This window comes from Vibrio sp. 1180_3 (genome assembly GCF_029478545.1).
Taxonomy (GTDB): domain Bacteria; phylum Pseudomonadota; class Gammaproteobacteria; order Enterobacterales; family Vibrionaceae; genus Vibrio; species Vibrio aestuarianus.
In genome coordinates, this window is sequence record NZ_SJFM01000028.1 from 1 (window position 1) to 55,918 (window position 55,918).

Genomic DNA, 55,918 nt, shown 5'->3' on the forward strand with positions numbered 1-55,918 from the left:
CGCTCAATGTCGTGCATCTGTTCGAGTTGCAGTTTCTGTTGAGGAGTCAGTGTGATTTTCATGGTTTGTAGCATGATCCTGATTCTATTGAAAATCAAGCATCTTCAATGATCACGGGTATATACCCCGGCTGATATTCGACATTTGCCTGAATTATTGCCTCACCAGCTTTTAGTATTTCCATTTCTCCAGTAGCAGGATTGATGTTTAAAACATCCTGACCATCCCAAACGAAATAATTCTGACTTTTTATTGGAGCCCCGGTAATTTTATTTGCTTGAATAAATAAGCCATCACTATATTCTTGTTCAAAATTCTCATAACTTAATGTATCCGCTGACACAGCCGTTACTATAATCTTAGCTATTACACTAGTAGATTTATAACTACTATTTCCAGAGTCGGTGATAGTTACAATAGCTGTTCCTGCAAGTCCATTAGCAGTGACATTTCCTTCATGATCCACACTAATAATATGGTCATACTTAGGTTGAACCGTAAAGTTGAGTTCGCCTTTGAATCCTCTAACATTTAACTTACGCGTATTATTATCACCAAGCGTATTAAGTGTTAAGGAGTCAGCCTTTAAACTCGAATTATCCCACTTTTCAATTGTGACATTAAATATATCTTTTGCAGTTTTGTAACCATTAAGTGTAGCCGTAACGGTAACCGAACCTGGTTTTAGTACCATTAAGCTTCCATCGCCATTATCGACAACAATATCAGCTGGATCACTCGTATAGCTAACCTCACCCATTTGATTAAAAACAGTTGGGCTAAAACTATATCCAGCATAGCTAGATGACGATAATAAAGTGATATCATTTACCACAATATCAAGACGATCTTTTTCGCTTTCCAAAGAGGGAATACTGGTTGGTGGTGTAACACTCTTTGGTGTCGTAACTACATTCGAAGATGAATCCCCTTCACCTCCCCCGCATGCAGCCAACGATATCCCTATCGCCAAAACTAATCCTAATCGATTTACGCTTGGCATTAACATATAAGTCTCTCTGTAGATGATATTTGGCCAATAATAACCAGTATCAACATCTAAAAACATGAAGAGAAACTTCTACTTTCTGCTCTAATTGACAACAACATCAATGGACAAAAAAAAGGGAGAACATTACCATGCATTTTCTGATGGATTAGTGCCGTAACTCCTCTTGATTTCCGAACCAACTTCTGCAACGCAAACTTTACCTTTGCCTGCCTTTTTGGCTTGATACATAGCCCTGTCTGCAATCGTCAGGCTATCACTCAAGTCCATCTTTTCCGTGTCAACGAATGCAATACCAATACTTGCTCCAACATCGCTCACTACTTTTTTTAGTGAAGAGAGCTGCTGGCTAGAAAATAGTGCAATGATCTCATTTGCCATGTTCACGACATCCTGCTCGCTGGCATACTCTTTCACATAAATAGCAAATTCATCGCCACCGATGCGAGCAACATCATATGCACCTAAGCTTTGTTGTAGATATTGCTCTGCCACGGCTTTCAACTTTAAGCCAAATTCAGCTAGGACGATGTCGCCATAATTATGACCATAGCGATCATTAATGTTCTTGAAATTATCTAAGTCGATATAAATTATTGCGCTTTGGTAGTGATGAGTTAATTGCATGGAATGATAAAGTACCGAGTTGAAACTAGAACGGTTAGCCAACTTGGTCAGTGAGTCAATATAAGCGAGTTCATGAATACCTTCCTCATGCATTTTAAGTATGTAGTCATCCATTTGAGACTGAAAATAAATCAAGATATGACACATGCCACTTAATGCAATCAATGTAATGACCAAGCGGATACTCATCACATGAGAATATTCGTAGATCGACAATTGGAAAGCGAGCGTTATAAAAACACCAGTAATAAATAGAAAGGAAAGAAGTAAACCATGCTTAAATTGATTAATAAATATTCCGATTGCGGCAAGCGGATATACCCACATTACCCCCGTACCTTCATATCCACCAGTTATGACAAGGTATAAGCTTAAAGAGTAAATAATCGCAGAAAGGCAAACCAAGCCAACCGTTCGCCAACGTGTCAATAGCCAAACCGTCAACAAGCCAAAACCCGTATAGAACGCTAAAGTCGTTGCCAGTAACGTTTGACCTTTATAAAAACAATAGCCAGAAAAAACACCAAGAAACACTATACCAAATAGCGTCAAAGCAAAAACCATCATCCGTTGCCGGTGATGTTTTGTTAGAACTACTTCAGATAGTTTATCCGCTACAAAACTGTGAACGTCATGCGCCACCGAGATTCCTCTGTAAAGTGCTACCACCAGCTGTTGCTAGCAAGTAATTTCGACCGCAAAATACAACCAAAAATGTGATTTCAGTTCAAAATAACTAACATGATAGTAACCAAAATAAAAGTAAACCACCACAGCACTATTCACAAAATTATAAATTTTTAAGCAATGAGTTGAATTCATCACACTGGTTGAGTAATGAATTCAACTGCAACTAAAAACTGGCGATGCGGTCTGCTAAATGGCTAACGGCGAGCGCAAAATAATACGAACGATTCCACTTCATTAACACGTTGTAATTGTTATATACCAAATAAACTCGACCAGCTTCATCGTCTGGCATGATCAACCAAGCTTGAATATCGTCTGTTAGCGTTGGCAACGGGCGGCCATCATAACGAGTAACACCTAGCTTGGACCACTCTTGCAGGAATTTGCCTTTTTCTGACTGACGTCCTTCTAGCTCATGGTCAAATCCCTTCGGGATTTTTACTTGGCGGCCCCAAGTGTATTTATCATCCCAACCTGATTGGCTTAAGTAATTGGCCGTTGAAGCAAACACATCTTCTTTAGTGCCCCAAATATCTTTTTTGCCATCACCATTGCCATCAGAAGCGAAGGCCAAAAATGAACTAGGCATAAATTGACATTGGCCCATTGCACCTGCCCATGACCCTTTCATGTCGTCAGCACTGATATGACCTTGCTGTAGAATCTGCAGTGCAGCCATCGTCTCTTTACGAAAAAATGCCTCTCTTCTACCGTCGTAAGCCATGGTCGTTAAAGCATCAATAACACTATAACCCCCCGTCAATGCACCGAAATTACTTTCCACTCCCCATAGCGCTACGATAAAACGAGGTTGTACACCATACAGTTTGCCAATACGGCTAAGTTGATCATAGTGCTTTTCATACAAGGCTTTGGCTTGGTTTACTTTCCAATCTGGCACTGCACGGGGAATATATTCGTCCAGCGTCAATTTTTTTTCTGGCTGATTGCGATCCGCTTTGACCGCACGCGGCTTGTAAGCAACATCTTTGAAAGCATCGCTTAAAATTTGCTCTGAGATCCCTTCACTGCGCGCTTGCTGTTTTAAGCTTTCGACATACTGTTCGAAACTGACTTCATTCGCCATTAACGGCGCAGTAAGACTCAAACCTAATACGACTGACAATAATTTTCTCAAATCGCCCTCCTTGAGCTAAAAACCTAACGGCCTTGTTGCTGAGCTTTTTGCTGTTTGTAGTTTTCAAGTAAATTTTCTGGTGGCGGTGGTAACTGTAAGAAATAACCTTCATTTTCCAAAGACTCTTTCACTTTCTCAATGTTGACCTGAGCAAGTGTCCGTCCTTCTAATTTCACTACCATAACCAAAGTAGGTTTACCGAACATCTGCATCAGCGTGTCAGGGACCTGTGAAAAATCGTCTTTTTTCGGAATATAAAGATAGGTACCTTCTTTTTTTGAGCCTTTGTAGATAGAACAAAGCATGACAACCCTTTCTTGTAATAAATCGGCTTTTTAAGCAGATTAAGTGATAAACGTTAAATTTTCGCCAAATTTGAGATTAATACAAACATTTGGCAGTAGATAACTTGCTGAGCCAAGTGAGTAAATATAACATGACAACCCTAGTTTCAGGCAACGCCCTTTCTAGTGAAGCCATTAGTTATTGAGGTCAAAAATAAGATGTCCAATACTCCTGACCTAAAAGGTAGCAGTTTTACTTTGTCAGTTTTACACCTTTGCGACAATGAAGTTGCCAATACCATTGAGTTTCTCAAGGAAAAAGTAACCCAAGCCCCAGCTTTTTTCGCATCAGCCCCGGTGGTTATTAATATTGCCAAGGTAATGGGCGAGCTTGATTTCATCATGCTAAAACAGGGGATAAGTGAAGCAGGAATGATTCCGGTAGGAGTGACTGGCTGTAAAGATAAACGCAGCCAAAACTTGGCATCAGAAGCCGGTTTTGCCGTGATGAGCGCAAGTAAGTCCCCTGCTCAAGCACCCGCAAAAATGGCACCGACCAAAGTCGTTCGCACTCCAATTCGCTCTGGACAGCAAGTGTACGCTAAAGATGGCGATTTAGTGATCCTAAACCATGTCAGTGCTGGAGCAGAAGTAATTGCTGATGGCTCTATACATGTTTATGGCACATTGCGAGGCAGAGCCATCGCAGGCGCAAGCGGTCAAGCCGAAGCACGAATTATTTGTCACGATTTACAAGCTGAGCTGGTATCCATTGCTGGTAATTACTGGCTTAGTGATCAAATTGAAAGTGAGTTTTGGCAGAAGAAAGTGATGCTCAGCATGGTTGATGACTCACTACACTTCGAAACGCTCACGATTTAAAAATTAACAAGGAAAACATAATGGCACGCATTATTGTTGTAACGTCAGGAAAAGGCGGCGTAGGTAAAACGACCTCAAGCGCAGCCATCGCATCAGGTTTGGCTTTGAAAGGTAAAAAAACTGCGGTTATCGATTTCGATATTGGTTTACGTAACCTTGACCTTATCATGGGGTGCGAACGTCGCGTTGTGTATGACTTTGTCAATGTCATCAACGGTGAAGCTACGCTCAACCAAGCGATGATCAAAGACAAGCGCACAGACAATTTATTCATTCTTCCCGCATCACAAACTCGCGATAAAGATGCGCTGACTAAGGATGGCGTCAAGCGCGTACTCGATGAACTCGATGCGATGGGTTTTGATTTCATCATCTGTGATTCTCCAGCAGGTATTGAGCAAGGCGCGCTAATGGCACTTTACTTTGCCGACGAAGCCATTGTGACCACTAACCCAGAAGTATCTTCGGTGCGAGATTCTGACCGCATTCTTGGGATTTTAGACTCAAAATCACTGCGCTCAGAACAAGGTCTAGAACCAGTCAAACAGCACCTGCTTCTCACGCGTTATAACCCAACACGCGTGACGCAAGGTGAAATGTTGAGCGTGGAAGATGTTGAAGAGATCCTACACATTTCTCTACTGGGTGTAATTCCAGAAAGCCAAGCTGTGTTAAATGCTTCCAACAAAGGCGTACCAGTTATTTTTGACGAACAGTCAGATGCAGGCCAAGCTTACGGTGACGCAGTTGAGCGTCTATTAGGCCAACAAGTTGATTTTCGCTTCGTCACTGAGCAGAAAAAAGGCATCTTTAAACGACTATTTGGAGGTTAAGCACTATGTCACTACTTGAGTTCTTCAGACCACAAAAAAAGACATCAGCTAATCTTGCGAAAGAACGTTTACAGATCATCGTTGCGGAGCGTCGTAGCCAAAGTGACCCAGCACCGACTTATTTGCCGCAGTTGAAAGAAGATATTCTAAAAGCCATTGCTAAATATGTTCCCATCGACCCTTCCATGGTTGAACTGACATTTGAGCATAAAGGAGATGATATTGCTGTGTTGGAATTGAATGTCAAATTGCCAGATGAAGAGAAATAAACTCGGCTTTAAATTGAGTTAAACACTGATCGAGAAAAAGCCTGCTAAAATGCAGGCTCTTTTATTTGCATGGCACTAGCACCTTAAGCAGTTAACAACACTAACAGCTTAACAACCATAATGTTGTGCAATGTACTGCTCGAACTGGCGGCACATTTCATCGTCAGAATGAGTATTACTGGCTAATTCTTGTGCTCCATCGACCACTTTAATTGTGGCATTGAGTGAGGCTGGTTGAATTTGCGTTCTATCAGCTAGACGCTCTATCTTCTGTAACTCTTGTTGCCATGCTTGCTCAACCGATAGGTTACAGACGTCCGCTAAGTATTTAGCATTAAAACCTTCACCAGTCAGTTTCTCGATGGTTTGATTATGCGACACACTATTTCCGGCTTGCCAATAATGTTCGGCTAACAATGGGCCAATTTCAGGATTGTCAGTCAGGTAACCGAATTTTTGAGTGAAGAAAGCTCGTGTTTGATATACCGCCATGTGTGCCAACAAATAACCTTGATAAGAGCACGATGCTTCATCGGACAATAGATGAGGAATCGCCATCAATGGACGTGGACTGCAAGCCAGACCGAGAATTTTTTGTTCCGTAGCTCGAGCAAGAGCGGTAACACGTTCTGCTGTTAATTCCTCTTCACTTAATTCATACAATGCGCGTTCAAAATATGGCACCACCAAAATGCTACGTTCTTCATATGCTTTAAACGGTTGACGGCTCTTGATCATCGCTTGAATAATTGAATCAGGTACTGGGTTACCTTGAGCATCAAGCGCATAGCTTTTTAGCCAATCAGCATCAGTGAGCAAGCTATCACAGAACATTGATTGTGTTTCAGCATAAGCCATTGAGGTTGGCGCAAACTCTTGAGAGAAACATGGCGCATTCATCTTAACATTAGCGAAATGTGCAGCATGCCCACCTTCATGGAATAAGGTATTGATGCCATCATAGCCACTTCCAACTTGGTCAGGTTTTGCATTACTAGTAAAGTTGACCTTCGCCGCAATCCACTTTCCTTGGTCATAAAATGATGGCACGGGTCCATGACAAAAACCATTAGGATACTTGCCTTTGCGATCAAGTAAGTCGAGCGTCAATTCCGCGCCAGAATAATCAATATTTAAACGACCAAAGGATTCAATCCAACGGCGCAACGACTGTGAAAATGGCACGTAAGGGTCTAATTCACGCATCACATCACCGGCAAAAGAATACACAAAATTATGCCCTGCGAGTGCTTGCTCCCCTTTTGCTTGTACCAGCATCGCTAAGCTGCTCTGATGACTATCGCGGGTACGCTGTTCAAAATCGTCTAAAATATTAAACAGTTGCTCGGTTGTCATTTGCTCCGTTTTGTTGATTGAATAATCAAAAAAGCTTTTATATCCAAGTGACTGAGCAAACCGATTACGCCGCTTCACTAACTCTAAAAAGCCGTTTTGCAATAACCACTGTTCAAGATCTAGCAAGGCTTGATGAGCACTTTGGCGAACAGCTTCATGGTTATTGGTACGAATCGTCGAGCCAACAACTGGCAATGATCCCTCAATACGTTGACCTTGCTCACTAGTAAATGTCATCACATGGTTTTGTTTTTTCTCAAACAATTCAGCTTCAAATTTAATTAAATCAGCCTTTAACGTTTGAGCGTGTTCTGACTCAATCGCATGCGCTTGAAACATGGCGAGCCAACCATTTAAACCAATAACTGTATTTTGCTTTTCTTCTTCGTTAGTAATACGTTCCGCTTGAACCAATTGCTGCTTTATTTCAGCAATATGCCCTGCGTCGCTGAGAAATTGCGTCCAACGAGTTTGAGCTTGAGTCGAGCCTTGATGATCATCACTGATACCCATATAGGTATCCCAAAAGAAATCTTCTTTCGTGCGATGAATGGCAAGATAACGTTGGTTCAAATCATTAAGATAAGCTGTTGCTGTCATTTTGATCCTTAAAATGGTTGGCCTTGAGAAATTAAACAAGTTTATTAAGCTTTTCACCTAAGATAGGTAAACGCCAGCCTTGCATAACATCCGGTAATTTTTCAGGGTTTCGCTCTTTCTTCCACACCCAACTTAACAGTTGATTCAACTGTTTTTTCGATGCCAAAAACTCTGTCGCTAATCCTGTTGTTTGAGAAACCGCTTTGACTTCATCTTTCAACTTTTTAAACAGTTGTTTATAACCTGGGTAGTCCATCAACGGTTCGATTTGAGGCGGATATTGGTCAGCAGAGATTTGTTGCCCCGCTTTGACCAAGGCGATGATTTTGTCACTATGGCGACGAATCCCTCGTGGGTCAGCCCCCTCCTCAATCATACGATTAGGGTTAGTCAGCCCCAAGCGAGCGATGGTGAGCAAATCGGCTTCTTTAACCACAAAATTTAACGCTAAATCTCGGCGCACCGCTTCTTCATAACGCCACGTTGCCAACGGTTTCAGAATTGCCAACTGTTTCGGTGATAGCTGCCATGCCCCTTTAAGATCAAGATAAGCAAATTCAGGATTGGTATTCTTAATACGTTTAACCGTGAGCAGTTCTGATTCTTGCTGCGCAGCATCCCACCAGCCAGCTTGAGTCACTTTTTCCAACAGTTGTTGATACATGGGTAATAAGTAGAAAACATCAGCGGCAGCGTAATCTAACTGCTTTTGCGATAATGGACGGGCAAGCCAGTCAGTTCGCGACTCACTTTTATCCAACTCAACCCCAACAAATTCGTTCACCAGTGCGGCAAAACCGGTGGAGAGTCCATGACCTAAAAATGCCGCCATCACTTGCGTATCGACCATAGGGAAAGGAACACAACCAAATGCGTTGTGGAAGACTTCTAAATCCTCACCGCAAGCATGTAGCACCTTTAATACAGAGACATCTTGCAACAACTCAACAAACGGAGCCATATCGTCAAAAGCCAATGGGTCAATTAATGAGAGATTCTCACCGTCGTACAACTGGATAAGGCCGAGCTGTGGATAAAAGGTACGGACACGGACAAATTCGGTGTCGAGCATCACTAAGTCTGCATCACGTGCGGCAAGGCATACTCGCTGAAGGTCGTTCAATTGGGTAATGATTTGATAATTCACAAATGGCTCACTTTGGGCAGCCCACGATGGGGGACATAAAAATGCCGACAATTTTGTCGGCATTCTATCATTATTTTCTATTGCTGGCTTGACGCTTATGCTCGCTTTGCTTCTGCTTGCTGAGCTTCATTTTCTTCGCGCAATACTCGGCGCAGAATCTTACCAACGTTAGATTTAGGTAAGTCTTCCCTAAACTCAATCAATTTAGGCACTTTATAACCCGTCAAATGCTTACGGCAATGCGTAATAATTTCGTCTTTGGTTAGGCTAGGATCTCGTTTGACAACATAGATTTTCACCACTTCACCTGATACTTCGTGTGACTGTCCAATCGCTGCAACTTCCAGTACCTTGCCATGCAGGGCAACGACATCTTCAATTTCATTTGGATAAACATTAAAACCAGAGACTAAAATCATGTCTTTTTTTCGGTCAACGATATACAGCATGCCTTGTTCATCAAACTTCACAATATCGCCAGTAGATAACCAACCATCCGCATTGATGACTTCTTTTGTCGCTTCAGGTCGCTGCCAATAACCTTGCATCACTTGTGGTCCGCGCACTTGCAGCTCACCCACTTGGTCATACGCTAAGACATTACCTTCATCATCAACAATACGGACTTCAGTCGACGGCACTGGCAAACCGATAGCACCAGAATAATCACTTAAATCATAAGGGTTACCAGTTACCAAAGGAGCACATTCAGTTAAACCATAACCTTCAAGCAAATGAATCCCGGTTACTTTTTTCCACTGCTCAGCAACAGCGCGCTGCACTGCCATACCGCCACCTACTGATAACTTAAGATTTTTAAAATCAAGTTCATGGAAATCTTCGTTATTGACCAGTGCATTAAAGAGCGTATTCACCCCAGTAATGGCAGTAAAAGGGTATTTTTGCAGTTCTTTAATAAAGCCTGGAATATCTCTTGGGTTGGTAATCAAAAGGTTGCGACCACCCATTTCGACGAACAGCAAACAGTTTACGGTTAATGCAAATACGTGATACAGCGGTAATGCTGTCACCACAAGCTCGCGCCCTTCAGCTAAAACAGGGCCATAAGCACCTTTAGCTTGCAGTACGTTGGCAATCATATTTCTGTGGGTCAAGATTGCACCTTTCGCGACCCCAGTAGTGCCACCGGTGTATTGCAAAAAGGCGATATCATCACCCGACATAAATGGTTTCACATATTGCAGACGACGACCTTTATGCAATGCTTTACGCATTGAGATTGCCCCTGGCAGATCGTATTTTGGTACCATCCCTTTGACATATTTCACAACGAAATCAACGAGCGTACCTTTGGCTCTTGGTAACATCTGCCCAAGGCTTGTGAGTACCACGTGTTTAACCGGGGTGTTATCTACGATTTGCTCTAACGTGTTGGCAAAGTTAGACACAATAACGATGGCTTTTGCATCGGCATCATTGAGTTGATGTTCAAGTTCACGAGGGGTATATAGTGGGTTAACGTTAACTGCAATCATGCCTGCACGAAGCACACCAAATAATGCGACGGGATATTGCAGCAAGTTTGGCATCATCAATGCTACTCGATCGCCTTTTTTCAGCTTTAGCTCATTTTGTAAATAAGCGGCAAAAGCACGGCTGCGCTCTTCCAGTTTACGGAACGTCATCACTGAGCCCATATTCATAAAAGCGGGCTGGTCGGCATACTTATGGACAGATTGTTCAAACATTTCCACCAAAGATGGATACGTATCTGGATTGATGGTTTCCGGTACGTCACTTGGGTAACGTGAAAGCCAAGGTTTATCCACGGTAATACTCCTCGTTATTGGCTGCTGCTCTACGGCAATATTTTTATTTTTGCTATTACAGCACAGCCAAAGCGTATGAGCACGAAACACTCAAACACTTGTTTAAATTTTGTTAACTAAGCCAAAGATTAGTTCTGCGACTTGCGAAGGTTGTTCAAGATGGCAATGATGACCACCAGAAATAGTGAACATTTCACAGTGATTATTGGCTAAACAGTCACAATTTTGCTTTAAATAGCCAAAACCTTGATCGCCAAGAATGACCCGATGTGGACATTGGATTTGCCCTGAAAATTGCCGAGCATGCTCAAACGACATCCTAAATAGTGAGTCACTATTTAACTTTACGTCGTGCCGCCAAACCCACTGTTCGCCTCGCTGTTCTATTCCTCGCTCGACAACAGGACGAATCAATTTCGTATCCAAGTGATTGACTGCTGATCGGCGATCTATCGCATCTTCCAAGGTGGGTAGTGAACGTTTTGGCTTACGTCGGATCCGTTGTCGACTCAGCACACCATTACGTAACCTAGTTACGCTTTTATCTGGCGATTCAGCTAGTGGCCCCACCCCTTCAATTTGAATTAATCCTGCGACTTGCTCAGGAAAGGCGGCACTATAGCAACTTGCGATTAAAGCACCAAGAGAATGCCCAACCAACACTAACCTGTTTGGTGACAAATTAAGCAAAAGTTGGTAAATGTCGTCAATATAGTCGTGAAAAGGGTAAAAATTGTCGTTTGATTTATGGCTTGATAGGCCATGACCAGGAAAATCGATTGCGCAAAGGTGTGCGCCAGAAAGCCGCCAACTTAACTCATTGATAGTAGTTAAAAAACTGGATGAGTTATCTAGCCAACCATGTAAAAAAACGACCGAGACTTCGGCCGTTTGTGCATTGCCAATTTCCTGTGATGCAATGTAACCTTGCTCAAGGAAATAACGCTTTTGTTGAATGTTCATTTGACCTGTTGAACCACACGACCTTCTCGGGAACTTGGGGCTCTTTGACGGCAGTATAGACCATTGCACAGTGATAAATAGGAGCCGACTTCATTAACAATGACCCGTTCCTCAATACGCCACAAATGAGCGCCTTTGACCGCCATTACAGGAAAGGTATATTGATATTCACCCACTTTCTTTTGCTCTGCGGGCGAACCAACCCCAATAACCGTAATCAAACGACCGTTAGCATAAGTAACAGGATCGACAAAACCGTCGATGTAACCAACAAAGCGACCTTGAGGCTCTTGACTAATATCGGGCTTTCCAGATGAACTAATCGGTAAGTTCACCACCTCAATACGCGTTTGATTGGTTAAGTTCGTGACATTGGCAATCACACCGCCAAGCCGAACTTCACTGCCCACAGCAGCTGAGCTATTTACCCAACTGCTGTAGTCGGTAAACACATTCTCACCGCTTGCTTTGAGGTTTTCCGGCAAACTAGAACAGGCGCTAATTAGAAGCACGGAAGATAAAAGCAGTAATATTCTACCAATACAGGAGTGACGAAGTAGCTTGTTACTAATTGGTGTTTTATGGATAAAGGTTCTATGGGTAAAAAACCTTTTGCTCGCAGCGTGCATGATAATGACCTTATTATGTTAGATGTAAATGTCGACCCCAAGCATCTGAGCAAGTTCCTCTTTTTTTGCTTGATTCATCACATCCATATACTCTTCCATCGCTTTTCTGGCTCGCCCTTCGGGTAAATCATATTCTAGGGTTGCGCGCTGAATATCAGCTTCTTGTACTTGACGGATCGAATGAGAAACAGCATTAGCCACCTTGGTTGTTTGACCAACCGCAGCTTTAGTATCGCCTTTTCTTACCTCATTTTTCTTATTTGCTCTATTGGTCTTATTCGACCCCGGCACTATCGAAGGAGGTAAACCATTAATTGAAACCATACTGTTCCTGTTCTATTTGAGTAGAATTGGCATACAACCCTACTCACGGTGAATCATTCGCGGCCAGGTAGTTTTTTCCAAGCTACTTTGTCTCGTAAATAGACTGGGCTAGACTCTTCTACCGATGTGGTATTTCCCTTGGCAAACTCATACTGTGCAAGATAAACAATATCTTGCGCATCTGGGTAAAGTACTTCGCCCATTTCACGAACAATGGATAACGATTCCAGCGCCTCAGCATACGCCGCCCAACCAGTACCTGCGCAACCCCAAGTTTTATCATCTGCCGCTAACTGCTGGCTTAGCACACTCGGTGGAATCACGCATTCGCTGTCGACTTCACTCCAAGAGCCATCTTCTTGACGCTGGTAGCGCCCCCAATACACTTCACTCATTCTGGCATCAATAGCACACGCAACCTGTTGATAACCGTGTTGGCGATAGGTACCTTGCGCCATTGCTGCCAAGGTTGAAATACCGATCATTGGTAAGTCGGCACCAAACGCTAAACCTTGTGCAATTCCAATGCCAATGCGCACTCCGGTAAAACTTCCCGGACCACGACCATAAGCTAATGCATCCAGTTCTTGTAAGCGGATGCCTGCTTCTTTTAGAACCGAATCGACCATTGGCAGGATTTTTTTGGTGTGATCACGTGGTGCAACTTCACTGCGAACATACAGTTTGTCGCCAACCATCAATGCAACAGAACAGTTTTCTGTTGCTGTGTCTAAGGCAAGAATTTTTGCGCTCATTACTATCTCTAATTATTTTGTGTTGTTACTGAAATCTGACTAAGGAAGTCTTTCACTTTATCCAAATCTCGCGTACGAGGAATGGGCGGTAAACTGGCAAGGAATACCCCACCATAATCACGGGTCACTAATCGGTTATCACAGATGATGAGCGCCCCTTTGTCGTTCTTGTCTCGAATCAAACGCCCTACGCCTTGTTTTAGCGTGATGACCGCGTCCGGTAATTGTACTTGAGAAAATGGGTCTCCGCCTCGCAAACGGCAATCTTCAATTCGCGCTTTTAATAGCGGATCATCAGGTGCAGTAAACGGAAGTTTGTCAATAATAACACAGCTCAAGGCGTCACCTCTAACATCAATCCCTTCCCAAAATGCGCCAGTTGCCACTAACAACGCGTTCCCTAGCTCCATAAACTCCGCTAAGGTTTTTTGCTTACTGGTTTCCCCTTGTAAAAGTACTGGAACCGTTAGTACTTCTCTAAAACGCTCTCCTAATTCACGCATCATATTGTGTGAGGTACATAAGAAGAAACAGCGTCCTTGGTTTTGTTCTATAACAGGCGCAAGAATTTGCACCAACTTATCCGACAGCCCAGCACTATTGGGTTCTGGTAAATAACGCGGCACACACAGCTTGGCTTGCTGCTCATAGTCAAACGGGCTCGGCAAAGAAAATTGCGCCTGCGGCTTCAAGCCTAAACGATGGGTAAAATGGCTAAAATCATCGTTCACCGCCAACGTCGCGGAGGTAAATATCCACGAACCTTGCTTGAGTTCTATCTGCTCATGAAACTTATCCGCCACAGAGAGGGGGGTAATATGCAAACTAAAGTGACGCGGTGTCGTGTCATACCAATAGGAATAACCGGTAATAGAAACATCACACACTCGGTCGATACGCCCTTTAATAAGGTTAGCTCGCTCAAACGCGGTATCTAATAATTGACTACGCCCTAAAGCCAGTTTCAGGACATCAATCGCAAAATCTAAACTCTCACGCAATCGACTTAATTCACGTGCAACAGATGGGGAAGATAAGGCTTCACGCCAATTGCCTCTAAAACCCGGTTCGCCCAATACAATACGCAATTCCATCGCCGATTGAGTTAGTTTATCGCCTACTTTTTGTAACTGGCGCATATCCTTAGCTTCAGTGCGATAACCGATTTCAATCTCTTTCGCTAGCTCTTGAACTTGGCGACTTGAGACAGACTGACCAAAATATTGACTGGCAATATCTGGCAATTGATGTGCCTCATCGAAGATGAACACCTCCGCCTCAGGGATTAATTCGCCAAATCCGGTTTCTTTGATAGCAAGATCGGCGAGGAAAAGGTGATGATTAACCACAACCACATCAGCATCCATCGCCTTTCTTCGCGCTTTGGATACAAAGCAATCAACGTAGCTTGGGCACTCTTTACCTAGGCAGTTATCATTGGTCGAGGTAATGGTTGGGATAATTAAGCTATCTTCAGGCAGTTCATCGCATTCGCCCAAATCACCGCTTTTGGTCTCTGATGACCAACTACGAACTTTAACCAATTGAGTCAACAATTGCGGATCTGCTTCATTGGTGTGACTTTCAATCATTTGTCGGCTTAATCTATCAAGGCACAAATAGTTCGCACGACCTTTTAACAATGCGACATTGCCAAAGAAACCGAGAGCATCAACCATTAGCGGTAAATCTCGGTGAAAAAGCTGTTCTTGTAGGTTTTTAGACCCTGTACTAATGATGATTTTTTTGCCACTGAGCAATGCAGGGACAAGGTAAGCGAATGTTTTCCCTGTTCCAGTTCCCGCTTCAACCACCAATTGTGATTGCTGGGTAATGGCCTTGGCCACAGCTTCAGCCATATCAATTTGCGCTTGTCGTGCTTGAAAACCGGGAATGGCTTTACCGAGTGCACCCTGCGAAGAAAAGGTTTTTGCGATCATCTAAAAATAGGGGTAAGTATTCGTTGCGGGGCATTATGGCAGGTTTCATGAATCGGCGCGAATCGAACGATGACTCACGCCGGTTAGGGATGTTCTATTTGCGATTGAGGTAACGTGACAGCCACATCGGCGCTTCATAGCCACTTTCAGCTTGGGTCATTGCTTTAGCTGCGTCGGCCGGTGATGCTCGGCTCTCCCACATGTCTTCCAAGATAATTTCATCGATCTGCTGATCGCCCATCAATGCACTCACTCTTTCGACGTACAGTTTACGTGCAAGGAGTTCTTTATCCATAAATACCGCCTTAAGACTCTCATGAAGAAGAAAATAAGCTAAAGCCTAACGGTTAACCCGTTTATTTATTGAAACCAACTTGATAATAGATTAATTATAGCCCTTATATTGTGGAGTGCGTCACCGTTCATGCGCGCTCGAATTAGTTTTTAGAATAAAAGAATTCAATCACGGAAGTATTAGATAATGGAAAGAAAGACTCTCCTGACTCATTGTAGCGATGCACCAGGCTTAATCTCAAAAATCACCAACATTTGTTATAAACATCAACTCAACATCATCCAAAATAATGAGTACGTTGATAACACAAGCGGTCACTTTTTTATGCGTACCGAACTTGAAGGTTACTTCAATGATACGACGCTTCTTGCTGACCTTGATCAAGCTCTACCAGCTCAAGCCAAGCGTAAACTCGTAGATTCATCACGTAAACGCGTAGTGATTTTGGTCACAAAGGAAGCACATTGCCTCGGTGACATTTTAATGAAGAACTTCGATGGCAGTTTAGATGTCGAGATTGCCGCGGTTGTGGGCAACTACGATACTCTACAAAGTCTGACTGAACGGTTTGATATTCCTTATCACTGCGTTTCTCACGAAGGACTAAACCGCTCTGAGCACGAAGAAAAACTGCTTGAAGTGATCAACCAATATCAGCCAGATTATTTGGTTCTTGCGAAATACATGCGCGTGCTGACACCGACATTTGTTGAGAGCTATCATCACAAAATCATTAACATCCACCACAGCTTTTTGCCAGCCTTCATTGGTGCAAAACCCTATCAACAAGCCTATGAGCGTGGCGTTAAGATCATCGGTGCAACAGCACACTTCGTTACCAACGATTTAGATGAAGGCCCAATCATCAAACAAGATGTCATTCCTGTTGATCACACTTTTAGTGCAAAAGATATGGCACAAGCCGGACGCGATGTAGAAAAGAATGTATTGAGCAAAGCACTCAATAAAGTCGTAAACGATCACGTTTTTGTGTACGGCAACAAAACCGTTATTCTTTAGGTACTTTGACCGAAGAAAAACAAATTAGATACCATCAAAAAAAGCGCTGAATTCAGCGCTTTTTTCTATTTAGTGATGGGGTATTACAATTTCGTCGCTAACTCGACACCTTGGCGAATAGCGCGTACCGCATCCAACTCACCAGCGTAATCAGCACCGCCAATCACATGTAATTTTTCACCTAACGAATCCCACTTGTCTTCAAACGGACGAACTGATTCTTGCCCAGCGCAAATTACAATTTTGTCTGCATCAAGTAATTGTTGCTTGCCATCAATAGAAATATGCAATCCGTATGGGTCTATCTTTTCATAGCTAACGCCACCTAGTAAGTGCACTCCGCGTTTCTCAAGCGTGCGTTTGTGGATCCAACCTGTCGTTTTACCTGGCCCTTTGCCCACACGTCCCTTGCGGCGCTGTAAAACCCAAACCGTTTTATCACTCAGTGAATCTGGGTAAGGGTACAAGCCACCAGGGTGAGCGATTTCTTTATCGATCCCCCAATCGTGTAGCCAATCATCGAGTGTGTGATCTTGCGGCTCAGTCAACATGGTGGCAACGTCGACACCAATGCCACCAGCCCCGACTATCGCGACTTTTTCGCCTACTGGTGTTTTTTCGCGAATCAAGGTTTGGTAATCAACCACTTTTTCTTGGTTTTCAATACCCTCGATACTGACTTTTCTTGGGGTCACACCAGAGGCCATAACCACATCATCATAGCCTTGCAGCATATCGAAAGTGACCTCAGTATCTAAATGAAGCTTGACGCCCGTCTCATCAATTAGATTGGCAAAATAACGAATGGTTTCTCGAAACTCTTCTTTACCGGGGATCTGCATTGCTAGTCTAAACTGACCACCGATTCGATCATTTTTCTCAAACAAATCAACTTGATAGCCTCTTTCTGCCAAGGTTGTGGCGCACGATAAACCGGCAGGCCCTGCCCCTATCACAGCAATTTTCTTGGGTTTTTCGGCAGGTTGCACCACAATTTCAGTTTCGTAACAGGCTCTAGGATTGACTAAACAACTGGCACGTTTCGCTTTAAATACATTGTCCAAGCAAGCTTGGTTACAACCAATGCAGGTATTAATCAGCGCCGCTTTTCCTTGCTCGGCTTTGCTCACAAATTCAGGATCAGCGAGAAATGGACGAGCCATTGAGACCATATCAGCTTGGCCAGATGCCAGTATTTTCTCCGCCTCTTCAGGTGTGTTAATTCGGTTACAAGTCACTACAGGAACCGATAAATGAGGACGCACTTTCTCTGTTACCCACGTAAATGCAGCGCGTGGCACTTGCGTGGCAATGGTTGGGATACGTGCTTCGTGCCAACCAATACCAGTATTGATAATGGTCACACCGGCTTTTTCTAATGCTTTAGCAAGCGTTAATACTTCTTCAAAAGTGCTGCCTTCTTCGACCAAATCCAGCATAGAAAGACGAAAAATTATGATGAAATCTTTACCAACCGCGGCGCGTATCGCCTTGACGATTTCTAAGGGAAAACGAATACGATTTTCATAACTACCACCCCAATCGTCGTAGCGCATATTGGTACGCTTACAGATAAACTGGTTGATAAGGTAGCCTTCCGAGCCCATCACTTCTACCCCATCGTAACCAGCTAAGTGCGCCAATTCAGCGCTATTTGCAAAAGCATCGATGGTTTTTTTGATTTGACGAACACTCATTTCACTCGGTGCGAAGCGCGCGATTGGCGCTTTGATCGCTGATGCACTCTGAGCAAAAGGATGCATCGCGTATCGGCCAGCATGAAGCAATTGTAAGGCTATTTTACCACCTTGACGATGAACCGCTTCAGTAACCACTTTATGGGAACGAGCGTGCTTCACTTTACTAAACTCGGCACTAAAAGGATGAAGTCGACCACGTAAATTAGGCGAAAAACCGCCGGTTACGATCAGTCCAACCCCACCTTTCGCACGCTCTTCATAAAAGGCGGCGAGTTTGTGGAGTCCTTCTTTATGTTCTTCTAATCCAGTGTGCATTGATCCCATCAATACACGGTTACGTAACTGAGTAAATCCTAGATCTAATGGCTGTAATAGGTGTGGGTACATGCTGACTTCACTTTTATAATTATGCTTTGTGGTCAGACCAGAATATTATCGGAGTCAATAAAAATCAAACAAGTGTTTACATTTTTGTAACACCGATCAATCTTGCGGTTGTTTGGGTATACTAGATCACGTAGGATGTAACTCATTCATATCTCAAGGGTATTCCCTTCTATTCATTTAACACGCTAGCGAATAACCGCAGTGGAGAGGCAATGAAATCACTATTTAGATTTATCGGCTTGATCTTTAAAGGTTTTTGGAAAGCTATTACTTTTGTAAGAGTGGCTTTAACCAACATATTCTTTTTGCTCAGTATCGCCATTATTTATTTTTTGTATGTACATGCAGAATCCCCTCTTCCGACCGTAGACAAAGAATCGGCCTTGGTGCTCAATTTGTCTGGTCCTATCGTTGAACAAAGCTCCTATGTGAATCCAATGGATTCGGTAGCTGGTTCATTTTTTGGTCAGGATTTGCCAAAAGAAAATGTGCTGTTTGACGTGGTTGACACTATTCGCCATGCAAAGAATGACACAAAAATCACCGGCTTAGTTTTAGCATTAGGTGAAATGCCTGAGACGAACCTGACTAAGTTGCGCTACATAGCTAAAGCACTCAATGAGTTCAAAGCGGCGGGTAAGCCAATTTACGCTATTGGTGACTTCTATAACCAAAGTCAATATTACTTAGCCAGCTACGCTGACAAAGTGTTCTTAGCGCCTGATGGTGCGGTGATGCTCAAAGGTTATAGTGCATATTCTATGTACTATAAAACCTTGCTAGAAAAGTTAGATGTCAATACGCACGTCTTTCGTGTTGGCACTTACAAATCTGCCATTGAACCTTTTATTCGCGATGACATGTCACAGGCTGCCAAAGAGTCAGCTTCTCGTTGGTTAACGCAGCTATGGGGCGCGTACATCGATGATGTTTCAACCAATCGCCAAATTGATGCCCAAACGCTTAACCCATCAATGGAAGAATTCCTTACCCAGCTAAAAGCCACTAATGGTGACCTTGCCGCGCTTTCGCTGAAACTCGGTTTGGTCGACGAACTCGCCACTCGCCAGCAAGTACGCCGTGAATTAGCCGAAGTATTCGGTAGCAATGGCGAAGATAGCTACAACGCAATGAGTTACTACGAATACCAAGCGACCATAACACCGCAATTTAATAGTGAGATGAATGATGTGGCAGTTGTTGTGGCCAGTGGTGCGATTATGGATGGCTCCCAGCCACGCGGCGCTGTGGGTGGCGATACAACGGCAACTTTACTTCGCCAAGCACGTAATGACGATAAAGTAAAAGCCGTTGTGTTGCGAGTCGACAGCCCGGGTGGCAGTGCCTTTGCTTCTGAGGTAATCCGTAACGAGATCCAAGCATTGAAAGACGCCGGAAAACCGGTCGTGGTTTCCATGTCGAGCCTAGCGGCTTCCGGTGGCTACTGGATTTCCATGAGCGCGGATAAAATCGTTGCTCAGCCAACCACATTAACGGGCTCAATCGGTATTTTCAGCGTCATCACTACCTTTGAAAAAGGCCTCAACAAGCTAGGGGTCTATACCGATGGTATTGGCACATCTCCATTCTCTGGTGTTGGGGTGACCACCGGCCTACCAAAAGGTGCAGCCGATGCACTTCAATTAGGCATAGAACACGGTTACCATCGTTTCATTAGCCTTGTCGGTGAAAACCGCGGTTTATCTACCGAGCAAGTTGACCGCATCGCTCAAGGTCGTGTTTGGACAGGGCAAGATGCAATGAACCATGGGTTAGTCGACCAAATGGGTGACTTTGATGACGCGGTAAAACTGGCAGCGGAATTAGCGAAGCTGGAAACCTATAATATTTACTGGGTAGAAGAAGCACTCACTCCGGCACAACAGTTCCTACAAGATATCATGAGCCAAGTACAAGCTCACTTTGAGTTTGATGTATCTTTGATACTGCCTGCCGCACTACAACCGGCAGCCAAACAACTGGTGCAAGATGCCAATATACTCAGCAGTTTTAATGATCCAAAAGGACAATATGCGTTCTGTCTTAACTGCCAAGTACAATAAAAATAACTGTTATTAACTAAATAATACTCTAGGGCGCTTTGTGTAAAGCGCCCCTTTTTATATTGATTGAATACGCTATAATCGCCGCTCTGTTCCCCCCTACACGAGTGGTTTCTAGCAATGGCAAGAAAACATATTTACATCGCCTATACTGGCGGCACTATTGGTATGCTAAAATCCGACCATGGTTACGTCCCAATTGCGGGATTCATGGAAAAACAATTAGCAGGCATGCCCGAGTTCCACCGTCCTGAAATGCCTGAGTTTACCATCCACGAATACGATCCTCTGATCGACTCTTCCGATATGACCCCTGAAGATTGGCAACAAATAGCCAACGATATTCGTGATAATTATGATAAATACGATGGTTTCGTGATCCTACATGGTACCGATACCATGGCCTACACGGCATCTGCGCTCTCCTTCATGCTAGAAAATTTAGGTAAGCCTGTCATCGTGACTGGGTCGCAAATTCCACTGGCTGAACTTCGTTCTGATGGCCAAGCAAATTTACTTAATGCCTTACATATTGCGGCCAATTATCCCATCAATGAAGTGACGTTATTCTTCAACAATCAATTGATGAGAGGCAATCGCAGTGTGAAATCTCACGCCGATGGTTTTAATGCCTTTACTTCACCAAACTTGCCTCCTTTACTTGAAGCTGGAATTAACATCCAAATCAGCAATAGTGTTAAGGTCAACGAACAACCTCAAGGTACTTTTAAAGTCCATAACATCACCCCGCAACCAATTGGAGTGATTACAATGTACCCAGGTATTTCACACGAGGTTATTCGCAACACCTTATTGCAACCGGTAAATGCAATGATTTTGCTCACCTTCGGTGTCGGTAACGCACCACAAAACCCTGAATTATTAGGTCATTTAAAAGAAGCCTCTGAGCGTGGCGTGATTGTTGTCAACTTGACGCAATGCCTAGCAGGCAAAGTCAACATGGGTGGCTACGCGACGGGTTGTGCACTGGCAGAATCAGGTGTAATTAGCGGCTATGACATGACGCCAGAAGCTGCATTAGCAAAACTTCACTACTTACTTAGTCAAAACCTCTCCTATGAGGAAGTTAAAACAAAAATGCAGCAAGTACTGCGTGGTGAAATGAGCCTATAACGCGTTGGTATAATTTCATCTGCATTAAACTATGGACAATAAAAAGCCCCGTCTTATCTAGATAGGGCTTTTTAATATCACCTTGGACACTGTTAGCTTAATCGTGATTGGGGTTAACTCGCACGATATCTTCTTGCCCTTCTTGAAAACGCTTTTTCAATTCACTTTTTGACTTCAAGCTAATTTCACCACCGGCGGCAACTGTCATATGATCAGCTTCTAGATTATGCTTAGATTGATACAACATCACAGCTTGCATGCATGAGTCTCGCTGCTCTTGAGAAAGTGGTGTACCCTCAGGCCACTTACCCGTTTCCACAGCGTGTAATAAACGCTCATAAGCTTCAGGTGTGATGGCGTTAATTAATTGGTTGGCATCCATGATGTGTCCTTGATTAACAAATTCATCACAAACATAACTTGCCAATCTATTGAGTCAAGGCAAGCCAAATAAATAAGTGTATTTGATCACAAGCTAAGACAATGAACCGCATAAAAATTACGCTAATTCTTTGCTTTCCACTGCTTGCTAGTGGCTGCTTTGAAAACAATAAGAATACTGAAAAGCTCTGCGCTGATAATCCAAACTTACGCTGTGAACAGCTCAATATGGATGATGGTCAGTGCAGAATTCCTCGTACCGATTTAATTTGGCACCGCTTTGAGGTACTAAAGAACCCTACAGATAAAAACAAAATTGAAGAATATGGTTTGGTCAAATCTTATCGAAAATGCCTTGAGCTCGCCTCCCAAATTCAAGCCATAGACCAAACCAAGCTTAAGCAGCGACGTTTTGAGGCTCTGGTCAATTCGGGGAATGATCTGGATCGCATCGTTAAAGAACTGAAACAATCACGCTCAGCACAATCACTTTACTTTTTGTGGAGTCAAATCGGTGACAAACAAGCTCAGCGTCAATTCTTACAGTTGGAAGGAAAACCTGAGCTTGAAAATGCAGAAATGCAGTATGCGCTTGCTACTTTTTATACCAACAGAGATAGAGAGAAAAGTATTGCCTTACTCACTCACTCGCTTGAACTCAGCAAAGGTAAACCAGTTAATATCGAGATTATTAAATCGTTGGCAAGCACCAATCAGATCCTGAAACATAAAGAAAAAGCGTACATTTGGGCGATGGTCGGTAAGGCATTCAATGTACCTGTCGCCTCAGAAGCCGAGCTTGAATTACTGTATGGCTTCACTCAAGAGAAATTCGATAGGTTAGATCTCATTGCGGATCAAATAACAGAGGCGATCGAAAATGGGCAATTCAAAGCGTCTCTTATGCCTTCGAATCTATCAGAGTTATAAACACCCAAACAACTTCAAGTTGCAGGTAGCCGGCTAAGTGAGTTCATCTCTATGAGCATAGATAAACTATGTAATTGGGTGGAGCGAACGTAGCCAACACCGCTGCAACTTAAAGTAGGAAGGGCATAGGGCTATCACTTATTAGCTTTAAAACCTGTAACGATAAAACGAAAGGCGGTGAGAAACTCACCGCTTTTTCACTTTTTGTTGAAAATTAACGACACAGAGTTGACACAAAATCGTTCACCCGTCGTCTTTGGCCCATCAGGAAAAACATGCCCAAGATGACTATCACACTGAGCACAACGGATCTCCGTGCGTACCATTCCATGACTTCTATCTTCTAAATAGCGAATAGCGGTGTCGTTAATTGGCGCATCAAAACTCGGCCAACCACAACCTGAATCGTATTTATTGGTGGAAGTAAATAACAGCGCTTCGCAACAAGTACATACATACTCCCCTGTATCACGATTGTGCAATAACTTGCCGCTGAATGGAGCTTCAGTTCCACGCTGACGACATACATAAAACTCATCATCAGTCAGCTTCTCACGCCAGTATTCATCGGGCTTCATGGTATTTTCGACCTTTCGTTCCACTTAACAAAACTTCCTTTTCTCAAAATTTGACCATTCTTTTTGTGCTAAAAACTTGCACAGCCAGCTCTTTGTAGCACATACTTTCTCTCCGTAAAACGGTAGGTTTAGAATTTCTTAAATGCTTTAGAGCTCTAAAGTATTTTACGCCAGCTGGTAGTAATCGAAAGCCACTTAAAGTCTAAATTTTAATCACTTGCGACGGATTGTGAAAAAAAGCGACAGTTTTTTTTGACTTTGAACAAGTTAAGTCCGATTATCTGTTGCAGATGTTTACTGGATTTTGTAATTTTACTACCAGTTTATCTTTAATCAGAAATTAAGTTGTGGAGCAACTACAATGACTATCAAAGTAGGTATTAACGGTTTTGGCCGTATCGGTCGTTTCGTATTCCGTGCAGCGCAAGAGCGCAATGACATCGAAGTTGTAGGTATCAATGACCTTATCGACGTAGATTACATGGCATACATGCTGAAGTACGATTCAACTCACGGCCGTTTCAACGGTACTGTTGAAGTTGAAGGCGGTAACCTAGTAGTAAACGGTAAAACTGTACGTGTAACTGCTGAGCGTAACCCTGAAGATCTTAAGTGGGATGCACTCGGTGTTGACGTAGTTGCTGAAGCAACTGGTCTATTCCTAGACGACGCAACTGCACGTAAGCACATCACTGCTGGTGCTAAGAAAGTTGTTCTAACTGGTCCATCTAAAGACGCAACTCCAATGTTCGTTATGGGTGTTAACCACGAATCTTACGCAGGCCAAGACATCGTTTCTAACGCTTCTTGTACTACTAACTGTCTAGCACCTATCGCTAAAGTTCTAAACGACAACTTCGGTATCGTTTCAGGCCTTATGACTACAGTTCACGCAACTACTGCGACTCAAAAAACTGTAGATGGTCCTTCAGCTAAAGACTGGCGCGGTGGCCGTGGTGCTTCTCAAAACATCATTCCATCTTCAACTGGTGCAGCTAAAGCAGTAGGCGTTGTTCTTCCAGAACTAAACGGCAAACTAACTGGTATGGCTTTCCGCGTACCAACTGCTAACGTTTCTGTAGTTGACCTAACAGTTAACCTAGAAAAAGGCGCATCTTACGAAGCTATCTGTGCTGCAATGAAGCAAGCTTCTGAAACTACGCTTAAAGGTGTTCTTGGTTACACTGAAGATGCAGTTGTATCTCAAGATTTCATCGGCGAAGTTCAAACTTCAGTATTCGATGCTAAAGCTGGTATCGCTCTAACTGACAACTTCGTTAAAGTTGTATCTTGGTACGACAACGAAATCGGTTACTCAAACAAAGTTCTAGACCTAATCGCTCACGTTTCTAAATAATGTAAGTGTTTAGCGAAGAAATTCGTTGAGAATAAAGGCGGCCATTGTGTCGCCTTTTTAGTATCTGTCCCTTTACCTAGGGACTCGCTTTGGACAACTCCAACCGGTTCCTTACCCGTTTGTCTGGCAGGAACTGCATGAGGAACGGCATTTATGGACTTACACTCTCTTCCAACGCTTACTTTTCTTTCTGATAACGTCACCATCGTTGAAAAAGATGGTGTGAAAATCGTTCGTGTTATTCACGATAAAGCAACCGCAGGTATTGCCTTACATGGCGGCCACGTTGTGTCATTCACCCCAGCTGGCAAAGATGATTTTATTTGGATGAGTGATAGTGCAATTTTTGATGGAAAAGCAGCACTAAGAGGCGGCATTCCTGTTTGTTGGCCATGGTTTGGCCGTATTGCCGCACCAGCTCATGGCTTTGCACGTACTAGTGAATGGACGCTGGTTGAACATAAAGAAAACGACAATGGCGTCATCGTCGTTCTTGGACTGGAAGCAACAGCCGACACGTTGGCTATCTGGCCTTATCAATTCCAAGCACGTCTGTATGTAGAAATTGGTGATGCATTAAATCTCACCCTTGAAGTCACCAACACTGATGAGAAAGCATGGACGTTCTCTGGCGCACTGCATACTTATCTCAATGTTGGCGATATTAGCCAAACTACCACTACTGGTATGGGCCGTGAATATATCGATAGCCTACAGAATGCGAAGGTATGTCAAGGCGGTGAACAATTACTCCTCACCGATACCATTGACCGTGTTTATACTGCGCCAGAGGCTCAAATTAAGATTGCTGACGCTAAACTCAATAGAACACTGACTGTTGAAAATAGCGGCCATAACTCGGCGGTACTTTGGAACCCCTGGGCAGCAGGAGCACAATCAATGGCCGACATGCCTGATGATGGCTACCAAACCATGTTATGTGTTGAATCAACACTACATGCACCTTGTTTGTCTGCAGGTAAAACCTTGCAACCCGGTGAAAGCCACCAGTTGATCACTCGTCTTTCTGTATAAGCGCAATCATATAAGGGTGGTACTTTCCCACCCTTTTTATTTAACGCTAATACCGTTAAACTTGCCGCCTTGAATATCTCCATGAGGTCGTTATGACTTACCAATGTCCCCTGTGCCACCAGCCTCTTGCACTTAATCAACAAAACTACCGATGTGAAAATAATCACCAGTTCGACCGCGCAAAAGAAGGCTATGTGAATTTAATGCCTGTGCAGCACAAGCGTTCAAAAGATCCCGGTGACAATAAGGAGATGATGCAAGCAAGACGCCGCTTCCTCGAAGGTGGACATTATGACCCGATGCGTCAAGCTGTTACCCAGTTATGTCGTGACTATTTGCAAGGTTCACAATACCAATTTTTAGATATTGGCTGCGGCGAAGGCTACTACACTCAGTTTGTCGCGCATTCGCTGGCAGACCAAGCACCACAGGCAACCACTTATGGTTTAGACATCTCTAAAATCGCGATTCGCTATGCCGCCAAGCGTTATCCGAATGTCAATTTTGTTGTCGCATCAAGCCATCGCCTACCTTTCGCAGATCACTCACTTGATGGTGTCTTGCGGATTTATGCGCCGTGCAAAGCTGATGAGCTTAACCGATGCATTCAAGCTAATGGTATCGTAATTACCGTTACGCCAGCGGGTCGCCATTTATACCAGCTCAAACAAGGTATCTACCAAACCGTACAGCTGCATGATGAAACGCCTGAAATAATCGCTGGATTCACATTAGAACACCAACAACAGCTTAATTATAGAATGTCCCTTAGCGGCGCCGATGCTTTTGATTTACTGCAGATGACCCCGTTTGCATGGCGAGCCAGTGATGAATTAAGATCTGATTTGAAAAACGCCGAGATATTTGAATGTGAGGCGGATTTTATGATCAGCGTTTACAGAAAGAATAACTGATAACGATTCTCATTATATTGCAAGTTAACAACGCCTCCATTACTATCTAAAACTTAAATGGAGGCTCTCATGCGCACGATTATTTATTTTGCTTTATCCCTATGGCTTATGGGCTGTACAACATACTCGACTAAGCCAGTCACACACTTTTATGATTACCAACTAGCCTCTCCTGAAGGAGAGCCAATCGCTCTCACAGCCCTACCTCAGGCGCTTAAAAATGCTGATGTTATTTTGGTTGGAGAATGGCATACGCACCCAGCTATCCACCGTTTTCAAACTGATCTACTCGAACAACTCAACCTACAAAAACGAGATGTCGCTTTGTCTATGGAACAATTTTCACGCGATAGCCAACCAGTACTCAATCGTTATCTTGCAGGCGAAATTGGTGAGCAATACCTTATCTCTCAAGCGAATGCGTGGCCAAATTATGAAAGTGACTACCGCCCACTGGTTGAATACGCCAAAGCGCACAACATCGACACCATTGCGGCGAATGCTCCTAAATCGATTGTACGCTGCATAGGAAAAGTCGGCATAGAATATCTTGATAGGTTGCCAGCAGAACAACGACAACATGTTGCCAGACAAGTTGATATGTCTTCATCTTTATATAAAGAAAAATTCATGGCATCGATGCATCACGGATCTGCCGAACAAACAGAAAATCAGTTTGCTGCACAAATCACCTGGGATGAAACCATGGCAGAAAGTATTGTTGAATATTTGACTGATCACCCTAACTCACAAGTCATGCATATTGCAGGTAAATTCCACACACAACAGGGATTAGGTACTGCAAATTCTATTTTTCGTCGCAATCCAAATTTGAAGATCGTTGTTATTACCCCAGTTGAAAAAATTCAGCCGCTTTCTCCAGATTTTCAACTAGAGGTACTGCCCGTTCCCACTGCTTTTATCCAACCGAACAATCGTATGCAAGCCTATAAACAACTTGCTACACGAAATGCAGAGCTCTCCTGTAAATAGCCAATCAAATAGACTGCGTCTTTTGTCTGATTTGTTCGGATAAATAGGCGCGGTTTTTGCTTGTGTTTATTTCATACAAATTGCGATTTTTTTGCACAAGTTTTTTGTATATCTGTCGATACATTGTCTGAGGGCATATTTTAGGAGAGAAGTATGACACCCGTAGGAACAGGCGCAGCTAAGCTGTATTCAAGTCAATCGGTAAAAACTCAAGCAAGCTCTACACCAGAGGCAAGCGCAGCTGCTCCGCTAAAAGTCGAGCAAAATAAAGTGACTTTATCCGATGAAGGAAAAGCATTACTTGCCGCATTGCAGGAGCTTGAAAAAGATAACAAAGTTGATCAAAACAAGGAAAAAACCGTTGGGGATAAAGTAGAATCCTTTGCTCACGGTGCATTAGGCTTAGACCACCCAGACAAGATCCCTGAAGAGGAAGATGACTCCTATTCGGCAGGGCAATATCTTTCCGCTGCGGCAACGATTGGCGGTTTACTACTGTTATTATGAGGTTCAACCTACTTGGATAACGCACACTGATTATTGAGTAAATCAATACCACTCATCATAATCAGCAGCATAACGATTTACTCAGACATTAAATGCTTGGAAGGGCTTGGTTCATTTCCCTAACGCGAGGGATGATTCAAAATATGGTCTTCCCAATCAATAACATCGATTTCATAAACCACTTTATTACGGACACTTTCTTGCGCAGCGTGCATCGCCTCTTTGGAGCCAGTGATTAACGGATGCCACTGTGGTAGAGACTGCCCTTCCGACATTAGGCGGTAAGCGCACGTATCAGGTAGCCAGTTAAACTCATCAATTTTATCGCGGGTCAGCTTTAAACACTCTTCACCTGAATTAAATCGATTTGGGTAATCTTTGCACGAACAAGTATCGCTATTTAACCAACTGCAAGCGACATTGGTGTAATACACTTCATCACTATCTTCATCCATTAATTTGTGTAAACAACACTTACCGCACCCATCACAAAGCGACTCCCACTCTTGCTCAGTCATTTGCTCTAGGGATTTAGTTTGCCAAAATGGTGTATTCATAGGATGACTTCTTACTTAACGACTAACTTAACGAATGGGGGCGTGTTATACCGCTGTGGCGTAGAAAATTCAAGGAGAAAAATTCACCACAGACGCTGCGATTCCTACTAATATCTGCTAGGATGCGTGCCTAATTTATCTCTCGGACAATGTTATGGAATGCCGACTCGGTTGTGGCGCATGCTGTATTGCCCCTAGTATTTCTTCATCAATTCCAGGCATGGAAAATGGTAAACCGGCAGGGGTTCGTTGCATTCAACTTAATGACGATAATCTATGTAAGTTGTTTGGCAAGCCAGAACGGCCCAAAGTATGCCACCAGTTTAAGGCTTGTCCGATAATTTGTGGCAACACAGCCCAAGAAGCACTACAGAACATTACTGAATTGGAGCTTTTAACCTAGCTACCTCTTGGTTGAATAATCATCAAGAGTAGCCATTCATTTCTTGAAAAAGGCCAACCAATAAAACGTTCAATGAAAAAGCCGCTGGCGATTATCACAGCGGCTTTTGATCTTTAGGGCGCGTTCAAGCCAATTACAACTTTTGCCGCCCAAGTAGCGAGTGAGACAACGTTGTGCCATCGACTAGCTCAAGCTCTCCACCAACAGGTACACCATGAGCAATACGGCTTGCGGACACTTGGTGAGCTCGGCACAATTCAGCAATATAGTGCGCTGTTGCTTCTCCCTCGACCGTTGGGTTGGTCGCTAGAATCACTTCTGAAATGCCACCACGCTGCAAGCGATAGTCCAAAGTATCCAAACCGATATCACTCGGACCAATACCATCTAATGGCGACAGATGACCCATAAGCACGAAATAGCGCCCAGAATATTGGCCCGTTGCCTCGACGGCGGCAATATCTGCTGGACTTTCTACCACACACAATTGCTCGTTTTCTTGGCGCTTGGGGTTGGTGCAAATATTACACGTTTCTTCTTCGGTGAAAGTTCGGCACTCACTGCAATGACCAATTTCCGTCATCGCTTGGCTTAAAGCATCGGCTAGCTGTAAGCCGCCTTTTCTATCGCGCTGTAACAAATGAAAGGCCATACGTTGAGCTGACTTGGGGCCAACCCCAGGCAGACAACGTAAGGCCTCCATCAAATGCTCCAGCATATGACTGGTACGCATTAATAACCTGCTTGTTGGTTAAAACGGCATTTTCATGCCTGGTGGTAGTTGCATACCACCAGTTACTGAAGCCATTTTTTCTTTTTGAGTTTCTTCAACGCGACGTGCCGCATCGTTAAATGCCGCTGCGATAAGATCTTCAAGCATCTCTTTGTCATCTTCCATCAAGCTTTCATCGATCTCAACACGACGTACGCTGTGGCTACCAGTAATAGTGACTTTTACAAGACCTGCGCCAGATTCACCAATCACTTCCATATTTGCGATTTCTTCTTGAAGCTTTTGCATGCGATCTTGCATTTGCTGGGCTTGCTTCATTAAGTTGCCCATACCGCCTTTACCAAACATGTTTATCTCTCTGGTTTCATTGGGTGTTTCACATAAAGTGGGGTTACTAAAGAATAGATTCAACCCCACACACGGTTAATTTGATTAAATTGGTCTCACACTATCGCGGTCAAGTTCAGCTTCAAAGCGCTTTTGTAGAAACACCACACTAGGGTCGCTCTCCAGGCTGGCAAAAGCCTGCTCTAACCTTGCTTGGTACAGCCGCTCTCTGAGCTCTAATGGCGTTTCACCTTGTTCACCGATGGTCACACTAAGGTGACACTCTTCATCGAGCACTTCATTGAGCGCTTGCAATAATTCACTTTGCGCTCGTTCGGTATTGAGATGAGCTTGGCTCGCTCTTAATGTCAGCTCGATTGATGAGCCTGATTTATGATAGACAGAGTTTAACGCCAGTTGTTCAACCAATTTTGCTGTATTCAGTTTTTGAATCAATGCTGCCCACGGGTCTTTGGCTACCGACTCTTCCAACAACTTCGCCGCCATTTCAGGGGTTTTAACATGCTCCAAAGCTTGTTTAATTTGAGTGGGTGTCAGCTCAGTTTTCTGTTGTGGCTCAATGACCTCAGTCTGTGTTGGACGCCATTGATAAGGTTCATTACCAAGAGGTTGGTCGCTCTCAGTCTTGGTTTTTGATGCAGGCGACATCCGTGCTGATTTACCGTGCGACGCAACGCGTTCAAGCACAGATTCAGGTTGAGCAGATGCCGCATTAGACTTTTTTCCACCGTTCCTTGTTGGATTAGAACCTTTTACTGGTTGAGCTAACCCTTTACGCTGAGAGCGCAATTGATGGCGTAACCCTGCTATCGGTGAAACCGACTGTGCTGGTGGCGGTGTGGCCGGTTGTTGAGAAACTGGGGGTGCTGATGACGCGTGCGAATATGCTTCTGGTACATAGTCCATTGCATTAGAGTCATCATAATTCATGTCAGAATAGCGACTATCGTACTCTCGATCCGCCTCGTAGCTAGGGTAACCAGGTTGCGGTTCTGTCGATACTACCGGCTGCGCAGGAGTAACATTTGGTCTGGGTGCGGTTTGAGATGGAGCTGCAACACTAGAAACTGGTGCTGACTGTTGAGCTTGAGGTTCGCTAGGTTTAGACACATCTGTGCTAATAGTATTGACCAGCGACACTGACGCAGGGCGAAACGCCATCATACGTAAGACAATCATTTCTAAACCAACACGCGCCGTCGGTGACAAGGCTAAATCTTCGCGACCTTTCAACGCAATTTGGTAATAAAGCTGAACATCTTGTGGGCTCAATGCTTTGCTCAATAGCTGAATTTTTTCAGCATCTGGCTGCATTTTATCCAGTGTAGCAGGTAAGGTTTGATACATAGCAATGCGGTGCAATTGCATCGCGATTTGCTGTAACAATCCATCCCAATCAACGCCATGTTGAGCCAAAGACTCTACACTATTCATTGCTGTTTGTGGCTGTTTACTGCTGATGGCTTGTAGTAAGTTCAATGCTTGGTCAGTATCTAACGTGCCAAGCATGGGAGCAACAACATAAACCATAACCTGATTATTGCCTAAGGCGATGGCTTGGTCGGTTAAGCTCAGTGCGTCACGCATACTACCGTCGGCCGCATGCGCTATCATACCTAGTGCTCTTGATTCACAAGCTACTTGTTCGACTGATAGAATATGCTCTAGCTGCTCATGGATTTTTTCAACGCTAATTGGTTTAAGATTGAACTGTAAGCAACGCGATAAAATAGTAACAGGTAATTTTTGCGGGTCAGTCGTCGCAAGTAAAAACTTCACATATTCAGGTGGCTCTTCCAACGTTTTAAGCAAAGCGTTAAAACTGTGGCGAGAGAGCATATGAACTTCATCGATCAAATAAACTTTGAAGCGACCACGTGCAGGTTTGTACTGCACGTTATCCAGTAAATCACGAGTATCTTCAACTTTAGTGCGTGATGCAGCATCAATCTCTAAGAGATCAACAAAGCGTCCTTGGTCAATTTCACGGCATGTATCACATTCACCACAAGGAGTGGCGGTGATACCCGTTTCACAGTTTAACCCTTTGGCAAACAATCGACCGATGGTCGTTTTTCCAACACCACGAGTGCCGCTAAACAGATAAGCATGATGCAATCTATTTTGTGCTAATGCATTTTCAAGCGCAGTCAAGACATGAGCTTGTCCGACTACTTCATTAAATTTCGTTGGTCGCCATTTTCGCGCTAAGGCAAGATAACTCATGAATACTTCCAGTTGGTTGACTTAGTGACCTTCAAATTCACAGATACTATAGACGGTTAGTCCCATTGCTTGTAAACGTTTGTCTCCACCGATTTCAGGTAGGTTAATCACAAACGCAGCATGGTCAACTTCACCCCCTAATTGACGGATCAATTTGGTGGTCGCTTCAATCGTGCCACCCGTCGCAAGCAAGTCATCAACCATCAGAACTTTATCGCCTTTCTTAATGGCATCGACATGAATTTCCAAGGTATCGGTGCCGTACTCTAACTCGTAAGACTGGGCAACCGTTTCGCGTGGTAATTTACCTGGCTTACGTACAGGAACAAAACCAACACCTAACTCCAACGCAAGCGGCGCACCAAATAGGAAACCACGCGCTTCAGTGCCCACGACCTTGGTAAAGCCCATGTCCTTATATTTTTCAACCAGCAACGCGATGGTCGCTTGGTATGCCTGAGCATCTTCTAGCAAGCTGGTGACATCACGAAATAGAATGCCCGGTTTTGGATAATTAGGAATACTTTTGATGCTTGATTTGATCAGAGAGATAGTTTCAGTTGTCATAACTTCATTTACTTCGATTGGCTCGTAGACCCCAGGGCTTATGCAGGCGTGGAGTGGTAGAGCATGAGCTCTCAGCACTATCGATATGCCAATATATCTAGTCGCTGAAAAAACAAACGCCCACTCGAAGAGTGGGCACACTTCTCTATAATGCTAGTGATTTTCTTGTTGGTTAGCAACCTGCTCATGAACTGGAAGGCGAATAAACCAAGTGATCAATCCCACAAGCATGATAAACAACATGATTTTTAACCAAGAGTGAGGAACAAACCAGATAGAAAAAGCAAAACTCGCGATAATCCATATGCAACCTCGTTGCTTAACTTGTTGAGAGACAGCGCGATACTGTTGCCAATTATCGAGTATTGGACCAAAGATACGGTGATGGTGTAACCAATAATGAAAGTGAGGGCTGCTTCTCAAAAAACAAGCACTGGAGAGTAGGATAAATGGAGTCGTTGGGAGTAGAGGTAAGAAAATACCGATAATGCCTAAAACTAGGCTCAGCCCGCCAAAAATATTAAGAAAGAGATGACGAATATTAATGACGAGCTCCGTTCAAAATTAAAAACCTGAATAGCCGTTAAATACACGAATCCAAGTCAGTGTTGCAGGTAAAGTCGGGATTAAAATGACGGCGATTAAGCCTAAAAAGTAAAAAACGTTATAAGGTTCTTTAAAATCTTGGTCTGCCATTGCTACTTCTCTAGTGTTGGGTGACTGTTTTCTCCGCTCTTTTTATCAATTAGGGTTAATGAAAAGTAAACGGATTTGGTAATTATTGTTTTAGGCGCAAACTATACCTCAAACACATCACCACAAACACAGAGTAAAATTAGGGTTATTAAAGTCTAATAACGACTAGCGAATTAATCAGCTTCACCGATCAGTCAGGCATCTTTGCCTTGATAAATATCCAGTTTAAAGCTGCTGGAACCTAATCGATTACTTGATAGTTGGCAGGCTGAATTAATCGGTAAATCCTTGGTAATAAAATTTTTCAAACAGTTTTCACCTAAGTTAACACCAGGTGCTATGTGTTGGTTGATGTAGCCGTTAGACCACTGGCAGTCCAAACCAGCCGGCAACAACGAAACCGTTCCTTCAGAGAGATCCGCAATACCAAATAGCGCTTTGACGGAGTTGGCCGATTTAGCGCACTCAATCCCCTTTTCCAATATCTCAGCCATATTTTTTAGATCAGCACTGAAGCTCTTTAAGTTACGCAGATAGTCATGAAATAAGGCTCTGACCAATAAGGTCGAGGCCACACCATCTTCATGGTAATTATTTGAATCAACTAAGTAAAAAGCAAATTGCCCATTCATTAGCCACGCATAATCAAAGACCAAAGGCATCACATCAGCAGACTGTAAAAGTCGATAACTGCATTTCCAACTTCCTTGCGAGGTGTCTTTATCCGGTAACAAGGCGTGAAGCAAATCTCTTGCAGCATTTGGATTATCTTGTAAATACTCGAGATGCCAATGTAATTCCTGCTCTTCAGGAACATCACCATCATCATCAATACGAAACCACTGAGTTGAGAAGTCACGTTGATCCGCCAAACGACTGAATGAATCTTCTAGCGTACTTTCAATCGCACAACCAAGATGTTGGTGGTTACCAATTGGTTTGGGTAGAAAATCTTTGATGCCAAAACGCAAGGCTTTGGCGACATCAGACATTTCATCAGTTGCAGAGACCACAATCAATGGCATTGAAGGATATTCCAGACTCACTTCTTCAACAAATTCAATACCATTTAACACTGGCATTGCAAGATCACAGACAATAAGATCAGGTTCTGCATCTTTTAATTTGCGTAAGCCATCAAGGCCATTTTCGGCTTCAAGCACTTGATAGCCCTGAGAAGCCAAGTAGCCACTGGTGATATGTCTGAAAATAGGATCATCATCAACGAGCATAATGAGCTTCTGGTCGATGGGAGTATTCTCTATACGTTTTTGTGCCGAGCGCTCACCAACCTGACTGTGAGATTTGTACATGGTTATCGCCTCACAATGCTTTTAAAAGCGGTTATATTATTGTTATAAGATGGATTGATACGATACTTTATAAGGTAGTATCTAAATAAGATTTATACAAATGTTCCACTTTCTTTTGAGGCTACCTACTATATGTATTGAATATCACTTTTCGTCAAACAAGTTGATATGACTCAAACTTTGACAAATGATATACGTATAGATTACTCAAATTCGCAAAATAATGTGTCAGGAATAATGAAATTAGATGACCTAAACCTATTTCGACTGGTGGTCGAAAATGGAAGCTACACCGCTACTTCACGTAAAACGATGATCCCAGTAGCAACCATTACCCGACGCATTCAAGCACTTGAAGATTCGTTGAATCTTAGGCTGTTGAATCGTCATGCTCGGAAACTGTCGCTAACTGAAGCCGGCGAACGATTCTTTCAAGAGTGCTCACCTTTACTGCACAGACTCGCGGCGACAACTGAAGAGATCACTGACGAATGCCGAGGGGCCTCAGGTAAACTCAAAATATCCTCACCATCCAACGTGACAAAGCGCATGATGATGCCCATCTTCAATGCGTTTATGAATCAGTACCCTGATATCAACATTGAGCTCACCACGAGCAATCATGCTGACCAGCTTGACCCGACCGAATGGGACGTCATTTTCAGAGTTGGACCACAAAGAGACTCTAGCCTGATTGCACGAAAAATTAATGAAGTAAAAGACATCTTGGTGGCAAGCCCTACTTATCTGGCTAAGCATCCGGCCCCCATTCATGCAGAAGAACTCAGTAACCATTCGCTGCTTAAAGGCCACCCTCTAATGAAGTGGCAACTGACGAATAACAAAGGAGAAAGCATAGTTAATAACGATAAAGGTCGCTTTCAAGCGAATACCCTCAATGTCGTTCGCAGTGCCTGCTCTGAAGGTCTGGGTATTACTTTGATGCCAGATGTGATGATAAAGGAGTTTATTGAAGATGGAAGTCTGGTGCGAGTACTACACGATTGGGTAGCAAACCCACGTGATATTTATATGCTTTACAACCACAAAGATCATTTACCTGAAAAAGTCCGTTTATTTATCGATTTTGTGATTGCCTATCACACTGACTAAATACTAGATTAAACGTTTTGTTGTCTTGTAAGAGACCCAGCCTGACTGGGTCTCTTTTCTATAAGAATTCTACAAATTTGCTCAAGTCACGCTCTGGCACTTTCAACGCTGTACATCCTGGTGTTCCTAGATATAAGAAGCCAACGATTTGATCTTCCCCTTGCACAGAAAAAGCTTTACGCACCTCAGGATGAAACATCCAATTACCTGAACGCCAAATGCCTTGAAAACCTTGTGCTACTGCGGCCATTTGCATAGCTTGCACCGCGCACCCAGCCGACAAATGCTGCTCGAATGCAGGCACTTTGTCATGTGCGGTCACTTTGGCAATGATGGTAATGACCATCGGTGCTCTAAAGGGCGCATTTTTCACTTTTTCGATCACCACCGCTTCACTGTCATCAGCTTGTGCTGCTGCCGCTAAAATATTGGCGAGTTTATTCAAGCCACTTCCCTGAGCTATGACAAAACGCCAAGGTGTTAAACCACCGTGATCAGGTGCTCGTAGACCCGCTTTAATAATATTTTCCAATACCTTGCCTTCAGGTGCGGGTGAGCTTAGCTTAGCAATGGAGCGTCGGTTCAGCAGCAGTTCTAATGCATCCATTTGAAATCCTTCTTTACTTCATTATTATTTTTTCATCTTATAACAAATGAGAATAATTCGCACAAAAAAAAGCGAGGGGCTATCCCTCACTGTTAATACTTTAAGTTAGAGTCATTGCGATTAAGGATAAAAACGCTCATTTAATCCAGCACGAGTCAGTAAACCATCGCACGGTGCAAATTTATCGCCATACTTTTCAGCATGTTTGTTCATCATTTCAACTAACTTATCGATACCTATTTGATCCATATAACGGAATGGCCCACCAAGGAAAGGAGGGAAACCAATACCGAAAATAGCACCAATATCGCCATCTCTAGGGCTACGAATAATGCCTTCATCTAAACAACGAACCGCTTCATTGAGCATTGGTAATACACAACGCAGTGCCATTTCATTGTCGCTCAATTTCGATTCCGGAGTCAGCTTCAGCAATTTGTAGACCGACTTATCCACTTCTTTTTTCTTGCCTTTGTAAGTGTAGAAGCCTCTGCCGCTCTTACGGCCTTTACGGTTATCGTTCAACAGTACGTCAAATACATCTGGACCTTGGAATCTCGGCCCCAACTCCTTGACCAGAATCGGCATAATTTTCGCTCCGATATCGACACCAACCTCATCTAACAAAGTGATAGGCCCAACAGGGAACCCAAAATCAAGCAATGCCGTATCGAGCTTTTCAATCGGCTCACCCGCCATTAACACTTGCGCGGCTTCATTCATGTAAGGGGCAAGAATACGGTTCACATAAAAGCCAGCACAGTCTTTAACGACAATCGGTGTTTTACCTTGTTTACGAGCAAGTGCAACTACGGTGGCAACCGTTTCTTCCGAAGTACTTTGATGAGGAATAACTTCCACCAACGGCATTTTTTCTACTGGGCTAAAATAATGCAAGCCGATAATATTTTCAGGGCGAGCCGCTTTCTCTGCAATTTGATAAATTGGCAGTGATGAAGTATTGGTTGCGAAAATGGTGCTATCTTTCGCGTTTTTCTCAATATCTGCAACCATTTGCTGTTTTAGATTTAAATCTTCAAATACCGCTTCAATTACTACGTCAATCTGCGAATAGCTAGTAAAGTCCGTTCCACCAGACAACTGCGACATTTTCGATTGTAATTGTGCCTTAGACAAAATTCGGCGCTGACGCTGTTTATCAAACAACTTGTAGTTGTAATTCAGCGCGTTCAAAACACCATCATTAGAAACGTCTTTAATGCGTACTGGCACTTTCGCTTTTGAAGCCGTTACATGACTAATGCCAGCCCCCATCAAACCGCCCCCTAATACACCAACACGCTGAACGTGTTTAGGTTTGGCGCTGCTGCCCGTTTCTTTTTTCATCTCGGTCGTCGCGAAGAAGATAGAACGCAAGGCTTTTGATTCAGAACTCATTACCAAATCACCAAAACGCTTTGCTTCTAACTCCAATCCGGCTTTAAACCCATGCTCTAAACCGTGTCGAATTACATCTAAAATTGCATCAGCCGCAGGGTAGTTTCCGCGCGTCTTTTGTTTAGTTTTTTTCGCCGCTTGCTCAAAAATCAACTTACGCCCAAATTGAGTATGAGACATCAGCTTTTCTTTGGTTGCAACCTTATGTTTCTTCTGCTTTTTGCCTGCATTATCGATAACAAACTTCTGCGCTACATCAAGCAAAATAGTTTCAGGCACGCAGGCATCCACCACTCCCAGTTTCTTGGCTTTTTTTGCTCTTAACTGCTTGCCAGTCAAAATCAAATCAAGTGAAGGGAGCAAACCAATTAAGCGAGGTAAACGCTGAGTGCCACCCGACCCTGGCAATAAGCCGAGTTGAACTTCAGGCAAACCTAAACGCGTTTTATCGGAATCCGTACACACACGATAGTGACACGCTAACGCTAGCTCTAAACCACCACCTAAGCAGGAGCCATGAATCGCAGCAACAACTGGGAAAGGAAGATCAGACAAGGTTTGAAACATGTCCTGACCTTGTTTCGCTAACGCTGCTGCTTCCGCTGACGATTGGCAAGCATCCAACATGCGAACATCAGCGCCTGCAATAAAGTTGTCTGGTTTAAGTGAGTGGACAACCATCCCTTTTAAGCTGTTTTTTTGCGCGTCCAGTTCTGAGAAAATGGCTTGCATTTCTTCAGCAAACGCCGCTTGCAACGTGTTCATTTTCTCGCCTGGGACATCAATAGCGAGCCACGCGATATTTTGCTCATCAATGGTCAAATTAAAGGCTTTTGCTGTGTTCATTATTCAACCTCCAAAATCATCGCTGCGCCAAGGCCACCAGCCGCACATGCCGTATTCAAGCCTAACCCGCCCCCCCGGCGTTTCAGCTCTCTTAATGTCTGTGTAATCATACGTGCACCAGTTGCTGCAAAAGGGTGACCATAAGCGATAGAACCACCTAACACGTTGAATTTATCCATATCAATTTCACCGATAGCTTTCGCTCGACCTAAATGCTGTTGGGCAAATTGGTCACTCGCGAACATTTTCATATTAGAAAGGGTTTGCGCCGCAAAAGCTTCATGCATATCAATTAGTGTAAGGTCGGAAAGTTCGATACCCGCGCGCGCCAAAGCAAGAGGAGTCGCGTAGGAAGGCCCCATAAGCATGTCTTGTTCTACCCCAATCGCAGAAAAGGCGTATGAGCGGATATACCCCATGATCTCTAGACCGAGTTCTTTAGCTCGCCCTTCGCGCATCAATATAAGCGCGGCAGCACCATCAGTTAGTGGTGTACTGTTGGCTGCGGTTACACTGCCATATTGGCGATCAAACGCAGGACGTAGCTTAGCATAGCCCTCTAAAGTGGAGTCATGACGAATATTGTTGTCTTCCGCAATCCACTTTTTATAAGGTTCAGGAAAAGCGGTCATCACTTCCCCCTGAATTTTACCCTCTTTCCACGCTTGCGCAGCTAAGGTATGAGAACGATGAGCCAGCGCATCTTGATCCAAGCGACTGATATTATGTGACTTCGCCATCTGTTCCGCCGTTTGCCCCATCGATAACCCAGTCGAGTATTCTGCAACAGCAGGAGGAACTGGCATTAAGTCTTTGAAGGAAAGCGATTTTAATATATTGAGTTTTTGAGCAACCGTTTTAGTTTTACTCAGTGCGAGAAGGCCTGCGGCAAGCTTTTTAGAGACACCAATTGGCAAAACAGAAGAAGAGTCAGCACCACCCGCAATACCGATATCAATGGTTCCAGCCATGATACTTTCAGCCACATTAACCGCGGCTTGAAAACTGGTGGCACAAGCACGTGTCACGCTGTAAGCGTCGGTGTGGATATTCATACCAGTGCCTAACACGATTTCACGCGCAATATTCGGCGCTTCCGGCATTTGGACCACTTGCCCAAAGACCAATTGTTCAATCAATTTAGGATCAATATCCGTACGCGCTAACATCTCACCAACGACCATTTTTCCTAGGTCGACGGCGGGAACTTGGCTAAATTCGGTGCTTTGACGCGCAAAAGGAGTGCGCAGCCCCGCTACAATTGCAACACGTTCACCCGAGCGTGTTTTGACTTCCTGCTTGCCCATTGTTTCTCCTTACAATAAGAGGTCTGACCTGCGCATTGTAACGAGATTGTTAAAACAATCAAACAAGTGTTTAAATAAACGTGATATTCGCATCGAATCTAGGCAAATCCCGATAAAACAACGGAAGACCGACATAAGACAACTCGAGAAGATAGCCCTCTCATGGTCGCCGACGCGCTCTGGTATTGGAGAATTTTAGGCAAAAAAAAACCACACAAGAGTGTGTGGTCGGAATATATAAAGCAATTAACTTACGCCAATTGAAATAATCAGTTTCCTGATTAGGAGAAAGTAAAGTCAGCCTTCAAAAGGAAGTGTCATCTTGCTCAACATGTTAGTCGCAATGACTAACGAGATGACAAGGTGTACTATAGCGGCTTCAGGTGATGACTTTTTGAAGTAGATCAATTTTATTGTGATTTATTGAATGTAGCGGAATAAAAAAGCCGCAAAACTTGAATTTCCATAACACACCGTATTTCTATGCTAAACGCATAACGTTGGTATAAAACCACAGAGCAGATGGAGGCTCATGTGTCGATAATAAAAATGTTTGGAAAGAAAAAGGCCAGCCCCCCGGTCAATAATGATATGGACAGACAAAGAAAATATGAAGCGCTCGTGCGGGCCTATCATCGGGACCTTTACCGATATGCCTATTGGCTGTGTAAAGACAAAAGTATTGCAGAAGATTTGGTGCAAGAGACCTGCCTGCGAGCTTGGAAATCTCTTGATAGTTTACTAGATGAAAAAGCAGCGAAATCGTGGTTGATCACGATTCTGCGTCGAGAGAATGCTCGCCGATTTGAGCGAAAACAATTGGATTTGGTCGATATTGATGACTATAGCGGCGATGTTAAAGTCAACGACGATCCTCATCACCAACAAGAATGGTTACAAGCACAGATCATGAAATTGGATATTGAATACCGAGAACCACTTTTTCTGCAAGTGATTGGCGGGTTTAGTGGTGAAGAAATTGGCGAGATCTTAGAGCTCAATAAAAACACAGTGATGACTCGCTTGTTTCGAGCTCGCAATCAATTGAAAGAAATGTTGGATTCTTCTGAAACTTATAGAGGGCAGCAAAATGGATGATTTAGAATTTCGCCGCCGCGTGATGTCAGATCCAAAACAGCGCGATAAAGATCTGATCGATGCCGCCTCTGCGAATGAAGCGAACAGTAAATTTTTAGATGATGTGCTCAATCTAGACACGAAAATTGCCGCTGCCATGAATGTTGATGTGCCTGATGACTTAGCCGATCGCATCTTATTTAACCAAACATCCGTAGCCGATAATGTAGTTCGAGCAACTTTTGCAAAGCAAGCCATGGCAATGGCCGCTTCTATTGCTTTTGTTTTCGGGTTACTCGTAGGTCAAGTCAATTGGGGCAACTTAATCGTACCACCTGCGCAAGCTAGCCTTGTCGATACGGCAATCAAACACGTTATTGATGAAGATGGGTTTGTCAGCACTCTTGATGAACAGGTGAATTCAAGCCAGATCAACGCCAAAATGCTGCCTTTTGCTTATCAGCTCAATCATAATTTTCCGTACCATGTTTACTATTTAAACCATTGTGGATTTGGTCAAGCAAATGCCCTACACATGGTATTTCAAGGCGAAAAAGGCAAGGTAACGCTATTTTTAGCTGGCGTTGCTAGTGATCAACCTGCCAATTTCACCCAGCAAGGCATGAATGGCATTATCGAACCAATGGGTAACACAAGCCTTATCCTTGTCGGAGAAAAAGGTGAAGATGTCGCCAACATCGCCAAAAAACTGATGCCAATGCTAAAACCTGCCAGCTAAATCACGTTCCGACTCACATCGAGTTGTGGGTCGGATTTTTCCGATAAAAATAGAGTCAAAACTCTAAAATAAAGCATTTTATAAGCTTTTCCTGCCAGATAGACATCATTTCTGCAATTTTATCATCCAACTAGACAATGGTCGGATTTCTATCTTCTACACTAGAGTCTAGTATCAGCCACCAAACTGAGCTATTGCTCAGACAACGCCCATTAGAGGCGACGATGTTAAAAGGAAAAGCACAATGAACAAGACGCGTCTGTTTAAAAAATCTCTACTCGCTGTAACTGTAGCTCTCGCTTCACAACAAGCACTTGCAGCAGGTTTCCAACTCAATGCACAATCGGCTACTGGCGTAGGTCGTGCATTCGCAGGTGATGCCGTTATCGCCGATAACGCATCGGTAATGGCTCGCAACCCAGCGGCGATGGCTCTGTTTGACAAAATGGAACTATCTTTAGGTTTCGAAAGCATTACATCAATGATTGATGTGAAAGATGCAAAGTATATGGGGCAATCAATTCCTGATGTGGATGATGTAGGCGGTACATCTATCGCTCCCAATATCCACTTAATTGTTCCAGTGAATGACAAATTTGCGTGGGGTGTTAATGCCTACTCCAACTTTGGTACTAAAACTGAATTTTCTGACTCATATCCAGCTTCAGAATATGGTGGTTTAACTGATGTTAAAAGCATTAACTTCGGTTTGGCTGGTTCATACCGTATCAATGAGCAGTGGAGCATTGGTGCTGGCCTAGATCTGATCTATGGTCAAGGCACAATGAAGCGTTACGCTAGTGCAACATTAGCTGCTGGACTATCGCAAAAGCTACCGATTACAATTCCCGCAGGAACGGCTCTTCTAGATGTTGATAAAGCCGATGGTTGGGCTGTTGGTTTTAACTTAGGTACAGTATACGAATTAGACGAAAATAACCGCTTTGGCCTTGCTTACCATTACAGTCCGGAATTTGAAGCGAAAGATGATTACGGTCAAAAAATCGTCCTACCACTTCCAGATATCGCAGAATTCTCTGGTTTTCACAAAATTAAAGACACCAAGTTTGCTGTCCACTATAGCGTGCAGTGGATTGGTTGGAGTGCCTTTGATCAAATCGACTTTAAAAACCTAGATGCTTCACAATCACCTATTGCAGCAATTCTAGCTGGTGGCGGTACTTATGGTAAAGAATACCAATGGCAAGACGGCTGGCACTACGCAATCGGTGGTACTTACTATCTAAATAACGATTGGACAGTGCGTGCTGGTTATATGTACGACACTAGTGCACAAGACTCACTAACTTCAGTTTCTGTACCAGATTCTGATCGTCAATGGTTCTCGGCTGGTTTCACTTACAATATTGATACCGCTTCAAATATAGACTTTGGCTTCACTTACTTATTAGGTGACGATGTAAGCGTTAAAGAAGATTCTGCCGGTACTGTACTAACCGCAACAACTCATGCAGATGCAATCCTAGTCGGCTTACAATATAGCCGCAGCTTCTAAACAAAACGTTTATTAGCAAAGCATCAATAAAGGGCTGGTTTTCCAGCCCTTTTCAATACTGTAACAGCATACCCTCGCCTAATTCAGCTAACAGCTGTACCTTTATAACCTTAAATCACGCTACAAATGTTCGCTGAAAAATAGAAACACTTTCATAACAAGCAGAGTATTCGACTTTAAATTCTGGATTTTAAAGATTTTACTTTCAAAAATAGGAAATACACTGCTTTATATTTTTAAAGTATTAGCTCTAACCTTAGAATCCTCCTACTAAATTCAAATATTTCAGCGAACATTATAATGAAATCAAATAAAACTCTTCTTTCACTCGCAGTGGCATGTGGACTATTCAGCGTATCAAGCGTATCCCAAGCAGCAGGTTTCCAACTTGCTGAATATTCTGCAACTGGTCTTGGTCGTGCTTACGCTGGTGAAGCAGCCATGGCTGATAATGCCAGTGCACAATGGCGTAACCCTGCCATGCTGACTTATTTGAAAGGTACGCAAATTTCTGTGGGTGCTATTTACGTTAACCCGAATGTTGATGTTGACGGTAATGTCAATTTCTACGGAAACAACATTGCCGCGCAATCGGACGACTTTGCACACGACGCGGTGATTCCTAACTTCTACCTATCACATCAGGTCAATGAAAAACTGGTGCTTGGCTTGGCTCTGGGTACTAACTACGGCATGGAAACAGAGTTAGATAATAACTTTGCAGCAAGCCATTTTGGCAATGAAGCCATGGTTAAAACTATGGAAGCGAATGTTAATGTTGGTTATCAAGTGACTCCAACGGTTAGCATTGGTGGTGGTGTTCGCTATATCATAGGTGAAGGGCATTTTGGTGCAACAGTCCCAGCTCACACAGCAGCACTAGTACCCAACTTAAATCAAGGTGATACACTAAAATACATGGAAGGTGATGACACATCTTGGGGTTGGCAAGTAGGTACCGCTTGGCAGATCAACGATAACAACCGCATTGGTTTCACCTATAAATCAGAGGTAAAACTGAAACTTGAAGGTCACGCTGAAGGACTTGGCTTTGGTTTGCCATCAGGTCAAAAGCTTGATGGCTTTATGAACCTAAACCTACCTGCAACCGCAGAATTAGCCAGTTTCCATCAACTCAATGACAAACTTGCTCTGCATGCAAGCATTAACTGGACAGACTGGAGCAGCTTTGACAAGCTCGAAGCCGACCTGGTAGGCAGAGCCCAGCCATCTGAAGTGAAAATTGAAAATTGGGAAGACAACTATCGTTTCGCGCTAGGTGCAACTTATCAGTTAGATGCAAAATTGGCATTGCGCGCTGGTGTTGCATACGACATGGCGGCAGTGAGCGATAAAAACCGAACCATTACTATCCCAGAAACAGACCGTACTTGGCTGAGTGTTGGTGCTGGTTACGCATTTACCGACCAATTCACCCTAGACGCAGGTTTCACTTACATCCTAGCGAAAGATGCACCGATTACTGAATCTCGTGGCTATGCCTCAGATGATGCTGCAGAAAATATCGGTGGTCAGTTTGTGGGTACAACGACAGGTAATGTATGGATAATTGGTGTGCAAGCCAATTATCGATTCTAATATCTAGCAAAACATTCAAGGCCAGAGCACTGCTCTGGCTTTTTTATTCCTTGTAATTTCGATGGTTTTTGCTGCCGAGTAGTTGAGATATGATAGCGACAACACTATTAATGAACAGGATTGGGCATGTCTACCGAAGAGATTAAAAATCAACGCCACAAGGCGCGGCAACAGAAAGTAAAAGAACAAGTCGATGCAAAAATTGCCGCCGCCCAGCAAGAAAAAGGTTTGCTGTTAATTATTACGGGTAATGGTAAAGGTAAATCAACTTCCGGCTTTGGCACCATTGCTCGTGCAGTTGGACATGGGATGAAATGCTCGGTAGCGCAATTTATTAAAGGAACATGGGCCAATGGTGAGCGTAATTTATTAGAAAAACTGGGGGTCGAATTTCAAGTTATGGCCACCGGTTTTACTTGGGAAACACAGAATAAAGAAGCTGATACACAAGCTGCACAGTCGGTATGGCAAGAATGCAAACGCATGCTCAAAGATGAATCGATTGATGTGGTGCTATTTGACGAACTGACTTACATGGTGAGTTATGGGTACATTGATTTAGATGAAGTGGTCAGCGCATTAGAGCAACGTCCGAAAATGCAGTCCGTTGTCATTACTGGTCGTGGAGCACATCGCACCTTAATTGAAATGGCTGATACGGTCTCAGAAGTTAAAAACGTAAAGCATGCTTTTGAGTCTGGGGTAAAAGCCTTAAAAGGTGTGGATTGGTAGAACGAAGATAGCCTCCTCATCTGAGGAGGCTATAAAGATACCTATTCAAGAATTAGTTAAATAACCCTTTCAATAAGCTATCCACGGCTTTTTTGGTTTTCTCATCTTTGATCTCGACGCCTAATTTTTCTAAACCACGATCGATCTCTTTTTGCGCTTTTTGCTTAAGCACGTCATCAAACACTAGCTTAAATTTAGGATCAGCCCATTTTCCTGACACATTGATAGGAATGGTCACATCGCGAAGTTCATCGATATCTTGGCCACCTTGACCTTCGAGTGAACCAACAATTGAAGTACTGACTAAGAAATCTAGGGTTTCATCAAGATAATTCGCTTTACCTTCACCGCGAATTCTTAGCAACGGTGATTGCATCGCTAGGTTATTGGTAGAAACCTCACCTTTATTCAGTGTCAATGTCGCGGTCATAGCGCTAAAGTCTGTTTTTTGCACAGCGTCACTTTCTACTTTTTTACCTTTGATTTTGGCGTAATTGCTACGAATCAAGTGCGCGATATTGATGCCATTGACTGCTCCATCTGCAAAATTAATCTTTACCGTACCAACAAGGTTCTTTTTGATGCCCGTCGGTGTCAAGCTTTGACCTTTGACATCCACATCAAAATTTCCCGTCCCTTCTAACATTTCGTTATTAGCGACATCTTTCAATAGTGGCAGGACTTTCACACCATTTATGTTTTTCTTCACACTGTAGGTAGCCGGAGTTTTAGTTGCATCTAAACGAGCCGTCGCTTGGATAGAGCCTTGGTACAAATCAGATGTAAATGACACCAAATCGGCAATACCGCGGTTAACACTAAAATTGGTTTTGACATTTTGCAGGTGAGCATTGCTTGCCTTGAACTTATCAATCACCACCACACCTTTTACATCCAATGTTTTTAATGCGCTTAGATCTGGTTCAATCTCAGGGGTAGCCGTTGCCGCCTTATCGGTAGTCGATGCAGCCGGCTGAGTGCTTCCACCTACTGGCTTACCCGCAGGCTCGGCAGTTGTTGAACCCAAAAACTCATCAAGATCGATATTTGGGCTGTGGAGATTAAAACGAATTTTAGGAATGTCGGCTAAAGTAACATTAGCATCACCATCAAAGCTCAAGGCATTGGCTGTAAGTTTATTTAACAGCACATTGAGGTAGCCTTTTGTGATATCAAAACTGATATCCGAGCTCAGCCCGACCTTCATCGGGTTTTGCGGTAAACTCGCCCCTTCTAGATTGGCATCCAACGTTAACTTATCAACTTTCACCAAGCTGATGGCTTTATCAACGGTAAGTTGGGCGCTCCCTTGTGCATCTAACGCTAGATCAGCAGCTTTGCCTTTCACGCTAAATGAAAGGTCATTTGCCTTATCAAACTCAAAAGTCGCTAATTCGACTTTCGCAGCATCAATTTGGTTTGACGGGTCACTAAAATTCGTATCAAGAACGATATTCTTTAATGCATATTCTTTGAAACCAGCAGCCAATTTAAACTCTGCTCGGCCTGTTGCGGCAAAATTTTGTTGGTTATTTTTGCCTTTGGCAGCAAAAGTCATTGATGTCCATTGATCAACCGCAAACTCAGAAAGATTGAGAGCCACATCATAGAGTTTTGTATGCGTACCCGCTTTGCGATCTTGTATTTCAAGTAACGCATTTTCTACGCTAATACCTGCAAGGTTAATGCTCCACTCTTGGGCCGGACTTGCAGAATTATCGCTATTCTGTGCATTCGGCGAAGGCTTTTCATCTGATGAAGCTTGAGTCGTTTGAGAGGCTGCTGGCTGAGTCAAACTATCTAGATTTGAGCGACCATCTTTGAGGGTTTCGAGGTGAAACTCCGCCCCATTTAAGCTGATATTGCCAATTTCCAACTGCTTATCAAGCAGAGGCATAACAGAAATATCAATACCAACTTGCTCCACTTTAAACAAATTTGCAGTGGTAAAACCTTGAGGGTTTCTAAGCTCGGTTCTGCCTAGTTCGAAGCCGATGGAAGGGAAGAAACTCCAGCCGATATTTCCTTCGATCACTAAGTCTAAGCCAGTTTGTTTTTTGGCTTGCTCCACGATCAATGGTTTAAATTGGTTAGGGTTAACCAAAAGAACAAGTGCGAGCACGGCCGAGATTAACACGCCGATAATGATGGCAATGAAAAGAAACAGTTTTTTCATCAGCTTTTTCCTTGCTTATGTTTAGATACAGAAAGTGGCACATAAAGTGCCACTTGTCTGCTTAAAAATAAAGACCACTAACGTTAAGATTTCAACAATTTAGCAATGTGGGCTTTCAATACATCAATGGCAATACGGTTTTTACCACCGCGTGGAACAATAATGTCAGCGTACTGTTTTGACGGTTCAATAAATTGCATAAACATCGGACGAACCGTTTTTTGGTACTGCTTTAAAACAGACTCCATAGTACGACCTCGTTCTTCAACATCACGCTTAACACGGCGTAATAAACAGATATCCAGTGGTGTATCCATAAAGACCGTGGCATGCATTAAATCACGCAAGCGAGGATCAGTAAGAAGCAAGATACCTTCTAAGATGATCACTTTTTTCGGGGTGAGCGTTGTCGTTTTATCAGTACGAGTATGCTCAGTATAGCTGTACTCTGGCACTTCAACCGCTTCGCCGCGAGTCAATTTTTCTAAATGTTGGCAAAGAAGGTCGTGATCAAGTGCACTCGGGTGGTCGTAGTTTGTCTTTACACGCTCTTCCATGCTGAGATGGCTTTGGTCGTTGTAATAGCAATCTTCCGTAATCACACCAATTTGGTGGTCGCCCACTTTGGCACGAAGTTCATTATATATCGTGCTTGCTATGAGGCTTTTTCCAGAAGCTGAAGCGCCAGCAATACCTACGATGACGCATTGATTATTATCAGACATTATTTTTGCACCCGATGTGGTTTGGTGATGAAAATAGATAAACTGCCCGATTATAGGGACTTAACCGATGTGATGCCAGTCAATGCTTAGACTTTAAGGCGGGTTTTATTCGAATGGAGTAACAAAGCACCAAGCAAACGTTTTCGTGCGTTACATGGTGCTTAACGGGCTATTCGACCAATGTAAAACTGATTGCATCTGGTTTGGCTATACCTTGCCAATACAGACGAGAGCAGACATGATCAGCTAACGCCAAGTAGTGCTCAGCGTGCTCGCTTTCTGGTCTTGCGACTACCGTAGGCTTACCTTGATCAATATCTTCACGCACAGTGATGTGTAACGGGATTTGAGCGAGCAAAGCTAAACCATACTCACTGGCGAGTTGCTGCGCACCTCCCATTCCAAAAATATGCTCTTTCTCACCACAGTGACTGCAAATGTGGTAGCTCATGTTTTCAACTAATCCAACCACTGGCACATCCACTTTTTCAAACATCGCCGCTCCCTTACGTGCATCCGCAAGCGCAAGGTCTTGTGGTGTCGTCACAATCACCGCCCCTGTTACAGGAATTTGCTGAGAAAGCGTTAATTGAATATCCCCCGTGCCCGGCGGCATATCAATCACGAGGTAATCCAATTCCGGCCACTCGGTTTCATTGAGTAATTGTGCTAGCGCTTTAGAAGCCATTGGCCCTCGCCAAATTGCCGCATCGGCTTTATCAACCAGATAGCCAATTGAGTGAGTATAAATGCCATGCGCAAGGATCGGCTGCATCCACTTATTGTCTCGCACTTCTGGTTTCGCATCTTGCTTACCAAGCATCATCGGCACTGATGGGCCATAAATATCGGCATCTAACAAACCGACTTTAGCGCCAGAGTGAGCAATTGCTAACGCCAAATTAACTGCGGTCGTTGATTTCCCAACCCCACCTTTTACTGATGTTACAGCGATAATATTCTTTACCCCGTTTACACTGTGGGCAACTTTCGTTTGCAAGGCTTTCGGTGCGATAAGCACATCAAAACTAAATTCCGCTACTTCTTTAGCTTGCTGTTTTGCTGTGATCCACTGAGACAACGATTGAACCAATTCACTCGCCGCAAAAGGTAGTTGAATGCTAAAAATACCCGCAGCAGAAATGGAAACCAGATTAGGCTGATTTGCCCAACCAGAAATCAGATAAGGATGTTCAAATTGGTTCAACCAATCGCAAAAATCTTGTTTAGACGTGAACTGATGCATACGCTCTCCTTTTTTACTCATGCTATCACTCTCCTTTGTCTGACAGAACCCTAAAAAAGTTGCGGGATTCCTTAAGCGCACGCCTTGGAGTCATTCGCTTCATAAGGTAGTATTAGTCACAATTTCTAATACCTATCAATAAAAGCGAATATTAAGTATGGCGACTGATCCAAGAAACGTTTCTTCAAGGAAACTGCTGGTAACTTGTGCCCTTCCGTACGCTAACGGTTCGATCCACCTTGGTCATATGCTTGAGCATATCCAAGCCGACATTTGGGTTCGTTACCAACGCTTACGCGGCAACACTGTAAACTTCATCTGTGCTGACGATGCTCACGGCACGCCAATAATGCTTAAAGCGCAACAGATGGGTATCACGCCAGAAGAAATGATTGCCGCGGTAAGCGAAGAGCACCAAAAAGACTTTGCGGGCTTTGATATCAGCTTTGATAACTACCACAGTACGCACAGCGAAGAAAACCGCGAGTTGGCTTCACATATCTATCTTGAACTGAAGAAAAATGGCTTTATTTCTAGTCGCACTATTTCTCAGTTATTTGACCCAGAAAAAGAGATGTTCCTACCGGATCGCTTCGTTAAAGGCACTTGCCCTAAATGTAAGTCTGAAGACCAATACGGTGACAACTGTGACAATTGTGGCGAAACATACAGCCCGACTGAATTGATTAACCCGAAATCTGCCGTTTCTGGTGCTACTCCGGTAATGAAGGACTCTGAACACTTTTTCTTTGACTTGCCTCAGTTTGAAAGCATGCTTAAAGAGTGGACTCGTTCTGGTTCACTACAAACTGAAACTGCAAACAAAATGCAGGAATGGTTTGAGGGAGGCCTCCAACAGTGGGATATTTCACGCGATGCGCCATACTTTGGCTTTGAAATTCCAGGCGAAAAGAACAAATTCTTTTATGTGTGGCTAGACGCACCGATTGGCTACATGGGCTCATTCAAAAACCTATGTAACAAACGCGATGACTTAGACTTTGACGAGTACTGGAATAAAGACAGTAAAACAGAGCTATACCACTTCATTGGTAAAGACATTGTCTATTTCCACAGCCTATTCTGGCCTGCCATGCTTGACGGCAGCGGTTTCCGCAAACCAAACAATGTATTCGTGCACGGTTATGTGACTGTCAATGGCGCGAAAATGTCTAAGTCTAAAGGTACGTTTGTCAAAGCAAGCACTTACCTTAATCATCTAGACCCTGAATGCTTACGCTACTACTATGCGGCAAAACTTAACAGTCGTATCGATGACCTTGACTTAAACCTCGAAGACTTCACACAACGCGTCAATGCTGATGTGGTTAACAAGATTGTCAACCTTGCATCTCGTAACGCTGGTTTCATCACCAAGCGTTTTGAAGGCAAGCTTTCTGATACCTTCGCTGAGCCTGAGCTGTACGCCGAATTTGCCGCTGCTGCCGAGCGTATTGCTGAACTTTATGAAACACGTGAATTCAGTCGTGCGATTCGTGAAATTACCGCACTCGCTGACAAAGCGAACCAATACGTTGATGAAAAAGCACCTTGGGTTGTGGCAAAACAAGAAGGTAAAGATCAAGAATTGCAAGATATCTGCTCGGTGGGTATTAATCTATTCCGAGTATTGATGACTTACTTGAAACCAGTTATGCCTGCGCTGGCTGCACGTACCGAAGCTTTCTTGAATCAAGAACTTACGTGGGATGGCGTACAAGAACCACTCACAAGTCATAGCCTAACACCATTCAAAGCGCTATTTAATCGCATTGATCCTAAGCACATTGAAGCCATGATTGAAGCCTCTAAAGAAGATGCAGCAGCGGAAGCCGCAGCAAAAGAAAAAGCAGAAGCGGAAAACGAGAAAGCAAGCCAAACGGAACTGGACAAAGATCCAATTGCAGATGAAATTGAGTTTGATGCATTTGCAGCGGTTGATATGCGTATTGCTCGTATTATCTCGTGTGAAGCAGTACCAAAAGCTGACAAACTACTGAAATTCCAATTGGATATCGGTGGCGAAACGCGTCAGGTATTCTCTGGTATTAAGTCGGCTTATAAACCAGAAGAGTTAGAAGGTAAACTGACCGTGATGGTCGCTAACCTCAAACCTCGTAAAATGAAGTTTGGCATGTCGGAAGGCATGATCTTAGCCGCAGGCCCTGGTGGTAGTGACTTGTGGATTTTAGAGCCACATGAAGGCGCTCAGCCTGGTATGCGCGTAATGTAATCGCTCGCTAAATAACAAAGTCCCCAATGCAGAGATGTATTGGGGATTTTTTATATCACCTGACCATCAATAGCGATCTGCCTCACACTTTTAGTTCAAAATGCACTGTTTTGATGCATCAACTGACCTCAACAAACCATAACCATCTGAATAATAAGAAATTAATAATTGGCATTAAGTCTGCTACCTCCTTATTGGTATAACATTAACAAGGAGTTGGTTATGTTTGTTTTTATCTCTATGCTCGTCTCTATCGGTATATTATGGTTCATGTTTTATTTATCTAAACAGCGTGAATCAACCTTACAGCGGAAATATGAATTACTGATCAATCTGCGCCAGTTGCTGCTTCTTAGCCGCCAGCACCGCAGCATTACGCACCATGCATTGCTATCAAACAGTCGACGAGACACCGAATTAACTGAAATACAGGACCAACTATTTCAGAAAAGTAACCAACTGATTGCCACAGCGCATTTTGACAACAAGCCAATGTACCGTGTACTGCAACTCAAGCTAAAAGCATTGATGAATGAATGGCCAGAACGCAGTGTCGCTCGTAATCAGATGATGCATGGTAAAACGATTCGCCACTGTATGTTCTTAATGGATGAAGTCATTTTGGCGTGGTTAGCTGAGTCAAGCCGCGAAGACTTAAGTGATGAATACCACATCAACTGGCAACAAGTCATTGATGCAATGGACTCACTCACGCAACTGCGTATTTGTATTGATGATATGCAAAGCCAGGATGGAAGAATGCGTCTACAACACTACAGCGATGTCGTGAGACGTAAGATGAATCAGTTAGCGTTAATTAGCCCACTGACGATTGCTTCACCTAGCTGTTCATCGGCTCTGCACTGCTTAGGTGAATTGCACGACCACCCTGCTTTTGATATTAGCCCCGATAGGATGTATCAAATCACCACCGAAATATCATTGAGCATTTCGCATGTGTACGATCAAATGCTGAGTGATTTAACTGAAAGCCTCTACCAGCCACTACCAAAAATTGCATTCAGTTGAGTAAAATAAGTCGGTTAGCATTAACGCTAACCGACTTACTCGATTTCTATCACAAATATTTTTTAAACAGAGCGCTAAAAGCAAACGATACCACTAGACTGAGCGATAGGTCGTCTTTAGGTTGAGATAAATGAAAGCAATATCGTGGATGTTAAGTTGTCTGCTACTCTCTTGCTCGTTAGCCGCACAAGAAATGCGAGTAAAGTTTGCGATTGGAGAGTGGGCTCCTTATACCAGTTCATCTGCTAACTCCAACGAGAAAATTGCAGAGCTGATAGTGGTCAAAGCCTTTGAAAGCCAGGGTTATCAGGTTGAATTGGATTACTTCCCTTGGTCACGCTCTCTACGCCTTGCAGCTCAAGATAAGTATGATGGCAGCTTCCCTTGGATGGTAAGCGACTCAAGACAGGAAAAGTTTCTTATCTCAGTACCATTCTTTACTCAAAAAATTGTCTTTTTCTCACACAAAGATGTGGGCTTTACTTGGAACAATACTGAAGATCTCAAAAAATATATTATCGGTGCAACTCAAGACTACCAAGCAACCAATTATCTTATCAACTTAGGCGTTGAGCCCAATATCGCCAACGCTGAAGAGATTAATTTTATAAAGTTAGCCAAAAAACGTATTGATGCTTATCCGACAGGTTTGATCAGAGGAAACTATTTACTCGGTAAACTGTTTGATAGCAAAGAAGCATCTCAGTTCCAAGTCAGTAGCCAATCTCTGATGGAAGACGAAATGCATATTCTATTTTCTAAACACAACCTTGAACGCAGCCAACATCTTAACCGAGTGTTCGCTCGAGGTTTACAGCAGCTTATTGACAGTGGTGAATATCAACTTATCGTTTTTGACAGCAACCGGATTGATGAATGAAAATTTTGGCTGATGATTCTATGAACACAAAAGCCCCAAACATTGGGGCTTAGTTTTAAAGAGAAGTGTAAAGTTTAAGCGTTAAAGCATTTTACGTGCAGCTTCAACAACTACTTTAATTGAACGCGCTTCCGTCTCTTTTAGTGTAGCGTGGTCTGGGATCTCTTTTTGAGTACGGTTAATGATAACACCGGCCACACAACCCGCTTTCAAACCAGAACTTGCACACATAGTCAGTAGCGTTGCAGATTCCATTTCAAAGTTTAGCACGCCCATGTCTTGCCATTCTTGCATTGAACCTTGGAAACGGCGTACAACACGACCAGTGAAAGTGTCATAACGTTCTTGGCCAGGGTAGAAAGTATCACTAGATGCCGTAACGCCCATATGCACTGTAGCACCACTTTCAACAACGGCTGCTTTCATCGCGGTTGCCACATCAAAATCAGCAACGGCAGGGAATTCCATTGGGGCAAAATGCAAACTCGCACCATCAAGACGAACAGAGCCTGTGCTCACGATCATATCACCAACATTGACATGTGGTTGGATAGCACCAGTGGTACCTACGCGTAAGAACGTACGAACGCCAAGTTGCGCAAGTTCTTCAACCGCAATAGAAGTTGAAGGACCACCAATACCAGTTGAACAAACCACCACTGGCTTACCATCTAATTCTGCACGGTAAACCGTATATTCGCGATGGCTTGCTAGAAAAACTGGATTTTCCATTTCTTCCGCGATTTTTTGTACACGCGCCGGATCACCAGGAATGATGGCTAGGGTTGCACCATTAAGATCGGCTTCGGTAACGCCAAGATGGAAAACTGCTTGAGACATAAGTGACTCCTTATTGCGGCTTGTTCAGCTCATAGATATTCATCGGGTATGGACTTACTTTATATGACCTAGCCTCAACAAAGAGTGATCAATTTCACAATGAATGCCGTAATGTAACCGAGCATTTCACGGAAAAACGGTTTGCATCACAAAAACAGTCCATACCGATGCAATAGTGTACGTTTAAATAATGCCATTGGTTTGCCTATACCCAAACTACTTGGAGTTGCAACTAGGCGGCAAGTGAGTGAATCCCCATGAGCATAGACATACTATGCGATTGAGGTGAGTGAACGTAGCCAACACCGCTGCGGCTTCAAGTAAAAAGGTTATATAGAACAAAACAATGCAATTATATACCGAATCAACTTGAAGATGCAGGCTTGAGAACCTGAAAATGATCATTAATTCGAGATGTCAAAGAGCCTGCGATCTCTGGAAGAGTCACAGAAAAAAATTGGTCTATTGCCGCCTTGAAGTCC

General features: G+C 43.5%; 53 protein-coding genes and 1 pseudogene. 22 read left to right on the forward strand and 32 right to left on the reverse strand.

Features of this window, described 5'->3' with window-relative positions:
* Positions 1-94 precede the first annotated feature (94 nt).
* From EYW48_RS15770 to EYW48_RS15785, 4 genes are all read right to left on the reverse strand, one after another.
* The gene (locus EYW48_RS15770; RefSeq protein WP_277432656.1) at positions 95-1,069 is read right to left on the reverse strand and encodes a hypothetical protein; all 975 of its coding nucleotides are present in this window, start codon (positions 1,067-1,069) and stop codon (positions 95-97) included.
* Positions 1,070-1,135: 66 nt separating this feature from the next.
* Positions 1,136-2,278, reverse strand: a complete 1,143-nt coding sequence (locus EYW48_RS15775) for a GGDEF domain-containing protein (RefSeq protein ID WP_171979945.1) — start codon at positions 2,276-2,278, stop codon at positions 1,136-1,138.
* A 211-nt stretch (positions 2,279-2,489) separates the two neighbouring features.
* Positions 2,490-3,464: a lytic murein transglycosylase gene (locus tag EYW48_RS15780; RefSeq protein ID WP_053310149.1), complete on the reverse strand. Its 975-nt coding sequence runs from the start codon at positions 3,462-3,464 to the stop codon at positions 2,490-2,492.
* A gap of 23 nt (positions 3,465-3,487) precedes the next feature.
* On the reverse strand, positions 3,488-3,769 hold the full coding sequence (locus EYW48_RS15785) for a YcgL domain-containing protein (protein WP_053310150.1): 282 nt from the start codon (positions 3,767-3,769) through the stop codon (positions 3,488-3,490).
* Positions 3,770-3,967: 198 nt separating this feature from the next.
* Here EYW48_RS15785 and minC point away from each other — a divergent pair, with 198 nt between their 5' ends.
* The 3 genes from minC to minE are packed head-to-tail and all read left to right on the forward strand — an operon-like array spanning position 3,968 to position 5,732.
* Positions 3,968-4,630 carry a septum site-determining protein MinC gene (gene minC, locus EYW48_RS15790; protein ID WP_172531947.1) on the forward strand — a complete coding sequence of 221 codons (663 nt, stop codon included), beginning with the start codon at positions 3,968-3,970 and terminating at the stop codon, positions 4,628-4,630.
* A gap of 20 nt (positions 4,631-4,650) precedes the next feature.
* A complete protein-coding gene (gene minD, locus EYW48_RS15795) occupies positions 4,651-5,463 on the forward strand; it encodes a septum site-determining protein MinD (protein WP_168522763.1) in 813 nt (270 codons plus the stop codon).
* Positions 5,464-5,468: 5 nt separating this feature from the next.
* Positions 5,469-5,732, forward strand: coding sequence for a cell division topological specificity factor MinE (gene minE, locus EYW48_RS15800; RefSeq protein WP_053310153.1), 264 nt, complete (start codon positions 5,469-5,471; stop codon positions 5,730-5,732).
* A 108-nt stretch (positions 5,733-5,840) separates the two neighbouring features.
* Here the strand turns inward: minE and EYW48_RS15805 are convergent, their stop codons facing one another.
* The 9 genes from EYW48_RS15805 to EYW48_RS15845 all read right to left on the reverse strand — a co-directional run bounded on the left by EYW48_RS15805 (position 5,841) and on the right by EYW48_RS15845 (position 15,531).
* The gene (locus tag EYW48_RS15805) at positions 5,841-7,688 is read right to left on the reverse strand and encodes a M3 family metallopeptidase (RefSeq protein WP_176312987.1); all 1,848 of its coding nucleotides are present in this window, start codon (positions 7,686-7,688) and stop codon (positions 5,841-5,843) included.
* A gap of 31 nt (positions 7,689-7,719) precedes the next feature.
* Positions 7,720-8,835, reverse strand: a complete 1,116-nt coding sequence (rnd, locus tag EYW48_RS15810; RefSeq protein WP_171979948.1) for a ribonuclease D — start codon at positions 8,833-8,835, stop codon at positions 7,720-7,722.
* A 95-nt stretch (positions 8,836-8,930) separates the two neighbouring features.
* Positions 8,931-10,625, reverse strand: coding sequence for a long-chain-fatty-acid--CoA ligase FadD (fadD, locus tag EYW48_RS15815; RefSeq protein ID WP_176246111.1), 1,695 nt, complete (start codon positions 10,623-10,625; stop codon positions 8,931-8,933).
* A 102-nt stretch (positions 10,626-10,727) separates the two neighbouring features.
* Positions 10,728-11,582, reverse strand: a complete 855-nt coding sequence (locus tag EYW48_RS15820; RefSeq protein WP_277432665.1) for an alpha/beta hydrolase — start codon at positions 11,580-11,582, stop codon at positions 10,728-10,730.
* 2 nt (positions 11,583-11,584) lie between these two features.
* Positions 11,585-12,217, reverse strand: a complete 633-nt coding sequence (locus EYW48_RS15825) for a Slp family lipoprotein (RefSeq protein WP_277432657.1) — start codon at positions 12,215-12,217, stop codon at positions 11,585-11,587.
* Between the two features lie 18 nt (positions 12,218-12,235).
* Complete coding sequence (locus EYW48_RS15830; protein ID WP_053310157.1) at positions 12,236-12,541, reverse strand: hypothetical protein; 306 nt, start codon at positions 12,539-12,541, stop codon at positions 12,236-12,238.
* A 53-nt stretch (positions 12,542-12,594) separates the two neighbouring features.
* Positions 12,595-13,296, reverse strand: a complete 702-nt coding sequence (gene tsaB, locus EYW48_RS15835; protein ID WP_176312983.1) for a tRNA (adenosine(37)-N6)-threonylcarbamoyltransferase complex dimerization subunit type 1 TsaB — start codon at positions 13,294-13,296, stop codon at positions 12,595-12,597.
* 8 nt (positions 13,297-13,304) lie between these two features.
* The gene (locus EYW48_RS15840) at positions 13,305-15,236 is read right to left on the reverse strand and encodes an ATP-dependent DNA helicase (RefSeq protein ID WP_277432658.1); all 1,932 of its coding nucleotides are present in this window, start codon (positions 15,234-15,236) and stop codon (positions 13,305-13,307) included.
* A gap of 94 nt (positions 15,237-15,330) precedes the next feature.
* Positions 15,331-15,531, reverse strand: coding sequence for a hypothetical protein (locus EYW48_RS15845; RefSeq protein ID WP_053310160.1), 201 nt, complete (start codon positions 15,529-15,531; stop codon positions 15,331-15,333).
* A gap of 186 nt (positions 15,532-15,717) precedes the next feature.
* Between EYW48_RS15845 and purU the strand changes: the two genes are divergently transcribed.
* Positions 15,718-16,551: a formyltetrahydrofolate deformylase gene (gene purU, locus EYW48_RS15850; protein WP_168522777.1), complete on the forward strand. Its 834-nt coding sequence runs from the start codon at positions 15,718-15,720 to the stop codon at positions 16,549-16,551.
* 83 nt (positions 16,552-16,634) lie between these two features.
* Here purU and EYW48_RS15855 read toward each other — a convergent pair whose 3' ends face one another.
* Complete coding sequence (locus EYW48_RS15855) at positions 16,635-18,638, reverse strand: NADPH-dependent 2,4-dienoyl-CoA reductase (RefSeq protein WP_261926661.1); 2,004 nt, start codon at positions 18,636-18,638, stop codon at positions 16,635-16,637.
* Positions 18,639-18,850: 212 nt separating this feature from the next.
* Between EYW48_RS15855 and sppA the strand changes: the two genes are divergently transcribed.
* Positions 18,851-20,701: a signal peptide peptidase SppA gene (gene sppA, locus EYW48_RS15860; RefSeq protein WP_261917968.1), complete on the forward strand. Its 1,851-nt coding sequence runs from the start codon at positions 18,851-18,853 to the stop codon at positions 20,699-20,701.
* A gap of 120 nt (positions 20,702-20,821) precedes the next feature.
* A complete protein-coding gene (ansA, locus tag EYW48_RS15865) occupies positions 20,822-21,835 on the forward strand; it encodes an asparaginase (protein ID WP_053310164.1) in 1,014 nt (337 codons plus the stop codon).
* Between the two features lie 97 nt (positions 21,836-21,932).
* On the opposite strand, the gene EYW48_RS15870 is transcribed toward ansA, so the two are convergent.
* On the reverse strand, positions 21,933-22,217 hold the full coding sequence (locus EYW48_RS15870) for a DUF1315 family protein (protein WP_277432659.1): 285 nt from the start codon (positions 22,215-22,217) through the stop codon (positions 21,933-21,935).
* 101 nt (positions 22,218-22,318) lie between these two features.
* Between EYW48_RS15870 and EYW48_RS15875 the strand changes: the two genes are divergently transcribed.
* Positions 22,319-23,146 carry a DUF2989 domain-containing protein gene (locus tag EYW48_RS15875; RefSeq protein WP_053310166.1) on the forward strand — a complete coding sequence of 276 codons (828 nt, stop codon included), beginning with the start codon at positions 22,319-22,321 and terminating at the stop codon, positions 23,144-23,146.
* A 197-nt stretch (positions 23,147-23,343) separates the two neighbouring features.
* Here EYW48_RS15875 and msrB read toward each other — a convergent pair whose 3' ends face one another.
* Positions 23,344-23,748 (reverse strand): peptide-methionine (R)-S-oxide reductase MsrB, encoded by a 405-nt coding sequence (msrB, locus tag EYW48_RS15880; RefSeq protein ID WP_053310167.1) that lies wholly within the window; start codon positions 23,746-23,748, stop codon positions 23,344-23,346.
* Between the two features lie 337 nt (positions 23,749-24,085).
* Between msrB and gap the strand changes: the two genes are divergently transcribed.
* From gap to EYW48_RS15905, 5 genes are all read left to right on the forward strand, one after another.
* Complete coding sequence (gene gap / locus EYW48_RS15885) at positions 24,086-25,081, forward strand: type I glyceraldehyde-3-phosphate dehydrogenase (protein WP_277432660.1); 996 nt, start codon at positions 24,086-24,088, stop codon at positions 25,079-25,081.
* 153 nt (positions 25,082-25,234) lie between these two features.
* Positions 25,235-26,116 carry a D-hexose-6-phosphate mutarotase gene (locus EYW48_RS15890; protein ID WP_277432661.1) on the forward strand — a complete coding sequence of 294 codons (882 nt, stop codon included), beginning with the start codon at positions 25,235-25,237 and terminating at the stop codon, positions 26,114-26,116.
* A gap of 92 nt (positions 26,117-26,208) precedes the next feature.
* Entirely contained in the window at positions 26,209-27,030 is an 822-nt protein-coding gene (rlmA, locus tag EYW48_RS15895; RefSeq protein WP_176312979.1) for a 23S rRNA (guanine(745)-N(1))-methyltransferase, read from the forward strand.
* Between the two features lie 69 nt (positions 27,031-27,099).
* Complete coding sequence (locus EYW48_RS15900; RefSeq protein WP_172531932.1) at positions 27,100-28,023, forward strand: ChaN family lipoprotein; 924 nt, start codon at positions 27,100-27,102, stop codon at positions 28,021-28,023.
* A 153-nt stretch (positions 28,024-28,176) separates the two neighbouring features.
* Entirely contained in the window at positions 28,177-28,530 is a 354-nt protein-coding gene (locus EYW48_RS15905) for a hypothetical protein (RefSeq protein ID WP_168786771.1), read from the forward strand.
* A 119-nt stretch (positions 28,531-28,649) separates the two neighbouring features.
* On the opposite strand, the gene EYW48_RS15910 is transcribed toward EYW48_RS15905, so the two are convergent.
* On the reverse strand, positions 28,650-29,087 hold the full coding sequence (locus tag EYW48_RS15910) for a YcgN family cysteine cluster protein (RefSeq protein WP_168522795.1): 438 nt from the start codon (positions 29,085-29,087) through the stop codon (positions 28,650-28,652).
* Positions 29,088-29,241: 154 nt separating this feature from the next.
* Between EYW48_RS15910 and EYW48_RS15915 the strand changes: the two genes are divergently transcribed.
* Complete coding sequence (locus EYW48_RS15915) at positions 29,242-29,490, forward strand: YkgJ family cysteine cluster protein (RefSeq protein WP_080996331.1); 249 nt, start codon at positions 29,242-29,244, stop codon at positions 29,488-29,490.
* Between the two features lie 133 nt (positions 29,491-29,623).
* Here EYW48_RS15915 and recR read toward each other — a convergent pair whose 3' ends face one another.
* The 7 genes from recR to EYW48_RS15950 form a co-directional block, all read right to left on the reverse strand.
* On the reverse strand, positions 29,624-30,223 hold the full coding sequence (gene recR, locus EYW48_RS15920) for a recombination mediator RecR (RefSeq protein WP_277432662.1): 600 nt from the start codon (positions 30,221-30,223) through the stop codon (positions 29,624-29,626).
* Between the two features lie 18 nt (positions 30,224-30,241).
* Entirely contained in the window at positions 30,242-30,571 is a 330-nt protein-coding gene (locus EYW48_RS15925) for a YbaB/EbfC family nucleoid-associated protein (RefSeq protein ID WP_053310179.1), read from the reverse strand.
* 84 nt (positions 30,572-30,655) lie between these two features.
* Complete coding sequence (gene dnaX, locus EYW48_RS15930; RefSeq protein ID WP_277432663.1) at positions 30,656-32,797, reverse strand: DNA polymerase III subunit gamma/tau; 2,142 nt, start codon at positions 32,795-32,797, stop codon at positions 30,656-30,658.
* A gap of 21 nt (positions 32,798-32,818) precedes the next feature.
* A complete protein-coding gene (gene apt / locus EYW48_RS15935; protein WP_053310181.1) occupies positions 32,819-33,364 on the reverse strand; it encodes an adenine phosphoribosyltransferase in 546 nt (181 codons plus the stop codon).
* 153 nt (positions 33,365-33,517) lie between these two features.
* Positions 33,518-33,883, reverse strand: coding sequence for a YbaN family protein (locus tag EYW48_RS15940; protein WP_171979991.1), 366 nt, complete (start codon positions 33,881-33,883; stop codon positions 33,518-33,520).
* Positions 33,884-33,928: 45 nt separating this feature from the next.
* Positions 33,929-34,060, reverse strand: a complete 132-nt coding sequence (locus tag EYW48_RS15945) for a hypothetical protein (RefSeq protein ID WP_141652834.1) — start codon at positions 34,058-34,060, stop codon at positions 33,929-33,931.
* Between the two features lie 194 nt (positions 34,061-34,254).
* Positions 34,255-35,373, reverse strand: a complete 1,119-nt coding sequence (locus EYW48_RS15950) for a response regulator (RefSeq protein WP_171979964.1) — start codon at positions 35,371-35,373, stop codon at positions 34,255-34,257.
* 237 nt (positions 35,374-35,610) lie between these two features.
* Here EYW48_RS15950 and EYW48_RS15955 point away from each other — a divergent pair, with 237 nt between their 5' ends.
* A complete protein-coding gene (locus EYW48_RS15955; RefSeq protein ID WP_053310184.1) occupies positions 35,611-36,486 on the forward strand; it encodes a LysR family transcriptional regulator in 876 nt (291 codons plus the stop codon).
* 58 nt (positions 36,487-36,544) lie between these two features.
* Here EYW48_RS15955 and EYW48_RS15960 read toward each other — a convergent pair whose 3' ends face one another.
* The 3 genes from EYW48_RS15960 to fadI form a co-directional block, all read right to left on the reverse strand.
* On the reverse strand, positions 36,545-37,093 hold the full coding sequence (locus EYW48_RS15960) for an NAD(P)H nitroreductase (RefSeq protein WP_053310185.1): 549 nt from the start codon (positions 37,091-37,093) through the stop codon (positions 36,545-36,547).
* A 120-nt stretch (positions 37,094-37,213) separates the two neighbouring features.
* Entirely contained in the window at positions 37,214-39,337 is a 2,124-nt protein-coding gene (gene fadJ, locus EYW48_RS15965; RefSeq protein WP_277432664.1) for a fatty acid oxidation complex subunit alpha FadJ, read from the reverse strand.
* Positions 39,337-40,644, reverse strand: a complete 1,308-nt coding sequence (gene fadI, locus EYW48_RS15970; RefSeq protein WP_176246101.1) for an acetyl-CoA C-acyltransferase FadI — start codon at positions 40,642-40,644, stop codon at positions 39,337-39,339. Before fadI ends, fadJ begins: the two co-directional genes overlap by 1 nt.
* Before the next feature lie 522 nt (positions 40,645-41,166).
* On the opposite strand from fadI, the gene EYW48_RS15975 reads away from it, so the two are divergent.
* The 5 genes from EYW48_RS15975 to cobO all read left to right on the forward strand — a co-directional run bounded on the left by EYW48_RS15975 (position 41,167) and on the right by cobO (position 46,307).
* On the forward strand, positions 41,167-41,742 hold the full coding sequence (locus EYW48_RS15975) for a sigma-70 family RNA polymerase sigma factor (RefSeq protein WP_171979967.1): 576 nt from the start codon (positions 41,167-41,169) through the stop codon (positions 41,740-41,742).
* On the forward strand, positions 41,735-42,460 hold the full coding sequence (locus EYW48_RS15980; protein WP_176245877.1) for a DUF3379 domain-containing protein: 726 nt from the start codon (positions 41,735-41,737) through the stop codon (positions 42,458-42,460). Before EYW48_RS15975 ends, EYW48_RS15980 begins: the two co-directional genes overlap by 8 nt.
* Positions 42,461-42,704: 244 nt before the next feature.
* Entirely contained in the window at positions 42,705-43,976 is a 1,272-nt protein-coding gene (locus tag EYW48_RS15985) for an outer membrane protein transport protein (RefSeq protein WP_274671550.1), read from the forward strand.
* A gap of 300 nt (positions 43,977-44,276) precedes the next feature.
* Entirely contained in the window at positions 44,277-45,575 is a 1,299-nt protein-coding gene (locus EYW48_RS15990) for an outer membrane protein transport protein (RefSeq protein WP_274683460.1), read from the forward strand.
* Between the two features lie 126 nt (positions 45,576-45,701).
* The gene (gene cobO, locus EYW48_RS15995) at positions 45,702-46,307 is read left to right on the forward strand and encodes a cob(I)yrinic acid a,c-diamide adenosyltransferase (RefSeq protein WP_176312967.1); all 606 of its coding nucleotides are present in this window, start codon (positions 45,702-45,704) and stop codon (positions 46,305-46,307) included.
* Between the two features lie 52 nt (positions 46,308-46,359).
* Here the strand turns inward: cobO and EYW48_RS16000 are convergent, their stop codons facing one another.
* From EYW48_RS16000 to apbC, 3 genes are all read right to left on the reverse strand, one after another.
* Positions 46,360-48,483 carry an AsmA family protein gene (locus tag EYW48_RS16000; RefSeq protein WP_171979972.1) on the reverse strand — a complete coding sequence of 708 codons (2,124 nt, stop codon included), beginning with the start codon at positions 48,481-48,483 and terminating at the stop codon, positions 46,360-46,362.
* 83 nt (positions 48,484-48,566) lie between these two features.
* Complete coding sequence (gene udk, locus EYW48_RS16005; RefSeq protein ID WP_053310194.1) at positions 48,567-49,208, reverse strand: uridine kinase; 642 nt, start codon at positions 49,206-49,208, stop codon at positions 48,567-48,569.
* 169 nt (positions 49,209-49,377) lie between these two features.
* Positions 49,378-50,454, reverse strand: coding sequence for an iron-sulfur cluster carrier protein ApbC (gene apbC, locus EYW48_RS16010; protein WP_277432666.1), 1,077 nt, complete (start codon positions 50,452-50,454; stop codon positions 49,378-49,380).
* Between the two features lie 157 nt (positions 50,455-50,611).
* Here apbC and metG point away from each other — a divergent pair, with 157 nt between their 5' ends.
* From metG to EYW48_RS16025, 3 genes are all read left to right on the forward strand, one after another.
* Positions 50,612-52,687 (forward strand): methionine--tRNA ligase, encoded by a 2,076-nt coding sequence (gene metG / locus EYW48_RS16015; protein WP_176245874.1) that lies wholly within the window; start codon positions 50,612-50,614, stop codon positions 52,685-52,687.
* A gap of 222 nt (positions 52,688-52,909) precedes the next feature.
* The gene (locus EYW48_RS16020) at positions 52,910-53,716 is read left to right on the forward strand and encodes a hypothetical protein (RefSeq protein WP_171979974.1); all 807 of its coding nucleotides are present in this window, start codon (positions 52,910-52,912) and stop codon (positions 53,714-53,716) included.
* Between the two features lie 130 nt (positions 53,717-53,846).
* Positions 53,847-54,596, forward strand: a complete 750-nt coding sequence (locus EYW48_RS16025; protein ID WP_171979975.1) for a transporter substrate-binding domain-containing protein — start codon at positions 53,847-53,849, stop codon at positions 54,594-54,596.
* A gap of 81 nt (positions 54,597-54,677) precedes the next feature.
* Here the strand turns inward: EYW48_RS16025 and udp are convergent, their stop codons facing one another.
* Positions 54,678-55,436 carry a uridine phosphorylase gene (gene udp / locus EYW48_RS16030; RefSeq protein ID WP_176312965.1) on the reverse strand — a complete coding sequence of 253 codons (759 nt, stop codon included), beginning with the start codon at positions 55,434-55,436 and terminating at the stop codon, positions 54,678-54,680.
* A 364-nt stretch (positions 55,437-55,800) separates the two neighbouring features.
* A pseudogene (locus EYW48_RS16035) lies at positions 55,801-55,918 on the reverse strand (IS630 family transposase); the annotation flags it as partial.

Bases quoted from the DNA above. Each gene is read 5' to 3' on its own strand.
- EYW48_RS15770 (WP_277432656.1), bottom strand. From the start codon at position 1,069: ATGTTTTTAGATGTTGATACTGGTTATTATTGGCCAAATATCATCTAC.
- EYW48_RS15785 (WP_053310150.1), bottom strand. From the start codon at position 3,769: ATGCTTTGTTCTATCTACAAAGGCTCAAAAAAAGAAGGTACCTATCTT.
- minC (WP_172531947.1), top strand. From the start codon at position 3,968: ATGTCCAATACTCCTGACCTAAAAGGTAGCAGTTTTACTTTGTCAGTT.
- minD (WP_168522763.1), top strand. From the start codon at position 4,651: ATGGCACGCATTATTGTTGTAACGTCAGGAAAAGGCGGCGTAGGTAAA.
- minE (WP_053310153.1), top strand. From the start codon at position 5,469: ATGTCACTACTTGAGTTCTTCAGACCACAAAAAAAGACATCAGCTAAT.
- EYW48_RS15805 (WP_176312987.1), bottom strand. From the start codon at position 7,688: ATGACAGCAACAGCTTATCTTAATGATTTGAACCAACGTTATCTTGCC.
- EYW48_RS15825 (WP_277432657.1), bottom strand. From the start codon at position 12,217: ATGCACGCTGCGAGCAAAAGGTTTTTTACCCATAGAACCTTTATCCAT.
- EYW48_RS15830 (WP_053310157.1), bottom strand. From the start codon at position 12,541: ATGGTTTCAATTAATGGTTTACCTCCTTCGATAGTGCCGGGGTCGAAT.
- tsaB (WP_176312983.1), bottom strand. From the start codon at position 13,296: ATGAGCGCAAAAATTCTTGCCTTAGACACAGCAACAGAAAACTGTTCT.
- EYW48_RS15840 (WP_277432658.1), bottom strand. From the start codon at position 15,236: ATGATCGCAAAAACCTTTTCTTCGCAGGGTGCACTCGGTAAAGCCATT.
- EYW48_RS15845 (WP_053310160.1), bottom strand. From the start codon at position 15,531: ATGGATAAAGAACTCCTTGCACGTAAACTGTACGTCGAAAGAGTGAGT.
- purU (WP_168522777.1), top strand. From the start codon at position 15,718: ATGGAAAGAAAGACTCTCCTGACTCATTGTAGCGATGCACCAGGCTTA.
- EYW48_RS15855 (WP_261926661.1), bottom strand. From the start codon at position 18,638: ATGTACCCACACCTATTACAGCCATTAGATCTAGGATTTACTCAGTTA.
- sppA (WP_261917968.1), top strand. From the start codon at position 18,851: ATGAAATCACTATTTAGATTTATCGGCTTGATCTTTAAAGGTTTTTGG.
- ansA (WP_053310164.1), top strand. From the start codon at position 20,822: ATGGCAAGAAAACATATTTACATCGCCTATACTGGCGGCACTATTGGT.
- EYW48_RS15870 (WP_277432659.1), bottom strand. From the start codon at position 22,217: ATGGATGCCAACCAATTAATTAACGCCATCACACCTGAAGCTTATGAG.
- EYW48_RS15875 (WP_053310166.1), top strand. From the start codon at position 22,319: ATGAACCGCATAAAAATTACGCTAATTCTTTGCTTTCCACTGCTTGCT.
- gap (WP_277432660.1), top strand. From the start codon at position 24,086: ATGACTATCAAAGTAGGTATTAACGGTTTTGGCCGTATCGGTCGTTTC.
- EYW48_RS15890 (WP_277432661.1), top strand. From the start codon at position 25,235: ATGGACTTACACTCTCTTCCAACGCTTACTTTTCTTTCTGATAACGTC.
- rlmA (WP_176312979.1), top strand. From the start codon at position 26,209: ATGACTTACCAATGTCCCCTGTGCCACCAGCCTCTTGCACTTAATCAA.
- EYW48_RS15900 (WP_172531932.1), top strand. From the start codon at position 27,100: ATGCGCACGATTATTTATTTTGCTTTATCCCTATGGCTTATGGGCTGT.
- EYW48_RS15905 (WP_168786771.1), top strand. From the start codon at position 28,177: ATGACACCCGTAGGAACAGGCGCAGCTAAGCTGTATTCAAGTCAATCG.
- EYW48_RS15910 (WP_168522795.1), bottom strand. From the start codon at position 29,087: ATGAATACACCATTTTGGCAAACTAAATCCCTAGAGCAAATGACTGAG.
- EYW48_RS15915 (WP_080996331.1), top strand. From the start codon at position 29,242: ATGGAATGCCGACTCGGTTGTGGCGCATGCTGTATTGCCCCTAGTATT.
- recR (WP_277432662.1), bottom strand. From the start codon at position 30,223: ATGCGTACCAGTCATATGCTGGAGCATTTGATGGAGGCCTTACGTTGT.
- EYW48_RS15925 (WP_053310179.1), bottom strand. From the start codon at position 30,571: ATGTTTGGTAAAGGCGGTATGGGCAACTTAATGAAGCAAGCCCAGCAA.
- dnaX (WP_277432663.1), bottom strand. From the start codon at position 32,797: ATGAGTTATCTTGCCTTAGCGCGAAAATGGCGACCAACGAAATTTAAT.
- apt (WP_053310181.1), bottom strand. From the start codon at position 33,364: ATGACAACTGAAACTATCTCTCTGATCAAATCAAGCATCAAAAGTATT.
- EYW48_RS15945 (WP_141652834.1), bottom strand. From the start codon at position 34,060: ATGGCAGACCAAGATTTTAAAGAACCTTATAACGTTTTTTACTTTTTA.
- EYW48_RS15950 (WP_171979964.1), bottom strand. From the start codon at position 35,373: ATGTACAAATCTCACAGTCAGGTTGGTGAGCGCTCGGCACAAAAACGT.
- EYW48_RS15955 (WP_053310184.1), top strand. From the start codon at position 35,611: ATGAAATTAGATGACCTAAACCTATTTCGACTGGTGGTCGAAAATGGA.
- EYW48_RS15960 (WP_053310185.1), bottom strand. From the start codon at position 37,093: ATGGATGCATTAGAACTGCTGCTGAACCGACGCTCCATTGCTAAGCTA.
- fadJ (WP_277432664.1), bottom strand. From the start codon at position 39,337: ATGAACACAGCAAAAGCCTTTAATTTGACCATTGATGAGCAAAATATC.
- fadI (WP_176246101.1), bottom strand. From the start codon at position 40,644: ATGGGCAAGCAGGAAGTCAAAACACGCTCGGGTGAACGTGTTGCAATT.
- EYW48_RS15975 (WP_171979967.1), top strand. From the start codon at position 41,167: ATGGAGGCTCATGTGTCGATAATAAAAATGTTTGGAAAGAAAAAGGCC.
- EYW48_RS15980 (WP_176245877.1), top strand. From the start codon at position 41,735: ATGGATGATTTAGAATTTCGCCGCCGCGTGATGTCAGATCCAAAACAG.
- EYW48_RS15985 (WP_274671550.1), top strand. From the start codon at position 42,705: ATGAACAAGACGCGTCTGTTTAAAAAATCTCTACTCGCTGTAACTGTA.
- EYW48_RS15990 (WP_274683460.1), top strand. From the start codon at position 44,277: ATGAAATCAAATAAAACTCTTCTTTCACTCGCAGTGGCATGTGGACTA.
- cobO (WP_176312967.1), top strand. From the start codon at position 45,702: ATGTCTACCGAAGAGATTAAAAATCAACGCCACAAGGCGCGGCAACAG.
- EYW48_RS16000 (WP_171979972.1), bottom strand. From the start codon at position 48,483: ATGAAAAAACTGTTTCTTTTCATTGCCATCATTATCGGCGTGTTAATC.
- udk (WP_053310194.1), bottom strand. From the start codon at position 49,208: ATGTCTGATAATAATCAATGCGTCATCGTAGGTATTGCTGGCGCTTCA.
- apbC (WP_277432666.1), bottom strand. From the start codon at position 50,454: ATGCATCAGTTCACGTCTAAACAAGATTTTTGCGATTGGTTGAACCAA.
- metG (WP_176245874.1), top strand. From the start codon at position 50,612: ATGGCGACTGATCCAAGAAACGTTTCTTCAAGGAAACTGCTGGTAACT.
- EYW48_RS16020 (WP_171979974.1), top strand. From the start codon at position 52,910: ATGTTTGTTTTTATCTCTATGCTCGTCTCTATCGGTATATTATGGTTC.
- EYW48_RS16025 (WP_171979975.1), top strand. From the start codon at position 53,847: ATGAAAGCAATATCGTGGATGTTAAGTTGTCTGCTACTCTCTTGCTCG.
- udp (WP_176312965.1), bottom strand. From the start codon at position 55,436: ATGTCTCAAGCAGTTTTCCATCTTGGCGTTACCGAAGCCGATCTTAAT.